The sequence below is a fragment of the Pontibacter silvestris genome, assembly GCF_020907275.1.
Taxonomy (GTDB): Bacteria; Bacteroidota; Bacteroidia; order Cytophagales; family Hymenobacteraceae; genus Pontibacter; species Pontibacter silvestris.
This window is the reverse complement of sequence record NZ_JAJJWI010000006.1, coordinates 1-57671: the sequence shown is the minus strand read 5'-3', so window position 1 is coordinate 57671 and position 57671 is coordinate 1. Positions and strand designations below refer to the sequence as shown.

At 42.4% G+C, this 57671-nt stretch carries 54 protein-coding genes (1 of these 54 running past the window's edge); 23 read left to right on the top strand and 31 right to left on the bottom strand.

The window, feature by feature from the left end:
* Positions 1-75 carry the 3' end of an SDR family oxidoreductase gene (locus LN995_RS07020; RefSeq protein ID WP_229959776.1) on the top strand. The gene continues 558 nt to the left of window position 1, outside the view, so 75 of the gene's 633 nt are visible here — the last part of the coding sequence; its start codon lies off the left edge, out of view; it ends in the stop codon at positions 73-75.
* A gap of 156 nt (positions 76-231) precedes the next feature.
* Here LN995_RS07020 and LN995_RS07015 read toward each other — a convergent pair whose 3' ends face one another.
* Entirely contained in the window at positions 232-864 is a 633-nt protein-coding gene (locus LN995_RS07015; RefSeq protein ID WP_229959774.1) for an HAD family hydrolase, read from the bottom strand.
* A 209-nt stretch (positions 865-1073) separates the two neighbouring features.
* Between LN995_RS07015 and LN995_RS07010 the strand changes: the two genes are divergently transcribed.
* Positions 1074-1964 carry an ABC transporter ATP-binding protein gene (locus LN995_RS07010; protein ID WP_229959772.1) on the top strand — a complete coding sequence of 297 codons (891 nt, stop codon included), beginning with the start codon at positions 1074-1076 and terminating at the stop codon, positions 1962-1964.
* Positions 1965-1969: 5 nt separating this feature from the next.
* A complete protein-coding gene (locus LN995_RS07005) occupies positions 1970-2740 on the top strand; it encodes an ABC transporter permease (RefSeq protein ID WP_229959770.1) in 771 nt (256 codons plus the stop codon).
* Here the strand turns inward: LN995_RS07005 and LN995_RS07000 are convergent.
* The 5 genes from LN995_RS07000 to LN995_RS06980 form a co-directional block, all read right to left on the bottom strand.
* Positions 2705-3319, bottom strand: a complete 615-nt coding sequence (locus LN995_RS07000) for a hypothetical protein (RefSeq protein ID WP_229959768.1) — start codon at positions 3317-3319, stop codon at positions 2705-2707. The two genes, LN995_RS07005 and LN995_RS07000, sit on opposite strands and share 36 nt — an antisense overlap.
* A 293-nt stretch (positions 3320-3612) precedes the next feature.
* Positions 3613-4860 (bottom strand): bifunctional 3,4-dihydroxy-2-butanone-4-phosphate synthase/GTP cyclohydrolase II, encoded by a 1248-nt coding sequence (locus LN995_RS06995; protein WP_229959766.1) that lies wholly within the window; start codon positions 4858-4860, stop codon positions 3613-3615.
* A gap of 302 nt (positions 4861-5162) precedes the next feature.
* Positions 5163-7079 (bottom strand): DNA primase, encoded by a 1917-nt coding sequence (gene dnaG, locus LN995_RS06990; RefSeq protein WP_229959764.1) that lies wholly within the window; start codon positions 7077-7079, stop codon positions 5163-5165.
* 97 nt (positions 7080-7176) lie between these two features.
* Positions 7177-7710, bottom strand: a complete 534-nt coding sequence (locus LN995_RS06985) for an O-acetyl-ADP-ribose deacetylase (protein WP_229959762.1) — start codon at positions 7708-7710, stop codon at positions 7177-7179.
* A 48-nt stretch (positions 7711-7758) separates the two neighbouring features.
* The gene (locus LN995_RS06980) at positions 7759-8238 is read right to left on the bottom strand and encodes an META domain-containing protein (protein WP_229959760.1); all 480 of its coding nucleotides are present in this window, start codon (positions 8236-8238) and stop codon (positions 7759-7761) included.
* A gap of 198 nt (positions 8239-8436) precedes the next feature.
* On the opposite strand from LN995_RS06980, the gene LN995_RS06975 reads away from it, so the two are divergent.
* Together LN995_RS06975 and LN995_RS06970 are read left to right on the top strand one after the other, a co-directional pair.
* On the top strand, positions 8437-9540 hold the full coding sequence (locus tag LN995_RS06975; protein WP_229959757.1) for an Mrp/NBP35 family ATP-binding protein: 1104 nt from the start codon (positions 8437-8439) through the stop codon (positions 9538-9540).
* A complete protein-coding gene (locus LN995_RS06970) occupies positions 9540-9815 on the top strand; it encodes a NifU family protein (RefSeq protein ID WP_229959755.1) in 276 nt (91 codons plus the stop codon). The genes LN995_RS06975 and LN995_RS06970 overlap by 1 nt, the downstream gene beginning before the upstream one ends.
* A 121-nt stretch (positions 9816-9936) precedes the next feature.
* Here the strand turns inward: LN995_RS06970 and nuoK are convergent, their stop codons facing one another.
* From nuoK to murI, 7 genes are all read right to left on the bottom strand, one after another.
* The gene (gene nuoK, locus LN995_RS06965) at positions 9937-10251 is read right to left on the bottom strand and encodes an NADH-quinone oxidoreductase subunit NuoK (protein WP_229959753.1); all 315 of its coding nucleotides are present in this window, start codon (positions 10249-10251) and stop codon (positions 9937-9939) included.
* Between the two features lie 2 nt (positions 10252-10253).
* Positions 10254-10769 (bottom strand): NADH-quinone oxidoreductase subunit J family protein, encoded by a 516-nt coding sequence (locus tag LN995_RS06960; RefSeq protein WP_229959751.1) that lies wholly within the window; start codon positions 10767-10769, stop codon positions 10254-10256.
* A gap of 75 nt (positions 10770-10844) precedes the next feature.
* Complete coding sequence (locus LN995_RS06955; RefSeq protein ID WP_229959749.1) at positions 10845-11450, bottom strand: 4Fe-4S binding protein; 606 nt, start codon at positions 11448-11450, stop codon at positions 10845-10847.
* Between the two features lie 90 nt (positions 11451-11540).
* Positions 11541-12644: a complex I subunit 1/NuoH family protein gene (locus LN995_RS06950; RefSeq protein WP_229959747.1), complete on the bottom strand. Its 1104-nt coding sequence runs from the start codon at positions 12642-12644 to the stop codon at positions 11541-11543.
* Between the two features lie 131 nt (positions 12645-12775).
* Entirely contained in the window at positions 12776-13966 is a 1191-nt protein-coding gene (locus LN995_RS06945) for a glutathionylspermidine synthase family protein (RefSeq protein ID WP_229959745.1), read from the bottom strand.
* Between the two features lie 70 nt (positions 13967-14036).
* Positions 14037-14585, bottom strand: a complete 549-nt coding sequence (locus tag LN995_RS06940; RefSeq protein ID WP_229959743.1) for a hypothetical protein — start codon at positions 14583-14585, stop codon at positions 14037-14039.
* Between the two features lie 253 nt (positions 14586-14838).
* Entirely contained in the window at positions 14839-15654 is an 816-nt protein-coding gene (gene murI / locus LN995_RS06935; protein ID WP_229959742.1) for a glutamate racemase, read from the bottom strand.
* A gap of 319 nt (positions 15655-15973) precedes the next feature.
* Here murI and LN995_RS06930 point away from each other — a divergent pair, with 319 nt between their 5' ends.
* The 5 genes from LN995_RS06930 to LN995_RS06910 all read left to right on the top strand — a co-directional run bounded on the left by LN995_RS06930 (position 15974) and on the right by LN995_RS06910 (position 21702).
* Positions 15974-16480, top strand: a complete 507-nt coding sequence (locus LN995_RS06930; protein ID WP_229959740.1) for an RDD family protein — start codon at positions 15974-15976, stop codon at positions 16478-16480.
* A 104-nt stretch (positions 16481-16584) separates the two neighbouring features.
* Positions 16585-16977, top strand: coding sequence for an SPW repeat protein (locus LN995_RS06925; RefSeq protein ID WP_229959739.1), 393 nt, complete (start codon positions 16585-16587; stop codon positions 16975-16977).
* Positions 16978-17073: 96 nt separating this feature from the next.
* A complete protein-coding gene (locus LN995_RS06920) occupies positions 17074-18966 on the top strand; it encodes an ABC-F family ATP-binding cassette domain-containing protein (protein WP_229959738.1) in 1893 nt (630 codons plus the stop codon).
* Between the two features lie 1709 nt (positions 18967-20675).
* The gene (locus tag LN995_RS06915) at positions 20676-20861 is read left to right on the top strand and encodes a hypothetical protein (RefSeq protein WP_229959737.1); all 186 of its coding nucleotides are present in this window, start codon (positions 20676-20678) and stop codon (positions 20859-20861) included.
* A gap of 100 nt (positions 20862-20961) precedes the next feature.
* Positions 20962-21702 carry a phenylalanine 4-monooxygenase gene (locus LN995_RS06910; protein ID WP_229959736.1) on the top strand — a complete coding sequence of 247 codons (741 nt, stop codon included), beginning with the start codon at positions 20962-20964 and terminating at the stop codon, positions 21700-21702.
* A 59-nt stretch (positions 21703-21761) separates the two neighbouring features.
* On the opposite strand, the gene LN995_RS06905 is transcribed toward LN995_RS06910, so the two are convergent.
* Both LN995_RS06905 and LN995_RS06900 read right to left on the bottom strand, forming a co-directional pair.
* Positions 21762-22442, bottom strand: coding sequence for a hypothetical protein (locus LN995_RS06905; RefSeq protein ID WP_229959735.1), 681 nt, complete (start codon positions 22440-22442; stop codon positions 21762-21764).
* 198 nt (positions 22443-22640) lie between these two features.
* Entirely contained in the window at positions 22641-23396 is a 756-nt protein-coding gene (locus tag LN995_RS06900; protein ID WP_229959733.1) for a YebC/PmpR family DNA-binding transcriptional regulator, read from the bottom strand.
* Positions 23397-24140: 744 nt separating this feature from the next.
* On the opposite strand from LN995_RS06900, the gene LN995_RS06895 reads away from it, so the two are divergent.
* A complete protein-coding gene (locus LN995_RS06895) occupies positions 24141-25550 on the top strand; it encodes a DEAD/DEAH box helicase (protein ID WP_229960047.1) in 1410 nt (469 codons plus the stop codon).
* 87 nt (positions 25551-25637) lie between these two features.
* On the opposite strand, the gene LN995_RS06890 is transcribed toward LN995_RS06895, so the two are convergent.
* Both LN995_RS06890 and LN995_RS06885 read right to left on the bottom strand, forming a co-directional pair.
* The gene (locus LN995_RS06890) at positions 25638-26189 is read right to left on the bottom strand and encodes a hypothetical protein (RefSeq protein ID WP_229959731.1); all 552 of its coding nucleotides are present in this window, start codon (positions 26187-26189) and stop codon (positions 25638-25640) included.
* Positions 26190-26486: 297 nt separating this feature from the next.
* A complete protein-coding gene (locus LN995_RS06885; RefSeq protein WP_229959729.1) occupies positions 26487-27377 on the bottom strand; it encodes an AraC family transcriptional regulator in 891 nt (296 codons plus the stop codon).
* 262 nt (positions 27378-27639) lie between these two features.
* On the opposite strand from LN995_RS06885, the gene pncA reads away from it, so the two are divergent.
* Positions 27640-28266 (top strand): bifunctional nicotinamidase/pyrazinamidase, encoded by a 627-nt coding sequence (gene pncA, locus LN995_RS06880; RefSeq protein ID WP_229959727.1) that lies wholly within the window; start codon positions 27640-27642, stop codon positions 28264-28266.
* Positions 28267-28390: 124 nt separating this feature from the next.
* Here pncA and LN995_RS06875 read toward each other — a convergent pair whose 3' ends face one another.
* From LN995_RS06875 to rocF, 5 genes are all read right to left on the bottom strand, one after another.
* A complete protein-coding gene (locus LN995_RS06875) occupies positions 28391-29341 on the bottom strand; it encodes an aldo/keto reductase (RefSeq protein ID WP_229959725.1) in 951 nt (316 codons plus the stop codon).
* Positions 29342-29654: 313 nt separating this feature from the next.
* On the bottom strand, positions 29655-30593 hold the full coding sequence (locus tag LN995_RS06870) for a 1,4-dihydroxy-2-naphthoate polyprenyltransferase (RefSeq protein WP_229959723.1): 939 nt from the start codon (positions 30591-30593) through the stop codon (positions 29655-29657).
* A gap of 58 nt (positions 30594-30651) precedes the next feature.
* The gene (locus LN995_RS06865; protein ID WP_229959721.1) at positions 30652-31155 is read right to left on the bottom strand and encodes a glutathione peroxidase; all 504 of its coding nucleotides are present in this window, start codon (positions 31153-31155) and stop codon (positions 30652-30654) included.
* 214 nt (positions 31156-31369) lie between these two features.
* On the bottom strand, positions 31370-33160 hold the full coding sequence (gene argS, locus LN995_RS06860; RefSeq protein WP_229959719.1) for an arginine--tRNA ligase: 1791 nt from the start codon (positions 33158-33160) through the stop codon (positions 31370-31372).
* Entirely contained in the window at positions 33160-34131 is a 972-nt protein-coding gene (rocF, locus tag LN995_RS06855) for an arginase (protein WP_229959717.1), read from the bottom strand. The genes argS and rocF overlap by 1 nt, the downstream gene beginning before the upstream one ends.
* 176 nt (positions 34132-34307) lie before the next feature.
* On the opposite strand from rocF, the gene LN995_RS06850 reads away from it, so the two are divergent.
* Complete coding sequence (locus LN995_RS06850) at positions 34308-35702, top strand: type III PLP-dependent enzyme domain-containing protein (protein ID WP_229959715.1); 1395 nt, start codon at positions 34308-34310, stop codon at positions 35700-35702.
* An 88-nt stretch (positions 35703-35790) separates the two neighbouring features.
* On the top strand, positions 35791-35946 hold the full coding sequence (locus LN995_RS06845; protein WP_229959712.1) for a hypothetical protein: 156 nt from the start codon (positions 35791-35793) through the stop codon (positions 35944-35946).
* 42 nt (positions 35947-35988) lie between these two features.
* On the opposite strand, the gene LN995_RS06840 is transcribed toward LN995_RS06845, so the two are convergent.
* Positions 35989-36519: a D-glycero-alpha-D-manno-heptose-1,7-bisphosphate 7-phosphatase gene (locus LN995_RS06840; protein WP_229959710.1), complete on the bottom strand. Its 531-nt coding sequence runs from the start codon at positions 36517-36519 to the stop codon at positions 35989-35991.
* Positions 36520-36807: 288 nt separating this feature from the next.
* Here LN995_RS06840 and LN995_RS06835 point away from each other — a divergent pair, with 288 nt between their 5' ends.
* From LN995_RS06835 to LN995_RS06805, 7 genes are all read left to right on the top strand, one after another.
* A complete protein-coding gene (locus tag LN995_RS06835; RefSeq protein ID WP_229959708.1) occupies positions 36808-37542 on the top strand; it encodes a polyprenol monophosphomannose synthase in 735 nt (244 codons plus the stop codon).
* Positions 37543-37685: 143 nt separating this feature from the next.
* Positions 37686-38630: a TerC family protein gene (locus tag LN995_RS06830; protein ID WP_229959706.1), complete on the top strand. Its 945-nt coding sequence runs from the start codon at positions 37686-37688 to the stop codon at positions 38628-38630.
* A gap of 340 nt (positions 38631-38970) precedes the next feature.
* A complete protein-coding gene (locus LN995_RS06825) occupies positions 38971-40065 on the top strand; it encodes a chorismate mutase (RefSeq protein WP_229959704.1) in 1095 nt (364 codons plus the stop codon).
* Positions 40066-40561: 496 nt separating this feature from the next.
* Entirely contained in the window at positions 40562-41458 is an 897-nt protein-coding gene (locus tag LN995_RS06820; RefSeq protein WP_229959702.1) for a prephenate dehydratase, read from the top strand.
* A 6-nt stretch (positions 41459-41464) separates the two neighbouring features.
* Positions 41465-42655, top strand: coding sequence for a pyridoxal phosphate-dependent aminotransferase (locus tag LN995_RS06815; protein ID WP_229959700.1), 1191 nt, complete (start codon positions 41465-41467; stop codon positions 42653-42655).
* Positions 42642-43757 carry a chorismate mutase gene (locus LN995_RS06810; protein ID WP_229959698.1) on the top strand — a complete coding sequence of 372 codons (1116 nt, stop codon included), beginning with the start codon at positions 42642-42644 and terminating at the stop codon, positions 43755-43757. The genes LN995_RS06815 and LN995_RS06810 overlap by 14 nt, the downstream gene beginning before the upstream one ends.
* Positions 43758-43940: 183 nt before the next feature.
* Positions 43941-44273: a DUF3817 domain-containing protein gene (locus LN995_RS06805; RefSeq protein ID WP_229959696.1), complete on the top strand. Its 333-nt coding sequence runs from the start codon at positions 43941-43943 to the stop codon at positions 44271-44273.
* Between the two features lie 172 nt (positions 44274-44445).
* On the opposite strand, the gene LN995_RS06800 is transcribed toward LN995_RS06805, so the two are convergent.
* Together LN995_RS06800 and LN995_RS06795 are read right to left on the bottom strand one after the other, a co-directional pair.
* Positions 44446-45501: a bile acid:sodium symporter family protein gene (locus LN995_RS06800; RefSeq protein ID WP_262910429.1), complete on the bottom strand. Its 1056-nt coding sequence runs from the start codon at positions 45499-45501 to the stop codon at positions 44446-44448.
* 104 nt (positions 45502-45605) lie between these two features.
* Positions 45606-47540, bottom strand: coding sequence for a transglycosylase domain-containing protein (locus LN995_RS06795; RefSeq protein ID WP_229959694.1), 1935 nt, complete (start codon positions 47538-47540; stop codon positions 45606-45608).
* A gap of 446 nt (positions 47541-47986) precedes the next feature.
* Here LN995_RS06795 and purB point away from each other — a divergent pair, with 446 nt between their 5' ends.
* Positions 47987-49339, top strand: coding sequence for an adenylosuccinate lyase (gene purB / locus LN995_RS06790; protein WP_229959692.1), 1353 nt, complete (start codon positions 47987-47989; stop codon positions 49337-49339).
* 222 nt (positions 49340-49561) lie between these two features.
* Positions 49562-50245 (top strand): CPBP family intramembrane glutamic endopeptidase, encoded by a 684-nt coding sequence (locus LN995_RS06785; protein WP_229959690.1) that lies wholly within the window; start codon positions 49562-49564, stop codon positions 50243-50245.
* Between the two features lie 580 nt (positions 50246-50825).
* Here LN995_RS06785 and LN995_RS06780 read toward each other — a convergent pair.
* The 6 genes from LN995_RS06780 to LN995_RS06755 are packed head-to-tail and all read right to left on the bottom strand — an operon-like array spanning position 50826 to position 57345.
* Entirely contained in the window at positions 50826-51968 is a 1143-nt protein-coding gene (locus tag LN995_RS06780) for a glycosyltransferase (protein WP_229959689.1), read from the bottom strand.
* Positions 51968-52942: a glycosyltransferase family 2 protein gene (locus LN995_RS06775; protein ID WP_229959687.1), complete on the bottom strand. Its 975-nt coding sequence runs from the start codon at positions 52940-52942 to the stop codon at positions 51968-51970. Before LN995_RS06775 ends, LN995_RS06780 begins: the two co-directional genes overlap by 1 nt.
* Before the next feature lie 3 nt (positions 52943-52945).
* Positions 52946-53464, bottom strand: a complete 519-nt coding sequence (locus tag LN995_RS06770; protein WP_229959685.1) for a DUF4199 domain-containing protein — start codon at positions 53462-53464, stop codon at positions 52946-52948.
* A 32-nt stretch (positions 53465-53496) separates the two neighbouring features.
* Entirely contained in the window at positions 53497-54006 is a 510-nt protein-coding gene (locus LN995_RS06765; protein WP_229959683.1) for a DUF4199 domain-containing protein, read from the bottom strand.
* A 53-nt stretch (positions 54007-54059) separates the two neighbouring features.
* On the bottom strand, positions 54060-55334 hold the full coding sequence (locus LN995_RS06760) for a dihydroorotase (RefSeq protein WP_229959681.1): 1275 nt from the start codon (positions 55332-55334) through the stop codon (positions 54060-54062).
* A 1-nt stretch (position 55335) separates the two neighbouring features.
* Positions 55336-57345, bottom strand: a complete 2010-nt coding sequence (locus LN995_RS06755; protein WP_229959680.1) for a BatA domain-containing protein — start codon at positions 57343-57345, stop codon at positions 55336-55338.
* Positions 57346-57671: the final 326 nt, after the last annotated feature.

Here is a 57671-nt window from a genome sequence, read left to right as displayed (position 1 = left end):
GTTAAAAATAAAACTTTTGAGCTTTTCACTGGTGATACACCTATAAAAGAGGCTCTGGAAAGCTATAAGGGTTAATTAAGAGAACCATCCTAAATAGGATAATCTGAAAACAGTAAAAGCCACTGAGTAGTGGCTTTTACTGTTTTCAGATTGTTTTTAAGAGCTTGCCGCTGAGATAATCTTTTAATTCTGAGACTGCCCTAACCTGCCATCAAAACTCACATATTACTTCTACAGGATGTTCTTCAGGTCAGAGAACTTTTCTATGGTGGCTACTTGCCCACTCTCTACCTTGCCGAAACCATAAGCTGCGAAGATAAAAGGAACCTTAGCTCCCACACTTGCCTTGTAATCTCCCAGAGTATCACCAATGTATACCGGAGATTTAAGGTCATTACGTTCTACCACATCACGTATATTCTCATCTTTTGGCCTGTTCTTCGTACCGAAGCACTGATGATCTTCAAAATACTTCTCCATATTATGAAACTTAAGGAAAGCTTCGATGTAGCCAGACTGGCAGTTACTTACTATAAAAAGCCTGTATTTGGTCTGCAGATACTGTAGTGTACTCTCCAGTTCATCATATAAAACACCTCCGTAGGCATACATATGCTCCAGTTCCTCTTTTCCGCTGACTTCCATAAATGCCTTGCGCTGTTCTTCATCCAGAGAAGGAAACAGTTTCTCATAAATAGCATCGTAAGCCATGCCAGCAATAGCCCGCACATCAGCTTGCGTTACGTTTTCTTTTACATAACCTACTTTTTCTTTGGCTGTTTGCCACGCTTTTGCCACGGAAGAAGTGGAATCCCATAAAGTACCATCCAGGTCGAAAATCAGACCATCATATTTATTTGTCATCAGAATCTTCTTTTAAAATTTGGCCTAAAGTTAGTAAAAAGAGTTTGAACGCTTTTTTAACAAAATAAATGTTACCTATCCTGATCCGGCTGCTTTGAACTAACTGGCTCCCTATCAAAAAGAAGCTCTTATTAAAGAATAAGAGTTTAAAAGTCTATATTTGCTTCTGCCACTAAACCTTCGGCTGATTTAACTTAAAGATTATACCCTTGGCTACAGTTTTAGACATTGACAACCTTTCTAAGAGTTACGGAAGTCTGCAGGCACTCGACAGACTTACTTTAAATGTAGAAAAAGGAAGCATCTATGGGTTGTTGGGCCCCAATGGTAGTGGTAAAACGACAACATTAGGTATTGTACTTAATGTGCTGAAGCCTGACAGAGGCAGCTTCCGGTGGTTTGGTTCTCCTGTTTCCCGGGCAACTAAGCATCGCATAGGCGCCTTACTCGAAACACCAAACTTTTATCCATACCTTACAGCTAAGCGTAACCTGCAGATTGCAGCTGATATTAAAGGCGTTGGCCACAGTAATATCAATAAAGTACTGGACTTAGTAGGACTTGGCACACGCAGCAACACCAGTTTTAAAGGATTTTCTCTGGGAATGAAGCAACGGCTGGCCCTGGCCTCTGCCATGCTCTCCGATCCGGAAGTGCTGGTACTGGATGAACCTACCAATGGCTTGGACCCACAAGGTATAGCAGAGGTCAGAGATTTAATATTACGTATTGCAGCACAGGATAAAACAATTATCCTGGCAAGCCACCTGCTGGATGAAGTAGAGAAGGTATGCACCCATGTAGCAGTACTACAGCAAGGAAAGCTTCGTGCTAACGGAGAAGTAAGTAATATTCTATCGGCCAACGAGGAAGTTATTATCAGTACACCAGACACCGTACCTGCACTAGAGTTACTGGCACGCCTACCTTACATTATCAGTTTCAGACAGGATAAACAAAATATAGTTCTGACACTACAGGATAACTACAGCAGCCTGGATGTTAACCGCGACATGTTTGCACAGGGTATTGTACTCTCGCAATTGTTTGTGCGCCGCAAAAGCCTGGAGGCTCAGTTTCTGGAAATCATCAAAGAATAATTCTTATGAACTTACTCCGCATAGAGCTTCGAAAGGTATTACCTTACCGTACTTTCTGGTTTATTCTAGGTATATATGCCCTACTGATGGTGCTTATACTTTACGCCAGCAGCCATATAACTGTTAATGGCACCGACCTTGGCACAACAGCTTTTACATTGCCGGAGCTGTGGCAACGGCTTACTTATGTAGCAAGTTATTTTAATTTGCTGCTGGGTGTTTTAATCATCATCTTAGTGTCAGATGAATATAGTTTCAGAACTATAAGGCAACAGGTTATTGATGGCCTTTCGAGGCAAGACGTTGTAATGGCTAAGTTCTTTGTTGTGCTTACTTTAGCTATTACCAGTACAGTGTTCTTACTGGTAATAGGCTTGTACTTTGGACTGGTTCATGGCACTAACCACTCGCTTAGTGCCATTTTCAGCCAGTCAGACTTTCTTCTTTACTACCTGGTGCAAGCTGTTGCTTACATGTCATTGGCTTTACTAGTTAGCTTCTTTCTCAGGAAAAGCGGACTTTCTATTATTGCATTTATAGCTTATGCTAAAATAATAGAGCCAATTATTCATTTCAATGTACCTGATACACTGGACAAATACATGCCCATGAAAGTGTTCAACAGTCTTACGCCTATGCCAGGGCAGGAGATACTCGACCAGCTGACTATGCCTACAGAACTGTTATCTCCTGCATGGGCCGTTTTGCCATCGCTCCTGTACATAGGGCTTCTTCTGCTGCTATCGTTCTACACCCTGAAGCTTAGAGATATATAAAGGATCAACCAGCGAGTTGAAGAAGCTCACAATAGCAATAAGCTGATGCGGTCGCTCGTACTCCAGATTTCGTTTTTTCACGAATTTCCTGACTTCCTTTGATTTATCTCCAAACAGAGCATTCAAGTCTCTTCTTATTCTGCGCAATGTTACCACCTCTCCGTCTGGCAATACGGCATAGTAAGATTCTTTTACGTCCTCTACCCATCCGTTAGCAGGCAGGTAATTCTGGTTATTGTAGTTATTCTGAAAACCAGCTTTGCCTAAATAGGATTCGCGCATTACAAGCGTAATGGGGCCTTCAATTAACTGCTCAAAAAAAGTAGGCTTCTTAAAATCAGTATAATCCCTTCCCTGATCCCACATAAGTGTGCGGAAGTAATAAGGTCTGCCACTCGGCCTGTCCTGGGCTATAAAATATTCTACACTTATTGGCGAAAAAGAGCTAATAGTGCCATCATCATGTATCACGTTTAGCACCTCTTCGGCTCTATGCAGAACAAGCTCGCCATACAAGGTATCGCCTGAGGTTAGTACGACTTTGCCGCTCGGCCACTCCTGCACACCAGCTTCAGACATGAACTGAGCCTTAGTAAATATTGGGCTAAGGCAGAGTAACAGACATAAAAAATATCCAATTAACTGTTTTGTCAACTTCATTTTCATAGTTAGTAAGTTAGATTTAGATTCAAACATCACAATTTTACAAGATAGCAATATAGAAAGTTAGTAATTAATTATCAGGTACTTATGTTTACCAAGACAGCTTTAAAAGGTTTATAACTTTATCTAGAATGATTTTTACAAAACAAAAAGCCTGTAGCGAAATGCAATTATTTCACTACAGGCTTCAATAAACAGTTAAAATATTTCTATTTATCCAATGTCAGATTTTTTAATATTTCATGTCCCAGCTTATCCCGCTTGGTAGTCAGATACTTCTGATTATGCTCGTTAGGTTTTATTTCAATCGGTACTCTGTCTACAATCTCTAAGCCATACCCCATCAAACCTGAGCGTTTCTTTGGATTATTAGAGATCAGTTTCATTTTAGTTATGCCGAGGTCGCGTAATATCTGCGCTCCTACACCATAATCACGCTCATCCATACCAAAACCCAGTTTAAGGTTTGCTTCCACTGTATCCATGCCCTGCTCCTGCAGTTTATACGCTTTAAGCTTGTTTAACAAGCCTATGCCTCTGCCTTCCTGGTTCATATAGACAATTACTCCCTTACCGGCTTCCTCTACCATGCGCATAGCCTCATGTAGCTGTGGTCCGCAGTCACAACGGCAAGAGCCAAATATATCACCTGTCACGCAGGAAGAGTGTACCCGCACTAACACAGGCTCATCTTTCTCCCAGGTGCCTTTCACTAAGGCTAAATGCTGCGCTCCATTGCTCCGTTGCGTAAAAGCATACAAGTCGAAATTACCAAAGTCAGTTGGCAACTGCACTACAATCTCACGATCAATCAGGCTCTCTTTCTGTAGCCTATAGGCAATCAGGTCTTTTATAGTAATCAGCTTCAGGTTAAACCGCTCTGCCACCTTCACTAAATCAGGTAAGCGGGCCATGGTGCCATCTTCGTTCATAATTTCGATCAGTACTCCCCCAGGATATAAACCTGCCAAGCGAGCTAGATCAACAGCAGCCTCAGTATGCCCGGAGCGACGTAAAACACCTTCTTTCTTGGCCTTTAAGGGGAAAATATGTCCTGGCTTGCCCAAATCTTCCGGATCAGTATTGGGGTTTACCAGTGCCTGAATGGTTTTTGCACGGTCAGATGCAGAAATGCCGGTCGTACAGCCGTGCCCTAGCAGGTCTACAGACACAGTAAAAGGAGTGGCATGCAAAGCCGTATTACGGCCAACCATCAGTTCAAGGCCTAGCTCATCACAACGCTCTTCTGTGATAGGGCAGCACAACAAGCCACGGCCATGTGTGGCCATAAAGTTTACAATCTCGGGAGTGATTTTTTCTGCTGCACAAATAAAATCACCCTCGTTTTCGCGATCATCGTCATCTACCACAATAACTACTTTACCTTGGCGGATATCTTCAATCGCATCGTCTATAGAGTCGAAAGGCCTTTTTTCTTTCGTTGTATATGTATCCATTTTCCTAGAATTAATGGTTCTCCTGCCTTTCTGATTCAGCATAAAGACAGAATATTAAACAGCGCAAATTTAACAACTTTATGCTGCAATATTGTTTTTGTTTAGATAACACTTTAGAAAGAGGAATAGTTGAGTCTGAAATTCAGAATTTAACAGCAAGGTACTGTTCAGACACAAGAAAAGATGCGCAAAAAGTTGGTGACTGACAGAACAAGGAGGTACCAGTAAGCGGTTTACACAAGCTTGTTAGGAGCCTTACATAAGCTTTGCTAGAGCTAAAAATTCAAGCTGTAACCCGGGAACTATTTATTTACTACAATACCCAACATATCTCCGATTTGCTTCTCGAAAGATTTCAGGGCAAGTAGTACCTGTAGCTGACGGTCCTGTTCGGATGGATCTGTAACGAGGCGTAGTTTTTCCATCTCTGTTTTTATAAGCAACTGCACATTTCGCCACTTCAGACGCAGCACAGCACGCTCGGCACCATAAGAAAGTAAGTCAACTTCAGTAGGCACATAAATCTGGTGTGTCTCCCAATTATGACTCAGTTCATAAGGGTCAGACAATAAGTTAGTGGCCTCTGTTCTGATTTCCTGGTCCGGGAAGTTGACAAAGTCCTCTGCAGAAGGCACAACCCCGGTACATAACTTGTCTTTAACCAGATTCAACAACCGGCTATACAGGGGAGTTCTAAACTCCACATCCTCCAATTGCTCCAGCATATACTGGCAGGTTGTCAGCCCATCTTCCAGCATACGGTTTGGGTAGTTGAGCAGCATACGAACAATCTCCCGCTCGTAACGCTTCAGTGTCTCCTCATCAGAAACAGGTTTTTCTTCCTCTGGCTCAGCAACAGGCCTGTAGGTTTCAGGCTCTCTAGGGCTACCTATCTTGGGCTGCTGACGCCCCTGTAGCTGCATTTTGTTGTACTCTGATATGAGTACCTGCTCATCAATGTCAAAAATAAGGCTACAGCTACGAAAGAAAACGGTGCGCTGAATAGAGTCAGGAATTTTGGCAATTGAAGCCACTATCTCCCGAATGGCCTCTGCTTTCTTTACCGGGTTACCTTTTGCTTCGGCTGCATATAAGCTGGTTTTAAAGGAGATAAAGTCCTGCGAATGTTCCTGCAGGTATGCTTTAAAAGCCGTATCACCTACTTTATGAATATAAGAGTCTGGGTCTTCACCTTCCGGAAAAGTAACGACATTAACATTTAAGCCATTCTCCAGAATCAGATCGATACCACGCAAAGAAGCTTTTATACCTGCCGCATCGCCATCGTAGAGCACCGTAATGTTTTGGGTATAGCGTGCGATTAACTTAATCTGACCCTCTGTAAGCGAAGTTCCAGATGAAGCAACCACATTCTCAATGCCCCCCTGGTGTAGCGAGAGCACATCTAAGTACCCTTCCACCATATAGCACAGGTCCTGCATCCGGATGGCCTGCTTTGCCTGAAATAAGCCATACAGCACATTGCTTTTATGGTAAATTTCAGATTCGGGAGAGTTAAGGTATTTCGGGCTTTTCTTGTCGTTTGTCTTAAGCGTTCTGGCACCAAACCCTACCACACGACCAGAAACATTATGAATAGGAAACATGACACGGCCACGGAAGCGGTCATATTTTTTACCCTCTTCCTTTACTATGGTCAGTCCTGTTGCCTCCAGGTACTCCTGCTGATACCCTGCTTTTAGTGCTGCATCTGTCAGGTTAGACCATTCGTCTAAACTGTAGCCCAACTCAAACTTCCGGATAGTATGAGCACCAAGGCCGCGTTGCTTCAGGTACGATTGCCCTATTCCACCCTGCTCATGCTGGTGCAGGTTATGTTGGAAGTGCTTATTGGCAAAATCTGAAACAATAAAAAGGCTGTCACGCTCATTCTGCTCTCTGGCATACTCCGGGTCTGGGTTATCTTCCGGAATCTCAATACTATATTTTTTAGCCAGATACTTCAGTGCCTCTGGAAAACTGGTGCCCTCCACATCCATAATGAACTGCACTGAGTTACCAGCCTTACCACAGCCAAAGCACTTGTAAATGCCTTTTGCTGGCGAAACAGAAAAAGAAGGGGACTTTTCGTGATGGAACGGACAACAGGCCCAAAGATTCTGCCCCTTTTTCTTCAGCGACACAAAATCTCCCACAACCTCCGTTATATCGGCTTGTGCTAAGATCTGGTCAACGGTTTCTTTTGGAATGAGGGACATGGTGCTGAAAAAACAGTAAAGGAATTACAAAGATAACATTCTACCATAACAATAGAAGGAGGTTTGCCCAAAAGTACAGCAGAATATCCAGCAGTTACTACCGTTCATCTGCTAACAGTTCTTTATAAAGATGGTAGTTTTCCTCATCAAAGCAAACAAAGAGTATTTGCATTATAGAATTTTCGTGCTCCTGTAACCATTTCTTTACTGTCTGCACTGCCACTTTAGCTGCTTTATCTTTCGGATAGCCGTAAACACCTGTGCTTATACTAGGAAAGGCTACATGTTGCAGTTGCTTTCCAGAAGCAATACGCAGGCTATTGCGATAGCAGTTTGCCAGCAGTTCAGGTTCACCGTTCTTTCCGCCCTGCCATACCGGCCCCACCGTATGAACAACATATCGGGCAGGCAATCTGCCTCCTGTCGTTATCACAGCTTCTCCGGTAGGGCAACCACCTTGCCTTGCCCTGATTTGTTTACATTCTTCCAGTATTTCCGGCCCTCCGGCACGATGAATCGCACCATCCACTCCTCCTCCTCCCAAAAGGCTACTGTTAGCAGCATTTACCACAGCATCTACCTCCAACTTTGTAATATCTCCTTTCACTAATTCTATTTTTGCTGATAGCATAAACTTATATTTAAGGAGATTTTACGAAAAATTCGTTAATGTCGCTATTTATGCCTGCTTGTAAATCATCATCTGCCCTTCTCTACACTCCAACACCAATATATCATCATTAACAGAAAAAGATATTACGTTTGGTAACAGACTAAAATAGTGCGCTTCAAGTTCAGGACTTACCACAAAGGTAGTTGCTACTTGGCTTAAAGTAAGCTTATTAGCAGGCTTTCTGCTACTATCGAAGTTAAACCCACCTGTATAAGAGTTGTTGATACCAAAGCCGTAAAAGCTATGCATATAATTTGTGCTGTGCGCCAGGTTTGATTTTTGCCGTGTAAACTCAATCCAGATGCTAACACTATCTGAAGGAGGTTCCAGTGTTCTGACAGTTTCCTCTATTCTTATAAGTTTCCACTTATTAAATAACTCGGCGGGATCTTCCTCTTTGTTCATTTCGAGGCAGGAAGTTATCATAGCAATGCCTAAGAGTAGGAGCATCAGGCTTCTTAAATTGCTTTTACTGGTTCTGTTCATAGTTTTGTAGAGTTAATATAGTGGCATACACTTACATGACCCTACAGCAAAACGGAGGGTTGCATCACATTTATTTGTCTTCCAGCATAATTTTAAAACTAATCTTATCTGCATGTTGTTGAACACGACAGACCTTTAGCATGTGAATAGAAGTTTTTGTTCTTATCTTTGTAGGGCAATACTTGCAATATTATTTTTATGGCTATCACAAAAGAAGATATACTTAAAGCCTTAAGCTATGTAGAGGAGCCGGACCTGGGGAAAGACCTGGTAACGCTGAACATGGTGGAGGACGTAGAGATTGAGGGCAATAAAGTAAGTTTTAAAGTTATACTTACCACTCCTGCCTGCCCCATGAAGGACCTGATTCAGAATGCCTGCATCCGTGCTATTCATACTATGGTAGATAAAGACGCTGAGGTAACAGTACATATGACCTCTCGTGTTACATCAGGCAGAGTAGATAATTCTGCCGTAATGAACGGTGTAAAAAATATCATTGCTGTAGCATCCGGTAAAGGTGGAGTAGGAAAATCTACTGTTACAACTAACCTGGCTATTGCCCTTGCGCAATCAGGTGCCAGAGTTGGTTTGATTGACGCTGATATTTCCGGCCCGTCTATACCTACCATGTTTGCTACTGAAGATGAGCGTCCGCGCATGATTCAGGGCGATCATGGCAAGAATTACATTGTTCCGGTAGAGAAGTATGGCATCAAGATGATGTCTATTGGCTTCCTTACTCCACCTGATGGTGCTGTTATATGGCGTGGCCCTATGGCTAGCTCTGCCTTGCGCCAGTTTATTTCGGATGTTGATTGGGGAGAACTGGATTACTTGTTGATTGATTTACCTCCAGGAACATCTGACATTCACTTAACCATGGTTCAGGCACTGCCTGTTACAGGTGCCGTTATTGTAACCACCCCACAAAAGGTAGCCCTGGCCGATGCTATGAAGGGCTTGCAAATGTTCCGTCAGCCACAAATAAACGTGCCAGTGTTGGGTGTTGTGGAAAACATGGCTTACTTTACACCCGCGGAACTACCAGAGAATAAGTATTACATATTTGGCGAAGGCGGCGGAGAACAACTGGCTCAAAAATATAATGTTCCCTTATTAGGCCAGGTACCTTTGGTGCAAAGCATACGCGAGAGCGGAGACGCAGGAGCACCTGTGGTTTTACAGAATGACTCTCCGGCAGCGGGCGTTTTCAGAGAATTGGCTCAGTCTGTTGCACAACAGGTTTCTCTCCGTAACGCAACAATGGCTAAAACACAGATTGTAGAAATTAAAAGCTAATGCAGATGGCAGTCACGAACATAGACAATGAATTCTTACTCCGCATCGAAGGTGCGCTAGACCAGATCAGACCTTATTTAGAGGCTGACGGAGGCAACGTAAAGGTGCTGGAAGTAACCGATGACATGGTATTGAGACTGGAACTTCTTGGTGCCTGCGGTGCCTGCCCAATGTCTACCATGACACTGAAGGCAGGTGTAGAGCAGTCGGTATTAAGGGCTATACCCGAAATAAAAGCAGTTGAAGCTGTTAACCTGACGCCAATGCATCAGTAATTTTATATAGACCTCATAAACGAAACCGGGGCTTGCTGCTTAAGCAGCAAGCCCCGGTTTCGTTTATGAGATCTTCTACTCCACTACAGCATTACTTTAGTTTTTTGGGAACTTTGTGATCTCAGGATTTACTGTTCTCTCCTATCTGGTTTAGATTAGCCGTTTTGAAGTGCTGGTACACGCGGAGCACAACCGCCAAAGCAACAGCGGCTTCAGCGGCAGCCACAACTATCACAAACAGCGAAAACATCTGCCCTTGTAACAGCACAGGATCATATCTGCTGAATGCCACAAGGTTTAAGTTAGCTGCATTAAAGATAAGCTCTATGCCCATCAGCACCACAACCGCATGTCTTTTTGTAATAACGGCTAAAACACCTAAGCTGAAAAGCACAGCAGCCAGCATCAAAATATGTTCCAGAGGTACCTGTTCCATTCTTACACGTTCTGTTTATCTGTCGCAATATAGGCTGCTCCCATTAAAGCAATCAGCAATAGCAAAGAAGCTACTTCAAAAGGCAATACAAAATCTGTCATCAGTTTTATGCCGATACTTTGAACCGTACTCTTCTGGTAACCTAATACATCGGCATAGGCGCCAGTTCTTATCCACGCTAAGGAACTGAAGCTGGCTCTTGTAATGGTGTACGCCAAACCAATAAATATCAGTAGTGATATAATAATACCCCAACCCTTATTTACACTTTCCGACAGCACTGACTTATCATGCACACGGCTGCTTAGCATAATACCAAAGAGGATAAGCACCAGCACACCTCCGACATACACCATCAGCTGTAGCACAGCCACAAAATCAGCAAACAGTAAAACATATATTCCTGCGAGGCTGAGCAAAGTTACCAGCAACGAAAACCCTGCGTACAGCAGGTTACGCGTCAACACCATATATGCTCCCGAAAGTACGGCCAGAGCGGCAAAAATGTAAAAAAGCATTTTTTAGTTATTAGTAACACCCATGTTAAAGCCTTTAAAAAAACTAAAACTACTACATAGCTCAAGCTATAGCAATTAAGACTTTTTTCTTGCTGCCAATGCAGCAGCCTTCGCAGCGGCCTGTTCCTCTTGCTGCTGCTCGAAAAGGCGTTGCTTTTCCTGCGCCTGCTCCGGTGAAAGATCAGTAAAATGGTAAACCATATTTTTTATGTCTACTTCACTAAAATCATATACCGGCGTCATGGTAAGGCAATCTGTGGGACATACAGAGGTACAGAGGCCACAATAGCAGCATTTAGCCATATCAATGTCAAATACTGGCGCATATAAACGCTTTTTAGTGCCATCAGAGGTAGTGCCAATATCCTCCGTCGCCTTTACTGACTCAATAGTAATACAGTTAACAGGGCAGATTTTGGCACAAAGATCACAGACTATACAATCCTCTATTTCATTGTGCAAACGGTACCTGCCGTTGTCAGGTACAGGTATAGCCTCATACGGATAAGTGAGTGTCGCTAAACCATCAGGCTGTTTAAAGTAATTCTCATCACTCACATACTCGGGTGTGCGGCGGTTTTTCGCGTTTCGGAAGTGCTGCATTGTCAGGCGGGCACCACTTACCAGCGACTTCACCACATCCCAAACCCCACTCTTATTTCTGATTGCTTCTTTTTCCATTTCTAAAGGACCTAAGATATTAGATACAAGATACCAGCTTTTTACATGCTCTTTTGATTATATACCTTAGCTGACACCTGTGCCTGATGTTTAAACCATTAATAATCGCCAGATACCTGCTAATAATACTAAGCCCAAAGCTACAGGAGTAAGTACTTTCCAGCAAAGGTGCATCAATTGGTCTACGCGCAAACGAGGATATGTCCAGCGAGCCCACAACTGCACAAACAGCAGTACCAGCGTTTTTGAGATCAACCAGAAAGCCCCCCACAAAATTCCCGACAGCTCTCCTACTGTTCCTGTTGTCAGGTACGCCAGTTTGAAAGGTCCTATGTTTGACAGTGGCGTATTCCAGCTACCCAGAAACAGTATCACTGCAACCAAACAAACTAGTACCATCATGGCATATTCTGCCAGAAAGAATACGGCAAACCTGAAACCAGAATATTCCACGTGAAAACCAGCCACCAATTCTGACTCTGCTTCTGGTATATCAAAAGGAGCACGGTTGCATTCTGCCAGCGATGCGATAAAATAAACCACAAAGGCCACTAATAGAAAAGGTGCTCTGAAGATATTCCAGGTAGTAATACCCCCAACAGCTGTTGTATTTATGCCTAATGCTTCAATGCCGAAAAGCCAGTTTGTATCATATTCCAACCCCGGAAACAGATTCATGATAGCGCCTTGCTGGTAACTGATCTCCTGGAAGTCCAGCGATTGGCATATCATAACGGCAGAGAGGATGGCTAAACCAGCAGGAATTTCATAGGACACAATCTGAGCTACAGAACGCATAGCTCCCAGCATAGCATATTTGTTGTTAGAGCCCCACCCTGCCATCAACAATCCGATTACATCCAGCGAAACAATGGCCAGAAAGTAAAACACCCCGATACCAATGCCAGCAGGCACCAGTCCAGGTGATAACGGAATAACAGCAAAACCAGCAAACACAGCAACAAATATCAGGACAGGAGCTATAGCAAAAAGCTTTTTATCGGCAGCAGAGGGGATAATATCTTCTTTCTGCAGGAGCTTTAGTACGTCCAGCAAAGGCTGTAAGGTACCATACGGCCCTGCCTCCGTTGGCCCCAGGCGGTCTTGCATAAAGGCCGCCACTTTACGCTCGGCATACACCACCACCACTACTATCAGCAGCATAAGCGACAAAGTGAGCACAAAAGCAAGCATAAGCGATTTGTTCTAATTATAATATCAGAGCAAAGTTAAACGATAATGTGACAATGTGCTAATGAGGTGAAATGCAATACTGCGTTACAGGTTTTCCAAACTATAAGAGAAAGCCCAAATAGCTAATGCAATTAACTGTTCTCAAGCAAATGCGGCACAAACTGTGACAAGTTCGTAATAATTCCTTTTTCGCGTCGGAAACCAATGGCACAACCTTCTCCAGCCCAGAACACACCTGCCTGGTACAGATAGCCATTAGTGTCTTGTGGAAGCTCGCACCATTGCTGGTATACCTGCTGCTGGTGGTCATATTCTCCTTCCATTTTAGCGACAGATACCTTGTCTACTACTTCTACACTTTGTCCTTCGCGGCCAAAATAAGGTTTGCGAATATACTTACCCCTTAAGGGTTCCAAATCTGTTTTCAGTAACAGCGGGTGATATGGAAAAGCATTCCAAAGCCAAGCCAGCATGCCTTTACTCTGGAACAATAAAGAATAAGCAGGGTTAGCAACAATCACGGTGCGTGTGCGGATTAAGAGTGTCAGGCTTTCGAGCAGTTCCGGCTCCTCCCAGGCAATTTGCTCCCAGGGCAGGAGCTTAAACAAAAACGGGAACTGCCGCCATTGCTCCGACTCTACCTGTGCCCAAACACCTTTCTCGGCACCCTCAGTAGATACACTTATATCTTCAACAGGGCATAAATGTGTATCGAAACCTGCTTCCCGGGCTGCCTGCGCCACTACGGCACAGTTGGTTTCATCTTCAGCACTCTCTCCTAAGTAAGTAAGCAGTAAGGCAGGCGGTAAATCATCGTTCAGCATACGCCAGGTCTTTAGCTGCTCTACCAAGGCCTCATACAAACCAGAATACTGATTAGCCTCCTTTTTACCTGCAGCAGCCAGACTTGCCCATTGCACTACAGCTGTTTCCGGAATAGATGTGGCGGTATCGGCATTAAACTCCAGTAGCTTTGGTCCCTCAGGGGTTTGTGCAAAATCGAAACGTCCGTAAAGGTGCCAGTGCCTTTCATCGTTCCAGGAATGGCGCACCAATTCCCAGAGGTTTTCAGGTACGCCCAAAATTTTCAAGAATGCTTCGGGTAAGTTATCCGGCACAGATTGCACCAGCATGTCATACAACGTATCAGCAGCATCTAACAGGGCATCAGCCTCCTTCTCCGGCAACACCACGGCCTCGCCAGGCACATAATTTGCACAGCCATCTTCCACACACCAATCCCAGCCGAGCCCGCGTACAGCTATTTCCACATCACCCTGATGTTCTTCCAGGTGTATGCTGGTTCTATTGTTACTCAACATGAAATAATATCAGACTAAAAGATAATAGACAAAGATTCAAAGGCACTAAGATTTTAATGACTTTAGCGATTTAAGCTCCTGCGCCACCACTACGCCCTCTGAAAAAGCCACTCCGCCCTGACCTTGGTGCCGTAGCCTGTTGGCGATAGGTCTGTACATTTTGCCTCCAGGTGTTTGTTCGCTCCATAACATTGGGGCTTGCATAGTAAGCAGGGCGGGGAGCTGTTGCACGGCCAGCCATAAATCCTAAACCGCTCCACCAAAGTACACTGCCTAAGCCAAAACCACCGGAGTGGTACGCCGTCTGGTTATTAGCAATTCCCTGCATCTGGTTCTGCAATTCCAGCCCCTGCAATGTATCAACACGACCATCATTGTACTTTAGTATAGCCATGCTTTGCCCCGGAGCAGTAGTCCGCTCATCTGTAATTTTCCACTCGTCAGGAGCTTCTTCTGTCAGCTCTGTAACAATTCCATCGGGCACCGCAACCTCTTCGCCAGAGTTCCACTCGTTGTTGCGGTTGTTTGTATCACAGCCTGTAAGGCCTAGGCATGTAGCTGCAGCTACTATAAATGCATTGCGTTTTAAATCGCCTACAGAAAGGTATCTTTTCTTCATCAGTATTGATTTTTGTATAGCTTGCTGATATACTTGTTACGGTAATATTTAGGCTGAAGATCATGTTGTACCTTCTCCTCATTAAAAACACGAGTGCTACTTAAAACAGCAAGAGGCGTAAGGGCAAGAATAAGGTTTGGTTATACACTATATCTCTTCTTGCCCAAGATAGGAAAACTATATCAAACAACAGGCTTGATTAACATAATGTCCCTGCACAATTTCTCATTCATTTTTAGTGCAGAAAACTAAGTTATTCCCACAATGGGTAATGTTCCAGGTTTACCTGCCGCTTAAAGAATATCCTGGTACTTTCTTCGAAAGAACGGGTGAAGTCGGAAACGTAGAACTTATGGTCACCTGTGAGCTTCTCCGCCGTTAAGTCGTTCTGTTCCAGAAAAGCTTTTACATGCTCTGCCACTATTACGCTGGCATCAAGCACATCTACCTTTCCATTATAATACTTTTCTATCTGCTTTTTAATAAGCGGGTAGTGGGTACAACCTAATATTACAGCCTCTATATCGTTCAATTCCGCATCAGAAAGGTACGCATTAATAACACTCTCCGAAATAGACTCGTTAAAGAAGCCTTCTTCTATCATGGGGGCCAGCAGCGGCGTAGCCAAGGATTTCAGCGTAATATCCAGGCCCAGTTCATCTACCTTCTTACGATATACGTTAGAGTTTACCGTTTGCTTTGTTCCGATAAGGCCAATTGTTCTCCCCCCGTACGTTGCCCCGATGTGCTGTACAATAGGGTCTATCACATTCAGCACTTTCGCCTTGCTTCCTACATACTCTCTTACCAGGTCATAAGCTGCAGCAGAGGCTGAGTTGCAAGCTATTAAGATAACCTTACACTGCTGTTTTATCAGCAGGTCGCATATTTTAACTGCATAAGCCTGTATCGCCGCCGTCGATTTATCGCCATAAGGCAAGTGGGCAGTATCGCCAAAATAAATCAGGCGTTCGTTTGGCAGCACTTGTAATATAGCCTGCGCTACTGTGAGCCCACCTATACCACTATCGAACACACCAATAGGTCTTTCTCTTTTATCCTGTACCATCGGAGCGAAATTAAGTAAAAAGGCACAAAAGAATCGTTGGCCATTTAAATTAATCTGACTGCTTTTTTTAACAATCTCCCGGAATCATTAAAGCTCCAGATAAGTTATAAAAACAATAAGCATAGTCATATTATAAGTTTACCAAGTATTTTCAGAGATATTGTTTGTTCGTAAGCTTAAAACTCTTACTTTTAAGTCAAGACATTAATAAACAGCTGCTTAACTAAACAAAAACGATCTGCGAATTAATAGGGAATGTGGAAGCCTGTTTGCCTTTATAAGGCAAGACTACTGAGAAAAGAATAACAGAAAAGCCCTTATGCAACCTACACTTACAAAACAAACTTTAAATATACAGCACCGCACAGAGTTGTATGGCAGCTTTGCAGCACGCTTTGTTTCTTTTCTGGTAGATTCGACACTTTTAGTATTCTTATACTCTTTCTTGCTGTACTTTACTACCAAAGATCATGGGCAGCTTACCACCTGGAAAGAGCTACTACAGGAGGACTCTGTTACACTAGATGAGGGCGTCCAAGCTTGCAAAACACTGTTCTACAATCTTTACTTCCCGGTATTGCACTGGTTGTACTACACTTTACTGGAATCTTCTAAAAGACAGGCTACTATCGGTAAGTTTACCTTAGGGCTTAGAGTAACAGACCTGCGGGGCAAACGCATTAACTTCCTTCAGGCTAACCTCCGCTACTTTTCAAAGGTAATTTCCTGCTTACCCGTGTTCCTGGGGTTCCTGGTAATGCTGAGTACCCGCAGGCGACAAATGCTGCACGACTACATTGCTCGTACGCTTGTCTTAACAGATTAGCCAATTAACTTAAAAATTGGACAAAAAAAACGCCACTCTTTTCTTATCTCCCGTATAAACACACAGAGAATATAAAGAGAACATAATAGAAAGGAGGAAAAGCTATGAGATTTATTCCAACCCGCTTTCACGGGATATTAGACTATATTTATGGTGCCTTACTAGTGGCTTCGCCATGGTTGTTTGGCTTTAGCGATGTTACATATGCCACATGGACAGCCGTAATTGTCGGTGTTGTTGTGCTGATGCAGGCAATTATAACTGATTATGAAGTTGGTGTTATTAAAAAAATGCCGATGCAAACGCACTTAATGCTTGACTTTGGTATTGGTGTACTGCTGGCACTGTCACCATGGATATTCGGTTTTGCGGAGGATGTGTATGCCCCGCACCTGATTTTTGGTATTGTTTCTATACTGACATCACTTACAACACACCGTGTACCGAGCCGTGCTTATAAAACTGAGCATGCAAGTCACCGTAATGACATCAGATAAAAGGAACTAACATCTAAAATAAAAGAGGTCGGCTAAATTAGCCGGCCTCTTTTATTTTTGCCCTATTTATAGCTCAGAAATAGCTAAATTTGTTTTATGAATTATCTATCAGCAGAAAATATATCTAAAAGCTTCGGAGACCGCTGGCTGTTTAAGAACCTGAACTTTGGCATTGGCCAAGGGCAACGGGTGGTCTTAGTTGGTATCAACGGATCCGGGAAAACAACCTTACTTAATGTACTTGCCGGAAAACTACCTCCTGACGAAGGCAGCGTAAGCTTACGGAAAGAAATAAACATTGGCTTTTTAGGCCAGAATCCTGAGTTTGATGAAGAGCTGACCGTGCAGCAGACTATCTTTCTGATGCAGAATGAGGTACTGGATACAATAAGAGACTATGAAGCAGCCATTGCAAACCCAGACACCAGCGCTGATAAAATGCAGCACCTGATGATACGTATGGATGAGTTGCAGGCTTGGGATTTTGAAGTAAAGGTAAAGCAGATTCTTTCTAAACTTGGTATTGAAAACCTGGATAAGCAGATTAAGCACCTATCAGGTGGGCAAAGAAAGCGTGTAGCCATGGCCAGGGTGCTAATAGAGGAACCGGAGCTGCTTATTATGGATGAGCCTACTAACCACCTGGACCTTGATACGATTGAGTGGCTGGAAAATACACTGTCTACCCAGAACACTACTCTACTGATGGTTACCCACGACCGCTATTTTCTGGACAAGGTCGCTAATGAAATTGCAGAGCTGGACCAGGGCGAGATATATACATACAAAGGCAATTACAGCTACTTTTTAGAGAAAAAGGCAGAGCGTGAAGAAGCTGCCGTAGCAGAAACGGAAAAAGCCCGAAACCTGATGCGGAAGGAACTGGAGTGGATACGTCGCATGCCTAAAGCTCGTGGAACTAAGGCAAAATATAGAGTGGATGCCTTTGAGGACCTTAAAGAAAAAGCTGCTAAAAAGACCAGCGGTCCCCAGTTAGAACTGTCTGTAAAAACAACGAGGCAGGGCGGCAAAATTATAGAAGTAGATCATATCTCTAAATCGTTTGGTGCTAAAAAGATAGTAGACGACTTTACTTATGTCTTTAAAAAGCAAGACAGAATAGGTATTGTGGGACCAAACGGAGCAGGTAAGTCTACTTTCCTGAACATGCTGACAGGTAAACTACAGCCTGACTCCGGCACAATAGAAGCCGGACAGACAACTGTTTTTGGTTATTACACGCAGGATGAGCTTACTTATAAAGAAGACCAACGTGTAATTGATATTGTAAAAGAGATTGCCGAAGTAGTAGAAATGGCTAATGGCGAAGTAATAACGGCCAGCCAGTTTCTGCAGCATTTCCAGTTTGCACCACCACAGCAGTATACTTATGTGAGCAAGCTAAGCGGTGGTGAAAAGCGACGCCTGCAGTTATTGCGTGTGCTCATTAAAAACCCTAACTTCCTTATTCTGGATGAGCCTACCAACGACCTTGATATTATTACGCTAAACATTCTGGAGGATTTCCTGCTGAACTTTGGCGGCTGTCTGCTCATTGTATCGCACGACCGTTACTTTATGGACAGGCTGGTAGAGCATCTGTTTGTGTTTGAGGGTGAAGGCCAGATACGCAACTTCCCGGGAAACTACACCGATTACCGTGAGTGGCAGAAAGAACAGGAGAAGTTAGAGAAAGAAGAGCAGGATAGTAAACCAGCTGCAACACCAGCCCCTGTTGTTGCCGAAGCAAAGCTAGATCAGCCAAATAGCAATCGTAAAGCAACTTATACTGAAAAACGTGAATATGAGCAACTTGAGAAAGAAATTGCAAAACTGGAGACAAGAAAGGCGGAAATAATAGAAACAATGAACAGTGGCACTACCACCGATCATGAACAACTGACAACATGGGCTACCGAATTAGAAAGTATCAACGGTCAGCTGGAAGAAAAAGAGTTCCGTTGGCTGGAGTTGGCAGAACTGATGTAACATTGTTAAATGTGTTTTTTTAACCCTGAGGCTTGATCGTAGAACTCTAAGAACTCAGGGTTAAGAAAATTTTGTTTTTTTCTTCCTTCTGAAGATAGTTGGTTCAAAGCGACAGTCAGCTTAGAAACTAACTTAGCTTAACATAAAACTTATTATGCCAAAAGCAGTTTCTATGCTCATGAATTATACAGCCCGCCCCACTTTTGGCACTTTAGCTAAGTCACGGTCTACAGATTGCATAGTATCTTATTTAAACTGGGCTGTGTCTGATAAATACCTTTCAAAGGAAGAACTCAGAACTTTAAGCACTGCCTGTTTGCTCTAACGACATTATCTGAGACTACTGAATAATCAGATTTTAATTCATCAGACATAGCCTAATTTAGGAAGATGGCCCCTTGTTTTTATAGTCAATATTATGCTGAGCTCATGCAACTTAGTTTATGTCAGTATAATTAAAATGTCAGTATTAAATATCATGTTTAAATCATAATTTTGCAAAATCATACATCTGCCGCATATGGACAACGGGTATATTAAGAGCAATAACTTTTGTGAGACCAAATGCTTTCAGATGTACAAATGGCTTTAGTTACCTTGCTTAGTTAGATAAGTTTAATGTATTATCTGATATCAAAACACAAATAGTTAACTTACCTGCCTCTGCCAAGCAACATGTAAACTAACCGCATAAATGATTGAGCCTACCACATTAAAAACAGTAGAACAGGAATACGTGTATACTTTTTCCATTTGTACTTTAGTAAATGATTTACAAGAGTATCAGCTGATGAAGTCTACTTTTGAAGGCTGCGGTTTTACAGATGATTGTGAATATTTTTATATGATAATTCTAAAAGCAACGTAGTGGATGCCTATCAAGCTATGTCAGGTTTTCTGAGATAGGCTAAAGGCAAATATATTATTGCAGTACATCAGGATGTGAGATGTATAGATTCAAAGCAACATCTTATATCTTGTATTGAAAACCTTACGAATATTGATCGCAACTGGGCAGTCTGTGGCAATGCCGGCTGCAATGATTATCATGAGCAGGTGCGGTATTTGGATAATGCTGGCAAAGTAATACAGGATAAAGGCTTACCTAAAAGAGTTAAATCTTTAGATGAAAACCTCTACTTATCATCAACCGAACTGCTAATTTAAGTGTATCCGGAGACTTGGCTGGCTATCACTTATATGGCACCGATTTATGTATTATTGCTGATTTCTTAGGTTATACCACCTATGTAATACCATTTATGGTTCAACACCTTAGTCTGGGAGGCTCCAAAAACTTCAGAGAATCTATACAAATGTTTAAGGAAGGATACGCCAAAAAGATGAGAAACCGCTGTGTGGAAACAACCTGTACCCGCTTTTATATTAGTAATGGAGTCTTTAAAACAAAACTTTATAATTTTCCTCCTATCTTTAGTATGATTAAAGCTACTCTTATATGTAAAAATATCTTAAAAGTGCTTCACCATAAGCAGTAGAGTCTAATGCAGCCATTGTAATGTAAAAAAATTTATGACTAATTATATCGATAATAAGGCTGTGTTAAATTTAATTATCTATAAGCTAAAGATATACCTGACATAATGTAACTGTAACAGAAAAGCTACCAAGTTGTTAACACAAAAAACTTCTACAAGCTTTTTGCGTTAACAACAGAAGTTCGTACTATTGCAGGACTAACAGCCATTATGCAACAAACAACAGCAGCCATAGTAACTACACTTTCTCTGCCAGCTTCACCTGGTCAGGTGCTGTTGAATGCTGTTTCTTCCTATTGCCTTCGTGCTTATCGTTATTATAGCTATGGTTATTATTATCACAGCTATCAACGCTTCTGCCAAGGCATCAATCTTAAGAATTCATTAGAGAGCTAAGTCCGTATAAAGGGCATAAGTTCCAGAGATCACGATACCAAAGCAGAGCGAAAGCCCTGCTTTTTTTATTTCTATACATTCATCAAAAGAAAACACAAACATGAACCTGACACAAAACTACAGCAGTTATACCGAAGAAAACCATAATGTTTGGGCTATTCTATACGACCGCCAGATAAAGAACCTGCCTGATAAAGCTGTTCCAGAGTTTTTAGAAGGATTGAAGAAGGTAGGTTTTCAGTCAGAGCGCATACCGGACTTTGAAAAGGTTAACCAGCGCCTAAAGCCGTTAACAGGCTTTGAGGTAGTGCCCGCTCCAGGTATTGTAGATGACGCTTTATTTTTTGAGTTGATAGCTAACAAAAAGTTTCCGGCAACTGTCTGGATCCGGAGCTTAAAGCAACTGGATTACCTGGAAGAACCGGACATGTTTCATGATGTATTCGGGCATGTGCCCTTGCTTACTATTCCGGTATACTGCGAGTTTTTAGCTAAACTCTCTGCTCTAGCGCTCGAACATATAGATAAACCAGAAATTATTGACAGGCTTACGCGCATCTACTGGTACACTATAGAATTTGGCCTATTCCGAAACAGCGATGGAGAGGCTAAGATTTACGGAGCAGGTATACTCTCATCAGTCGGCGAAAGTAAGTTGTCTGTGTCAGAAGAAAGTGTAAAACATGACTTTGATGTGCAACACATTCTGGACACACCTTATATAAAAGAGACATTCCAAAGCCAGTATTTCTGTATCGACAGCTATGAACAACTACTTAACAGCCTGCCACAGTTGCGAGAGGCATTAGTTAAATTGCGTTCAAAACTTGAAACTGTGTAACACAAAACTAAGAAGCTGTTCAGGAGCAAAGAACCTGAACAGCTTCTTAGTTTTGTGCTTTAATTGGTTAGCTCAGGGCTAATCTGAAAGCCTAACTTACGTGGCTTAATCAGGTGCGTATTCTCAAGTTTTTGCTTCAGGGTTATTCGTTCTATTTCACTTATATCCTGCCCCATCAGGTCATTATTAACTGCTGCAATCATGGCACTTTCCACTATTATCCGTAATGTCTTATGGCAGATTACGTTCTTAGCTATATTAGAAATTTCATCATAAGGCAGGTTTAACTGCTTTACCCCCTCAATGCAAAAGTGCTTTTCTATATTTATAAGCATACGGCCTACCAGATAACCCGGGTCCTCCAGCCGGTTATACTTAATAGTATCGGCCATAAAGTTGTAGGCCATGATATGCCCAAAGAACCTGCGTCTGAAATCCTCCTCTATATAGCTGTTTCGCATAATCTCATAATCATCCGGAAAAGTAATAATATTAGAATGCATCACAAAAACCAGCAAATCGCCGCTGAATTTAATATGAAATTCATAGTCACTCACATTGCGGTATTCAATCATCACATTAGCATCCTGGCTTGTAATACGCTCTGTCAGTTCATCAACTAACTCAATCGATATCGATTTCAGCTGCGCAAATGTTTCCTTTGTATTCCGGAAAATGGCCTGCTTTGTCTTCGACTTCTGTTCCAGTCCAAAAATAATGTCATTCAACTTGTCTTCCATGTTTTAATTGTACGGTGCCTATACATGTTTTAGATTCTAGTTTTACCGTAGTTTAATGCACTTTGTTTGGTGATAGTTAAGAATGAAAGTTGTTTTCATGTATACCTTGCTGAAAAATAAAAAGCCGCAAACTACTCCATTTGCGGCTTCCGATAAACTTTAAGAAAATAGTTTGCCTCAGTAGAGCACAAACAGGGGCTAAGCTTCTAGTTCCTCTAGCTGTTCTTCGTTAAGTTCCAGATTATGATAAACTTTTTGCACATCGTCGTCGTCCTCAAGTGCATCAATAAACTTAAGAATTTTACGCACTGCTTCATTATCATCAACCGGTACAGTGGTTTTAGGTATACGCTGTAGTTCTGCACTCTCCAGTTCCAGGTTTAGTTCTTCCACCTTCTTTTGCATTGAGCCGAAGTCTTCCATGGCACAGTATACAGTAACATACTCCTCCTCAAACTCAACTTCCTCAGCACCAGCGTCAATCATTTCTAACAGAAAGGCTTCTTCATCCTGTGTAAACTCTTCGTTCTTTTTCACTACAAACACACCTTTTCTATCGAAGATAAATTCCAGAGAACCATTTGTTCCCAGGCTGCCATTGTGTTTGTTAAAGATGGTCCTCAAATTCTGTACTGTACGGTTAATATTATCGGTTAGCGTTTCTATAAAAACAGCCACGCCATTGGTTGCGTACCCTTCGTAGCTTACTTCATTATAGTTGCTGTCATTTCCTTCCCCTTTCTTTATGGCTCGCTCTATATTGTCTTTCGGCATGTTAGCCGCTTTGCTGGTTTGAATGGCCAAACGCAGACGTGGGTTGCCGTCGGGGTCAGGACCACCCTCTTTTGCAGCTACAGTGATTTCTTTAATTAACTTTGTAAAGATTTTGGAGCGCTTAGCGTCCAAAGCCCCTTTTTTGCGCTTAATCTGCGACCATTTACTATGTCCTGCCATAGTTGTTTTACTTAGATTTTTTTAATGAATCAATTACAGATTTACAGGCAAGACTTATACCCTTACCCAATATCTACTTCTTCTTTTACTAACTCAACAGAACAAAATAAGGTAAAAATTCCTAATCTGCATAAAAAGGGCAGCCCCGTTTGTTAATGAGGCTGCCCTTAATTACTTAATCAGTATGTTCTTCGTTTCTGCTACAGGAAGAAAAAAATAGCGTTAATAATGTTTAGCACCAATAGCAGAAAAAGGTTTGGTGAGTCTTGTATTATCTTCTTCATATATGTAAGCCGTTAGCATAAATTCAACATTATTTTTTTAGCATTTGCTACTTCTGATGAATACGCCTTAAAACACAAAATGTTACATATCTAATAAACTCTAATTCACCCCTTCAAGTATCTTAGAAAGGAAATATTGCCGTAAAACATCATACCCAAACAACAGTTTACATAAATATAAAATCAAACATCATAAAAACAGGTACTAAATATTGTATTTTTTATAGTTAAACCTGAAAATATTTTAAATTAGAAGGTTGAGTTACGACTGCAGTCTCCTGAGAAAGCAAGCTAGACTACCACAGAACAAGAAATAAAGCAGGAATTATTGTATCTTTACTTTAGTTAGGGTTGTTATGTGTATTTGCATAGCTTGCCTTACATAATTTATAAACAACAGATACCTTTGGATTTCAGATCTTTTAATTTACACGACGACGTACTGACTGGTATTGAATCGATGGGCTATAACTCCCCTACTCCTATACAGGAACAGGCAATACCACTTATACTAGAGCAAAACGACATGATTGCGTGTGCTCAAACCGGTACGGGCAAAACAGCCGCTTACCTGTTGCCACTGATTGACCATATCTCTCACGCAAATTATAACCACACCAGTACACTTATTCTGGTGCCTACCCGTGAGCTGGCCAAGCAGATTGATGAGCAGGTAGAAGGCTTTGGTTACTTTGCCTCTGTTAGCTCTATTGCCATTTACGGGGGTAACAAAGGCGATGAGTGGGAGCAGCAAAAAAGAGCCCTGACTACTGGTGCCGATATTATTATTGCGACACCTGGCCGCCTGCTGTCGCACATGGCCTTAGGCTATGTAAAGCTTAACCAGCTAAACCATTTGGTACTAGATGAGGCTGATAAAATGCTTGACATGGGCTTTATGGATGATTTGTTAAAGATAGTAAAGCAACTGCCTGCCCAGCGCCAGACGCTGATGTTTTCGGCTACCATGCCCCGTAAAATCAGAGAGCTTACGAAACAGATCTTACGTAATCCCGCGGAAATTAATCTGGCTATTTCAAAACCGGCCGAAGGTATAGATCAGCGCCTTTACCTGACCTACGACAACCAGAAACTGCCTCTGCTGGAGCATCTGTTGCAAGAACTGGAAGTACAAAGCATGATTATATTTACCTCCCGCAAGTCTAACGTAACTCCAATTGTACGCTCATTGCGCAAAATGGGCTACGAAGCTGATGGAATTCAGTCGGATATGACACAGGATGATCGAGAAAAGGCGCTACAGGGTTTTAAAAACAAGCAATACCAGATATTAGTGGCTACAGACATATTGTCAAGAGGTATTGATATAGACAGCTTAAGCCATGTGGTAAACTTTGATATGCCTCAGGATGCAGAAGACTATGTGCATCGTGTTGGCCGTACAGCCCGTGCTGCTTCCACAGGTATGGCGCTTACTTTTGTAAACGAGAAAGACATGTACCGGGTACGCAGAGTAGAGCAACTGATAGAGCGGGAACTGCCTAAGCTACCTTTACCAGAAGATATTGGTCCTGGTCCGGCCTATGACCCAGGTAAACGGGACAATGACAGAGGCAAAGGAGGCAGAAAAAGCAACGGTAACCGCTCTGGAGGAAACAGACGCAGAAGTGACAAACCTACAGAAGCAGGAGCACCACGCAGCGATGACAGAAACAAACCTCCAAGAAAGAAAAATAATGCTCCCCGCCCTGAAGGTGCACAGGCTCCTCGTGCACCTCGTGCAGAAGGCCAGCAAGCACAGGGAGAAAAAAGTAAAAGCAACAACCGCAACAGGAACCGGAACAGAAACAAGAATAATAGTACTACCCCAAAACCTCAGGCTGACAATCAGCAAGGTACCCAGGGCTAATTTAACAACGAAAGACACTATACCAACAAAAAGCCCTCCGATATCAGAGGGCTCTTTAGAATATATATTAAGTTAATGTAGCTTCTGTTACAGGCCAAATGCATAAGCCAGTCTTAAGCCAAAAAAGTTACTGGCTTTTCCTCCATCATAGAACTTGCTGTTGCTTTCGAAGCGAACACCCGCATCTATAAAGCTTTTATCTCCAAGGTGAAACAGGTAACCAACCTGAGGAGCATATACAAAGGCTGCAGCGTTATCAGCATCCAAGTCTGAATTATTCGTAAGGAAAGTTGCCCCTGCTTCGCCTTGCACATAGAAATTACCAACCGGGAAAAACTTTAAGCCAGCTTTTGCCGGAATCAGATTTAAGTCGGAGCCATCTCCGCTGGCAAAAACATTATTATATCCAGTGTTTATAGTTACATACAGGTCGTTGTTGATAACAGGAATGTCAGCCTGTACTGAACCACCTAAGTTGAAGTCATAAGCATCTGCAAGTTTCCCTACAGCAACTCCAACTTCTGGCCCTACGCTCAGGCGAACACCAGTCCCACGAGAATCAACAGTTTGTGCTTTTACAGCAAAAGAAGAACCTATTAAAGCTAGAGCCAACGCCCCAATTCTGAATAACTTTTTCATTTTTGTAGTTTAAATATGTTATAATAAGTTTTATTTATATGGCCAGGAATAAACAAACATTACCTGTAGATGCTGCTTTAAGAGCATTAAACTTGGTTTATGCGGCTACCTCCTTAGCTCATTTGTTGATACAAATGTCTAAAAAAGCAGGCGTATGACAGGTGTGACTTTAAGACATTGTATAGTAAATCCGGGACATTGCTCTAAAACAGTGTACAGCTATAAGGCCCCAAGCATAAAAAAACCGGTGAAGTGTTCACCGGCTTTTCAATTCTAGAATAGGAGCTGCATACATTTCTAGCTGACAACACTGCTGTAGTGCGCGTGGTAATCTACAGCTGACAGGTTTCGATACTGCAGTGGTGTATGCTCACTAAACCGATGAAAGAACTTTATAAAGCTAGAAGGTTCTTCAAAGCCTAATTCATAAGCAATTTCTTTTACAGATAAACTTGTATGGTGCAGCAAGCGGCGGGCCTCCAGCATAATCCGGTAGTCGATAAGCTGCCGGGCTGTTTTACCGGAGGCTTCTTTACAAATGCGGTTTAGTTGTTTTGTGCTAAGGTTTACTCTTTCTGCATAAGACTCCACATCTTTCACTTCTTTAAAGTCCTGGTGCATCAGTTGCAGAAACTCTTCATAGCGAGAGTCCAGGTGCTTCAGTTCAGGAGTAGTAGCTGCCGATAGTCGTTTAAACTCTGTCAGCAGTATAGCCAGATAGGCATTCACAGCTGTGTCTTTCCATGCTTCCTGACTTTGCAACTCTGTGTGCAGCAAGTTAAATATCTGATCTAGCTTGCGCTGGCTCTCTAGCGGAATATCGAGGCTTTGCACCTGTAACTGGCTATAAAGCAAATCAACTAAGTTACTGCCATAATCAGCCAGGTAATCCAGATGAATAAGAAGAGTCCAGCCTTCTAAGGTTGTTTCCTGCTGTGTGTCCAGGTGGTGAATGGCATTGGGAGCAACAAAGAACATACGCCCCGGCTGAATGTCCTGCGTTGTAAAATCCACTGTAAAGGTGCCACTGCCTTGCTTTAACCATTTCACCACAAATATATCGTGTTGCCCGAATGGCAGTACCAGTCGCTCCGACAGATCAGCATTAAAATAAAGTACCTGCACAGGCTCCTGCTTGTTTAGGGCAGCACATGTTTCTGTAGCTTGTGCAGTGCTAGTAACAATCATATCATTCAGTTCTTATAAATTCTAGTTGCAGGCAGCTAAAAATATACCATACTATATATAAACCATCATTATACAGTAAATGGCAGTATACCCTCACAATATAGTTCAGGATATCAGTAGCTTATATGTTTCAAAAAAGATTACTCTTGCCATAATGGCACTGACACAAAAGTTTCGTGTTGCATATTTTTTCATTAATAAGATAAGCCTCCTATCTTTAAGCTAAAGCTTACACTACACCAATAACAGCTAACCAATAGAAATGAGAGCATTACTTTTGATTGATATCCAAAACGATTTCTTACCAGATGGCGCTTTGGCAGTACCTGAAGGAGACCAGATTATACCAGTTGTAAACAAGCTGCAGGAAGAGTTTAACCTTGTTGTAGCAACGCAGGACTGGCACCCGCCGCAGCATAAAAGTTTTGCCTCTAACCATGCGGGCAAAAATGTTTTTGAGACAATTGACCTGCATGGGCTAGAACAAGTGCTTTGGCCAGACCATTGCATACAGGAAACTGAGGGAGCCAACTTTACTAAAGACCTGAAAGCAAACAAAATTGAGGCTATTTTCAGAAAAGGCACTAACCCGGAGATAGACAGCTACAGTGGTTTTTATGACAACGGACATTTAAAATCTACCGGACTGGCAGATTACCTGCGGGGGAAACAGGTAACGCAACTGTATCTGGTAGGGCTGGCAGGAGATTACTGCGTGTATTTTTCGGCCAAGGATGCCATACAGGAGGGTTTTGAGGTTTTCCTGATTGAAGATGCCATTCGATCGTTAAGTGCTGATGACTTCAAAAAAGTAAAGGAGGACATCACAAGTATGGGAGGCAAAGTTATTCAAAGTGGTTCTATCCTTAAAACAAAAAACACTAACTAAATACTTTACCGGAGGCAGACAAGCAGATATTGCAGCTGAGGCTAGCAATAGTTAATTGCAAAAGGAGCAGCTTTGATGCTGCTCCTTTTGCAATTGATACCTCTTAAATTTAAACACGAAGCAATTAGTAAGCACTGGCTTTCGTTAGCTTTTCGATAGCTGTACTGTCTAACTTCAGTTCTGCGGCTTTAACAAGCGCATCCAGTTGCTCTAGTTTAGTTGCACTGGCTATAGGGGCAGTTATGCTTGGGCGGGCCATCAGCCAGGCCAATGAAACACTGGCCGGAGTGCTATTGTGCTGTTTCGCCACTTCATCAAGCGCCTGCAATATATGGTTGCCTCGGTCATCCAAATATTTCTTCACTGCCTGGCCACGCTGGCTTTTAGACAGGTCATCTTCTGATCTGTATTTACCAGTAAGGAAACCGCTGGCCAAAGAGAAATAGCTTATAACGCCAAGGCCATATTCATTGCAAACAGGTTCTATATCTTTCTCATACCCTTCTCTGTCGTACAGGTTGTATTCTGGCTGGAAAGTTTCGTAGCGAGGTAAACTACTTTTTGCACTGGCTTCCAAAGATTCCCGTAACCTTTCTGGGCTAAAGTTGGATGCTCCAATCGCTCTTACTTTACCCTCCTTAATTAATTCTCCGTACGCTTCGAGTGTTTCCTCAACAGGTGTTTCAGGGTCATCGTAGTGCGACTGGTACAGGTCTATGTAATCTGTTTGCAATCGCTTTAAAGATGCCTCTACAGCTTGCTTAATATAGCTTTTAGAGAGACCTTTCATTCCCTCTCCCATTTCGCTGCCTACTTTTGTCGCAATAATTACTTTATCTCGGTTGCTGCGTTGCTTCAGCCATTTGCCAATAATAGCTTCAGAATCACCACCGTTATTTCCAGATGCCCATCGGGAGTACACATCTGCGGTGTCGATGCAGTTAAAGTCAGCATCTAAAAAGGCATCCAAGAGTTTGAACGATGTTTCTTCATTAATAGTCCACCCAAACACATTGCCACCAAATACCAAAGGAGCTATCTCTAATTCTGAATTGCCAAGTTGTCTTTTTTTCATAGAAATCATTCTTTAATGTTTATACATTAATTTACGAAAATAAACTGTGCTGGATTAACTAAACTAGACACTGGCTAGATTCTCTTACTGTTAAAGCTTTCAAGACAATAAGAACAATGTTAAACTCTAAAATTATTGACGCATTTTCCATAAGTTCTTGTACCTACAGTTTATCCAGCGATACCACACCTATTGTTTAGAACTCAATAGCTTTGCCCTCTTCTCCCGCCGCATTACTGTAAACCTAAAAAAACCAGCTCCAAAAGCTATTCAGCATGCTTTTGGAGCTGGTTTTCCTCAATCTTTCTTTCTCCTACAATACCTGCCCGAGACCAAAGAAGAGCACAAATAGTAGTGTAGTAATAGCCATCTGCTTCAGGTATGGATCCAGTTCTTTGGATGTTTGTTTGCGCCAGACGTTTATGCCATTGATAAAAAGCAGTGGAATGACCAGCACGAACAGGAACTGCAACCAGTTATGGAAGTTTAGCAGTACATAGAAAAAAGCGCTAAATACACCACTGCACAATAAAAGCACATGATAAACTCGAGCCCATTTCGGACCGATACGCACTGGTATAGAATGCTTTCCTGCCAGCAAATCAGAATTAATATCCCGAATGTTGTTTACATTAAGCACAGCTGTTGCAAAAAAGCCACAAATAAGGGCAGGCAGTATAACCACACCGCTTAGTGCTTGTGCCTGCAGAAAATAAGTGCCTAACACACCTACCAATCCGAAGAAAACAAATACCGAAGCATCACCCAAACCAGCATAACCGTATGGATTGGAACCTGCCGTGTAATTGACAGCTGCCCAGATACAGGCAAGCCCAATCAGCAGGAACAGTAAAGCCAGCAGGAGCCCCTCTGTACCGAAAGACACCCACAACAGCAGTAAACCAGACAATAAAGAGAGCAGACCAAACAAAGTCATCCCTTTTTTCATGTGCTCTGCTTTTATATGCCCTGCCTGCACAGCTCGCATTGGACCTTCGCGGTGGACGCTGTCAGCACCATGTACCGAGTCGCCATAGTCATTGGCTAGGTTCGAGAGGATTTGCAGAAATAAGGTAGTAAGCACACAAAGGCCTACAATAGCTGCATCGAAAACACCGTTAGCTGCCGCCATAAAACCGCCCATACCTATACAGGAAAGAGCCAACGGCAATGTACGTGGCCTAAAAGCCGAAATCCAAGCTTTTACTAAGCCTGGACTTTGGGTAGATGATTGTTGAGATATATTATTCAATTATTACTTGACAAAACGTGTCTTAAAATAAGGCGCAAGCATTTGCTTAAGCCTGAATTTACTTTTGAATAGCTGCTAACAGCTCTTTATCCATTGGTTTTACTTTAGATGGGTAAAACGCTACTACCTTACCATTTTCATCTATCAGAAACTTGCTGAAGTTCCAGCTTGGCTTGTCGTGGTTTGGTGAGTTTTGCTCCAACCAGGTGTACAATGGGTGACGGTCATCTCCCAGCACAGATATTTTCTCAAACATCTGGAATTCTACGCCATAGTTCTTTTGGCAGAAAGAAGCGATTTCTTTGTTAGAGCCAGGCTCCTGCCCTCCAAAGTTATTAGCCGGAAAACCAAGCACAACTACTTTGTCCCCATACTTTTCGTGTAGCTCCTCCAGGTCGGCATACTGTGGCGTAAAACCACATTCAGAGGCTGTATTTACCAACAGTACTTTTTTGCCTTTGTACTTTGAGAAATCGATCTCCTTGCCATCCAGAGAAACCATTTTGAAATCATAAAAGCTGCTTTGTTCCTGTGCATCAGGTTGCGTTACTTCGGTTGTCATAGTTTTTTCGTTTATAGTGGTACTATTTGATTGCTTACAGGCGGCGCCAGCTATTGCTGCACCCAGTACGACTGACAAAACCAACTTTTTCATTTTATTAACACATTATGTGATATACACAGAAATACAGACTACAACAGCTAACAAATCACTTTAGGTTATGTTCAAAAAAATAACCCTTTTGATCACTTAAAGATAAATGACCAATAAAAGCTTACATGCGCTCAGGCACATTAATGCCTAATAACCCCATACTTTCACGTATCAATCGGGCTACCATAGCTGAAAGGGCAATCCTGAAGTTACGTGCCTGCTCATCTGTCTCATTAAAGATAGATATTTCTTGGTAGAAACGGTTATAAGCTTTAGCCAATTCGTAAGCATAGTTACCGATTACCGATGGGGCATATAAGTTACCGGCTTCTTTTACTACTTCCGGATAATTTACCAGTTGCACAATAACCTCCTGTTCCGCCTCATGTAAATTAGCCACCCCTTCAAATGATGTAGCTTCTGCTACTATGCCCATTTCTGATGCTTTACGGAGAATGGCCGCTATACGGGCATGTGTATATTGGATAAAAGGTCCTGTATTGCCACGGAAGTCAATAGACTCCTGCGGGTTAAACAACATGCGTTTCTTTGGGTCTACTTTCAGCAGGAAGTACTTCAGGGCGCCTAAAGCCAAGGTATGGTATAGCTCCTGTGCCTGCTCAGGCGTAAAACCTTCAATCTTGCCCAGCTCTTCTGTCTGCTGACGCGCCGTATCAATCATTTCCTGCACCAGTTCGTCGGCATCTACTACAGTACCTTCCCTGGATTTCATTTTTCCTGAAGGAAGATCTACCATACCGTAAGACAGGTGATAAATGCCTTCGGCATAAGACTTCCCTAATTTCTTTAGTGTCGCCTTTAATACCTGAAAATGATAGTTCTGCTCATCTGCCACCACATACACCGATTCATCATACGGAAAGTCGTTGTACTTTAGCTCTGCCGTACCCAAGTCCTGCGTAATATACACAGAAGTACCATCGGCACGAAGCAGCAGTTTCTCATCCAGTCCCTCGTCTGCCAGGTCTACCCAAACAGAACCATTCTCTTTTCTGAAGAAGACCTCTTTCTGCAGCCCCTCCTCTACACGCTCTTTACCAAGCATGTAAGTACCAGATTCATAGTAAAACTTATCAAAGTCAACACCAATATTGCGGTAAGTTTGATCAAAGCCAGCGTACACCCAGCTGTTCATCAGCTTCCACAGTTCTACAGTTTGCTCGTCTCCTGCCTCCCACTTCTTCAGCATTTCCTGGGCTTCCAACATAAGAGGTGCTTTTTTCTTCGCTTCCTCTTTATCCATGCCTTGTGCCACCAGTTCATCTATCTGCTCTTTATAAGCCTTATCGAACAACACATAGTATTTTCCTACCAAATGGTCGCCCTTAATGCCACTGCTTTCTGGTGTTTCGCCATTTCCCTGCTTCTGGTAAGCAAGCATCGACTTACAAATATGAATGCCCCGGTCGTTCACCAGGTTCACTTTCATCACATTATGGCCATTCGCTTTCAGAATCTCAGCTACAGAATACCCCAAAAAGTTGTTACGCAAGTGCCCTAGGTGTAGGGGTTTGTTTGTATTTGGCGAAGAATACTCCACCATTATATTGCGCCCACTTGGTTCAGCCTGCCCGTAAGCCCGGTTCTGCATTAGCTCTTTAAAAAGCCTCAGCCACTCTGCCTCTTTCACTTCCAGGTTCAGAAAGCCTTTCACCACGTTAAAGTCTTTTACTTCCGGTGCATGCTCTTTCAGATACTCGCCCAGTGCCTGCCCGATTTGCTCCGGTCCTTTGCCAAGCTGTTTGGTGTAAGGAAAAGTTACAAAAGTAAAAGAGCCGGCAAACTCCTTGCGCGTTGGCTGTAGGCTTATCTGCGAAGCATCAACAGAAAGGTTAAACAACGTTTGCAGCGCTTGGCTGATGCTCTGACTAATAGCGTTTTGAAGTTGCATTAAATTGTAGCTATACTTTTAGATTCTCGGTATAAAATTGCATCCGTGGCCGCCTCCAGTATATCGAAAGCATTTTCTGCCATGGTGTTTTCAGTATCTAAGGTAGGGTTAATCTCGGTCATCTCATAACACACCACACGAGGGTCCTGCAACAGGTAAAAGCACAGGCGCTTTGCCTGGTCTACCGTAAGGCCCGTTTCTACGGGTGTACCTGTTCCTTTAGAAAACTTAGGATCCAGGCTGTCTACGTCAAAGGAAACGTATATGATATCGCACTCCTTCAGAATGTCCAAAGCCTCCACTGCCACCTGCTGAGCTCCCTTTTGGTTTAGCTCACTGTGCGTAAAGTTTTTGAGGCCATGCTTTTTCATGATGAACTCCTCCGGCTCTTCCGTATCGCGCACTACCACATATACCAGGTGCTCTGGTTTCAGTTTTGGTCCGTCAAAGCCGAGCTTCTTAAGGGAGTTCCAGTAAAAGAGCGTTTCCGGAGCCGGGTCGTTTATCTGGCGCTCAAGGTTGTCCAGGTTCAGTGCCATGCCCAGCGGCATACCATGCACGTTACCCGATGGCGATGTATAAGGAGAATGTATATCAGCATGCGCATCTATCCATATTACCCCCAGTGTTTTATCAGGATATGCTTTTTTTATGCCAGCAATAGTGCCATGTGCATTAGAATGATCACCTGACAGTACCAACGGGAACATTCCTAGCCCAATTGTTTGTTCAACATTATTGCTGATATTCTTATGTACAGTGTAGATGTTGTCAATGCGATGGGCATTCGGGAATAAATCTTTATCAAATAAAGTGTAGTTGAGATCAGGTACAATGGCAGCGTTGAAACGCTTGAAATAATCTGAGCCTTTATCAAGGCAGGCTACTCTGAGCGCATCTATTCCCATACCGGCTCCTCGTGTTCCGGCTCCTAACTCTGATCTAACTTCTATCAGTCTAACTTTTTTCATCTTTTAATATTTTGCCCTTTTCAATATGGAACGTATCAGCAATGTACTTTAACCCCGAAAAAGTGGGTTCTTAGAACAGTTACAGAATGGTTTCACATTTAATCTGAACAAAGTTTTTGCAAAGATGGTAAATAACACTCAATATTGCATGTTTTCTTAATTCCACAACATTTAGAATGGATAAATATACGGATCTAATCCACCAGACATTTGATTTCCCAACAGATGAGTTTCAGGTAGAAAACAATGAGTTACTGTTCAACGGCATTCCGTTGATGGACATCATTAAAAAATACGGTACTCCTCTTAAATTAACATACCTCCCCAAGATCAGTTCTCAGATTCAGAAAGCCAAGCTCATCTTTAAGGAGAGCATAGAGAAGCTGAATTATAACGGGACCTATACTTATTGCTATTGCACAAAGGCATCGCATTTTTCTTTTGTGATGGAAGAGGCCCTAAAGAACGATATTCATATTGAAACGTCTTCAGGTTACGACATACAGATTGTGCGTGCATTGCATGCAAAAGGCAAAATAGATAAGAATATCTATATTATCTGCAATGGCTTTAAGCGTGAACGTTATCGTGAATGGATCTCAGACCTGATAAATGATGGCTTCGTAAACTGTATGCCTATACTCGACCACCTAGGTGAGATAGAGTATTATAAGGAGAATGTGCATGTAAAAACGAAATTAGGAATTCGCCTGGCTGCAGACGAAGAGCCAAAGTTTGAGTTTTACACCTCTCGCCTCGGTGTGCGTTACAACGATGTGATTGACCTTTATGAGCAACAGATAAAGAACGACCCGAAGTTTGAGCTGAAGATGCTCCACTATTTTATCAATACAGGTATAAAAGACACCTCCTACTATTGGTCAGAACTTAGCCGCTTTATACGTAAGTATTGCGAACTGAAGAGGCATTGTCCGGAACTTGACACAGTAGATATAGGAGGTGGTTTCCCTATCAAAACATCTATCCAGGCTGACTATGACTACCGGTATATGACAGAAGAGATTCTGCGTACTTTCAAGCGTATCTGCGCAGAAGAAGGAGTGCCGGAGCCAAACATCTTTTCTGAGTTTGGAATTTTTACAGTAGGTGAAAGTGCTGCGAATATTTACTCTATTCTGGACGAAAAACTGCAGAACGACAAGGAGCTGTGGTACATGATAGATGGTTCTTTTATAACCAACTTACCAGATGCTTGGGCACTAAACCAGCGCTGGCCACTATTGGCAGTAAACCATTGGGACAAAGAGTACCGCAAAATACAATTAGGCGGCATGACCTGCGACAGCCAGGACTATTATAATTCTGAGATGCACTCGTTCCAGGTATTCTTGCCAAAGATACCAAAGAAAGAGCCTTTATATATTGGTTTCTTCCATACCGGGGCTTACCAGGAGCAGTTAAGTGGATATGGCGGAATTAAACACTGCTTAATTCCATCTCCACAACATATATTGGTAGACCGTGATGAAAATGGTGAAATAAAAACATGGCAGTTCGCGCCGGAGCAAACTCCTGAGTCTATGTTAAAAATACTTGGTTACCAAATATAACATAGCGGTAACGAACTTTTTATGGATATTTTGCTTTTAGAGTTATTATACTATTTTTGAAGCTTAATACCCCCAAAACAATACCATCATGAAGAAAATACTAATTTTAAGTGCAATCATCCTAGGGTTAGGCACAACCTCCTGCAAGACATATTGCCCTGCTTACAACTATGCTAAGCAAGATAATGGGGTAAAGGCCAAAGTACCAGCTCCAGCCACTTCTTTAGAACAAGTGAAAAGCTAACATAACTGCATGTTGTACAAAATAAACAAATAAGCCGGCCTGTTAAGCCGGTTTTTTTGTTTCTGAAAGTACAACATGCGCAGCCTCCCACAGGTCTTTTACCTGCCGGTCGTGTTTGCAAGGCGCATGGTATTCCCCTACCAATATGGTCTTCACACCGGCTTTCTTGCCAGCTTCCATGTCTCGCAACGCATCCCCTACCATCCAGGAAACAGCAGGGTCAATGTTATATTTTGCAATAGCACGTTCCAGCATTAAACTATCCGGCTTACGGGAGAGTGATGCAGAAACTGTATGATGGCCGGGTGCATAGTATATAGCATCTATTATAGACCCGCAGCTATCCTGCAGTTTCTGGTGGCAAGCCATGGTATCCCGTTTGGTATATAATCCTTTAGCGATACCTCCCTGGTTTGTAACTACAATAAGCAAAAAGCCATTCTCTTTCAGCAACCCCAACGCTTCACGAACTCCTGGTAATACTTCAAAGTCCTCTAATCTGTAAGTATAATCACCACGTTCACGGTTCAGTACGCCATCACGATCTAAGAAAACACACTTTTGCTTTTGCATGGGCTAGGTTAAGTTGAAGCACAAATTTAAAGATTTATTTATTCTGAAAAGGTTACGCAAAAGAAGAGAAGAAGAGTTAGTACACAGTAGCAATCGCTAGCACTCTTATGGCTTTAGGCTTTTTTATACCTGACCTTACATTTACAAACCTCATGGGACTTGTACTGGAAAACAGTAGCTCTTCTTACCTCGTCTGCACTGAACAAATTCACCCGCCAAAATGGCTTGCTCACAAAATTAATTTAGCCTGAACTTAGCCCTCAATAGCTGATTTGCTATATTTGAGGCATGAAAGATGCGCTTGTGATTATCCCTACCTATAACGAACGGGAAAATATAGAAGCTATGGTAAGGAAGGTGATGTCGCTGAGCCATCCGTTTGAGCTATTAATTATAGACGATGGGTCTCCTGACGGCACCGCAGATATTGTGCGCATGCTGCAACAGGAGTTTCCAAACCGGCTGCACCTGGAAACACGCCAGGGCAAACTAGGCTTGGGAACTGCTTATATTCACGGTTTTAAGTACGCCCTGCGTAATGGCTACGAGTACATCTTTGAAATGGACTGTGACTTTTCTCACAACCCTGATGACCTTATCCGATTGTATGACGCCTGTGCTGTTGATGGTTATGACTTGGCCATTGGTAGCCGTTATGTGCAAGGGGTAAACGTGGTAAACTGGCCTATGAGTCGTGTACTTATGTCGTGGTTTGCCAGTTTATACGTGCAGATGATAACCGATATGCCTATAGCAGACACAACAGCTGGCTTCAAATGTTATCGTCGCAGGGTGTTAGAGACTATCCAGTTAAATAATATCCGTTTTGTAGGCTATGCCTTCCAGATTGAGATGAAGTTTCTGACCTATAAATACGGCTTTAAGATTAAAGAAGTACCCATTATTTTCACAGACCGAACAAGAGGACAATCCAAAATGTCTTCCAGTATTTTTAAGGAAGCTGTCTTTGGCGTGCTTCAAATGAAGATCAGCAGCTTCTTTCGTCATTTTGATCGCTATTAAACTGCCTGCTGTATTAGTTTTAGTCCTTGCTGTACCAGCTTTCCAGTAAAGCACTAATTAATTACAGTTAGCGCTAGTACATCTGTCACACTTTCGCTATAACTTTACATTCCACTTTATTCAGCATTTTAAGCTGGTTTTTTATGAATGATATCATCTTCTGGATAATATTTAATGGCTTTGTGCTGTTGCTGCTGGGGCTCGATTTATTCGTTTTTCATCGTAAGGAGCATGAGGTAAAAATAAAGGAAGCACTCCTGACCAGTTTATTCTGGATTGTGCTCTCTCTCCTGTTCAATGTTGTTATTTACTATTGGCGAGGCCAGCAGCCTGCAGTAGAATTTCTTACGGCCTATCTCATAGAGAAGTCTTTGAGCGTAGATAACCTCTTTGTTTTTATCCTTATCTTCAACTACTTTAAGGTACCACTCAAGTTTCAGCATAATATCCTGTTCTGGGGCGTGATAGGGGCGCTGGTGTTACGTGCACTGTTTATATTAGTAGGAGTTACCCTGATTGCTAAATTCCACTTTATCATTTACATATTAGGAGCCTTTTTAGTATACACAGGTATAAAAATGGCTTTTACTTCTGATGAGGACGTAGACCCAGGCAACAACCCTCTGGTAAACTGGGCCAGCAAGCACCTGCGTATTAGCCGGTCAAATGCCGACGGTAAATTCTTTATCAAAGAGAATGGAAAACTGTTTGCAACACCTCTCTTCCTGGTGTTACTGATGGTGGAAAGTACTGACGTGGTGTTTGCCGCAGACTCCATTCCTGCTATACTGGCTATTTCCAAAGATCCTTTTATAGTGTATACTTCCAATGTGTTTGCCTTACTGGGGCTCAGAGCATTATATTTTGCCCTGGCAGGTATTATGCAGCTTTTCCATTACCTGCACTATGGCCTTTCGCTTATCCTGATGTTTATCGGTGCCAAGCTCTTACTGAGCGACATCTATCATATTGATATGCATTATGCCCTTATCGTGGTTGGGTCTATTCTCGCGCTATCTGTTATTGTTTCCCTCCTCTTTCCAAAGAAAGAGAACGATTTACCTCCGCCACCCTCTGATCTTATCTAAAGAAGTAGCAACAAATAGCAACTATTCAACAATACAACCTTTGCAACCTCATTTTCACAACATTTTAATGCTTATTATAAAAAAATATAAAATTATGTTGCTGTAATTAGTATCAAGAAAAAGGTTTTACTATATTTACACATCTTAATAAGAAGAACACCATGTTATTCGTCAATACACAGGCATTTAATCTCAAATCTATTTGCGCACCTGCGGGGCCGCTATAGGGTTATGCTTGGCATTTGATAAAATAATGAAAAGATAACACCTGGAAAGCCCCGCCACAAGCGGGGCTTTTTTACTTTTAACCGTATAAAACAATGAGTAACTCCTAGAAATCATGAATGCAAACACACCTAACATGAAGCCGGGTCACCGCAAAAGCGTGCTTGCTAAAACTACTAAATATCCTGTAGTGATAGCAGGCCCATGTAGTGCTGAAAGTGAAGAGCAGATGTTAAAAACTGCCTTTGGTCTTAAGAAGCTACAGGGTGTATCCATTTTCAGGGCCGGTATCTGGAAGCCCCGCACACGCCTGGGTAGTTTTCAGGGGGTAGGTACCATTGGTTTAGAGTGGCTTAAAACCGTGAAGCAGGAAACAGGCCTGCTCACGACATGCGAAGTGGCCAATGCGAGTCATGTAGCCGAAGCTCTAAAGCATGGTGTGGATGTGTTAATGATTGGAGCTCACACGACTGTTAATGCTTTTCTGGTACAGGAAATAGCTGACTCACTACGAGGAGTTGATGTGCCTGTGTTGGTTAAGAACCCTGTTCACCTGGACCTGCCACTTTGGGCTGGAGCCATTGAGCGGTTTTACCACAGTGGCATCCGTGACTTGGGTGCCATACACAGAGGTTTCTCTACACTGGACAATGCCCCTTACCGTAACCACCCTAAGTGGGACCAGGCAATAGAACTGAAAGATATGCTGCCCGATGTGCCTATGTTTTGTGACCCTAGCCATATTGCCGGTAAGCGTAGTTTACTGCGCCCGGTTAGCCAGCGTGCTGTAGATTTAGGATATGATGGCTTAATGATAGAAGCCCACTATAACCCGGCGAAGGCACTAAGCGACCCTCAGCACCAGTTAATGCCGCAGGAACTCGGAATATTATTGCAAGTACTAAATATTGATGGCATTGATGCTGATGGCACCCGAAAAAGAGTACAGTTGGAAGAGTTGCGTAAAGAGATCGAGCACTTGGATGACGAGTTGCTGGATTTATTAGCCCGACGTTCTAAAATGTCTTCGAAAATAGGCAAGCTAAAGAAAGCAAATGTTGGAGATGCGCCACAAATTGTTCAGTGGGATCAGGTTCTGGAAGGCTTGCTTTCACAAGCAAGCGACGCTGGCATAGACAAAGAGTTCGTGCAGACTGTTTTTCAGGAAGTAAGGAAACACTATGCGCAAACCTACCTTTATAAGGCTTGAAATTAAGCTGCACTAAAATGCCCGGTTGGTTCTATTATCAGACAGGCATTTTAGTATAGCTAATTGTTATATTAAGAAGCCCATTTTTGAAAACATACCGCCACCTCCCTTCTTTAAATTTTAAATCTACTGCGGCCTCTTCACACCTCTCAGTACACGTATGCATTCAAGGTAAACTAACTATTTCTCATTACTATCGTTAGTAATTATCTGATTAATTGATGGATCGTGTTACAACAATTAAATGTGGCAAAACAGGCAGTTAGGAGATATCTGTAAAAAAAGAGCACTTTTTATTTGGTAGTAAAATTATCAATTACTAAGTTTAGAACATCATAATAAGAACGACATGATTTCACGCAACGCATTTTACTTTAGCTTTTACTTTTTTGGTACCCACAGGGGCTCCAAAGGAACGGCTATTGCGTTGTAAAAACATAAAGCTTAACCTTAGAAGCCCCGCCCAAAGCGGGGCTTTTTGTTTTATATGGCTAAAATGGCAAAAGAACTTAAAATTGCGATTCAGGGAGGACCTGCTTCTTTCCACGACACGGCAGCCCGTCAGTACTTTGCACAAGACGAGGTAGAGATACTGCCATGTACTTCTTTCGCGCAACTGTGCGACACCCTGCAACAAGGTACCGCCGATTTTGCCGTAATGGCCATAGAAAACGCGCTGGCTGGAAGTATACTTACCAACTATAACTTATTGCAGCAGCACGACTTCAGCATTATTGGGGAGATCTGGCTGGCAATAGACCAAAACCTGATAGCACTTCCAGGCCAGCAGCTACATGAAATTGAAACTGTTTCCTCTCATCCGGTTGCCTTATTGCAGTGCGGCGACTTTTTAAAGAAGCATAACCACATACTGCCCAAGGAGGCGAGCGACACTGCAGAAAGCGTACGTGTTATAAGAGAGGGAAACCAGACAGGAGCAGCCGCCATTGCCAGTAAGCAGGCTGCACTACTCTACAGAATGGATATTCTGCAGGAAAACATAGCAGATCGAAAGGATAACTATACACGTTTCCTGGTGCTTTCAAAAGAGCCTAAGCAAAAAATTAACAACGCACCCGATAAGGCCTCCCTTATACTACAGTTACCCATGCTAGGGAATGCTTTAGGTGCTGTAGTAAACAGTTTACATACACATCAGTTACATGTTTCGCAGATACAGTCAATTCCGGCGCTCCCTGGCAATACGAATCAAAATGTAGCGATAGACATAGAGAGTGCCGACACACATAAGCTACAGGTAGCTGTAAACGAGCTTCGCCCTCTGGTGCTGGACCTGAAGTTACTTGGCCTGTATCAAACAGCTCTGAATCCGGTTCAGTTAGAGCAACAAGCAAGCATGGCAGCCACTATCAACAGCCTTAACCTTAACTAAACAGTCATGATTATACCTAAAGCCGAGCGACTGAGCCATGTGCAGGAGTATTACTTCGCTAAAAAGCTGGCAGAAGTAAGTGCTCTGAACGCTAAAGGCAAAAATGTTATCAACCTCGGAATAGGAAGCCCGGATATGCCTCCTTCGCCTGCTACGATTGATGCGATGACATCGTCTGCAGCACAAAACGCAGGACATGGCTATCAGCCATATCGTTCATTACCAGCGCTCCGGCAAGCTATAGCCGATTGGTATACCTCCACTTTTCATGTAAATCTTAACCCGGACACAGAAGTACTTCCATTAATGGGTTCTAAAGAAGGTATTTTTCATATCTCTATGGCTTTTCTTAATCCTGGTGATAAAGTATTGGTACCTAATCCTGGTTATCCTGCCTATGCCACCACTGCACGCCTTGCAGGTGCTGAGCCAGTTTACTACACCCTTAGCGAAGAAAACAACTGGTTACCAGATATGGAGCAGTTAGAAGATCTGGCAAGCCAGGGAGTAAAGCTGATGTGGATAAACTACCCACACATGCCAACAGGCGTACAAGCTACGAAGGAGGCTTTAGAGCAACTTTCAAAACTAGCCCGTAAATACAAGTTCCTGTTAATAAATGATAATCCTTACAGCCTCGTACTGCCAACAGCGGCTCCACGAAGCCTACTCACTGTTCCTGATGCGATGGATTGCTGCCTGGAGTTAAACTCTCTTAGTAAGTCGCATAACATGGCTGGCTGGCGGGTAGGCATGTTATTAGGCCGTCAGGATTACATCAGTACTGTACTTGCCGTGAAAAGCAACATAGACTCTGGCATGTTCCAGGCTTTACAGCATGCCGCTATTGAGGCACTACATAACCCGGACGAATGGCACCAGCAGCGCAACCAGGAATATGCGAAGCGGAGGCAACTGGTGCACAAGCTACTGGATATTTTAGAGTGCAACTACCAGAAAGACAGCGTTGGCATGTTTGTATGGGCTAAAGTACCAGAGCATGTTTCTGATGTAGAAGTTTACTTGGATGAACTGCTTTACGAAGCAGGCGTTTTTTTAACTCCAGGAAAAGTTTTTGGTACCCAGGGGGAACGCTTTTTAAGAGTATCGCTTTGTGTATCTGTGCCTCAGATAGAAGAATCAATAAAAAGAATAAAACAACACACCTTAAATACAGTAAGCCATGAGCTCAAATAACTCTAACCTAAAATTAGTCGCAAAAACAAAAATTCTAAACGGAGGCCCACTCCCAACTGTTATTGCAGGCCCCTGTAGCGCTGAAAGTGAAGAACAAATGCTACAGACAGCTCGCGAACTGAAAAAAGACCCAAGAGTAAGTATATTCAGAGCCGGGGTTTGGAAACCACGTACGCGCCCAGGCATGTTCGAAGGTTATGGAACAGCTGCGTTGGAATGGCTTAAAACTGTGAAGCAGGAAACAGGCTTGCAAACTGCCGTTGAGGTAGCAAACACAAGCCATGTGGAAGAAGCGTTAAAATATGGTGTTGATATTCTTTGGGTTGGTGCCCGCACTACTGTAAACCCATTCTCTGTACAGGAAATTGCAGACGCTCTGAAAGGAGTTGACATACCAGTAATGGTGAAGAACCCTGTAAACCCTGACCTGCAACTGTGGTTAGGGGCCTTAGAGCGTTTAAATCAGGCAGGTATAACTGATTTGGCTTTGATACATAGGGGATTCTCTACTCCGAACAATAAACCTTACCGTAACCACCCTAAATGGGAAACCATTCAGCAAATCCGCAGCCTTGCACCGGGTGTACCTTTATTGTGCGACCCAAGCCACATTGCCGGCCGCAGAGATTTATTACAAACTGTTTGCCAGCAGGCACTCCATTTAGGTACAGATGGTCTGATGATAGAGACCCACATTAACCCTGATGTTGCGTTAAGTGATGCCTCACAACAGGTTACACCAGAAAACTTAAATAAGCTCCTTACGGTTCTGGACCTGGATTCAGTGCATGAGGCAAACCCAGAGCAGCTACAGGATCTGCGCAGCCTGATTGATAAACTTGACAATGAGCTAATCAATATTCTGTTTCTTCGTTCTGATGTTTCCAAACGAATTGGTGAGTACAAACGTGCTAACGCCCTGGATATTTACCAGGCTGGCCGCTGGAACCAAGTGGTAGAGAACAGGTTAAAGGTTGCTATTGAAACTGGTCTTGATGAAGGTTTTGTAAAGGCAATCTTCGATGCTATACACCAGCATTCTATGGGCATTCAGAATGAAGTAATGAGTTCGGCTCCGTCTATGCAGAAAGTAGAAGAATAAGATATGCTCACTTTTATATAAAGTTAAAAGGTGCAGATGATCCATTTATCTGCACCTTTTTAGCTTAAAAATTGTGAGGGAGCTGTACAAGGATCAAAAACCTGGAAAATGTTTTTATAAAAAGGCACAGTTTTGTTCATTAGGTTGTTACTTAGCAGTATTAATCATTCAACTTAGATTTACATGAGGACTCCCATCAGTCGTTTGCGCATCGTTGGCATTTATGAAGGTATTTCTTATCTCCTTCTTCTTGGTATAGGCATGCCCCTAAAGTATATGGCAGGCATGCCAGAAGTAGTAAAGTATATGGGTTGGGCACACGGTATACTCTTTATCCTATACATTGTAGCATTGCTACAGGCAACTTTAGCACTTCGCTGGTCAATTAGTAAAGCGGCGGCTGGTGTAATTGCATCTCTACTCCCGTTTGGCCCGTTTATATTAGATGCTCGCCTGCTAAAAGCGGAAGAGGTTAAACTACAGCAAAATAACGTAGCCCTGAAGCAGTCTGCTTAGTAATAACAGAAAGATACAAGTACTTTAATCCCTTTTCTGAAGAAGAAATGCTTTGATAAGCAAAACAGGAGCAAGAAGAATTGGAATTACCGACCCTTCTTGCTCCTGTTTCCTTTTATGCGCTTTTTTATTCTGATTATAAAGCCAATCCTTAATCAACTAAGCACTGGGCCTACTCCCCTTTTACCTCAACACCCGCTTTACGGGCCATTGACTGGGCTATCATACTGGCTGCCAAAAGCTGCAAAGCATGGTACACCATTATAGGCAGTAAGATGATACCGACAATATTGGCATCAGGAAACAAGACTTTAGACATAACAGTACCATGCACCAGAGACTTCTTTGAGCCACAGAACACAGCGGTTTTCTTATCCTCCCGGTTAAACCCCATCAGGCGACTGATTAATGTTATAAGGCTGTACATTAAGAAGAACAGACCAACCATGCATGCGCCTAAAAGTGTTAAATCAACCCAACTGTAGCTGCTGAACATATCACGCGCAAAAGACTCACAGAAAGAGGTATAGACAATAATGAGAATGATGCTCTGGTCAAAGTAGCGTAGCCGTTTACGATTTTGCTCAGCAAAGTCTCCCCAACGGCTGTTAAGCAGTATTCCCAGCACGACAGGTAAAAGCACCTGCAGTATCAGTTTACCTAATACCTGCCAGATATTAAACTCTTCCACACTTGCTGTCAGGAACAGCCCCATCCACAACGGAGTTATAAAAATGCCTAATATACTGGAAACACTTGCATTAAAAATAGCAGCAGGTATGTTTCCTCCTGCTATAGACACCATTACCACAGATGACGAAACTGTAGACGGTAAGGCTGCCACATAAAAAGCGCCTAACCACAGCATCTCGGCACTGCTACCCTTAAAATAAGCATGAAGCGGCAGCACAAGCAATGGAAAAAGGACAAAAGTGCTTAATTGAACTACTGTATGTAATTTCCAGCTACTCAAGCCAACGCGCAGTTTTTCGGGGCTTAGACGCAATCCGTAAAAGAAAAAAATAAGCGATAAGCCATAGTTGGCAATATCGCCTAACGATAAAGGCGCTCTGTCAATACCTATGCTCGGCCACAGGTAAGCCAGCCCTATCATACCTATCAATGCCAGCAGAAACCAATCTAAACTTGCCCGGGCTGCCAGCGCGCCAATACGCGGAACAAGTCCTACAGCTTTTCTTACTTCCTGTTCTTGTAGTTCATTCTTCATTTATGATGCAGGGTTAGGATCAAACTTTTGGCAAAGGCTGCTATAGCTAAAAAGCAACGCTCCGCAAGTATACTGCGGAGCCGTTGCTTTTCTTAATTTATAGCTTAAAAATCCAGTAAATCTATGGTGTTCAGTTCAAATTGCGTAGTATCCATTTCTTCCACCACAGAGGTATCCTGTGCTGTTACAATTAAATCTCTGGCACGGCCATACAGTTGCACATTAGGGGATAAGCTATCATACACTTCTCTTGAAATTAATCCACGACGCAACATATTGCCCCCTATCAGCCTATAATACCCACTTTTGTAAGGGCGTAGATTACCATAACTGTCAAATGACGACCTGAACCTTTTCGGGCTCGGAATAATACTTGTCAGGAAAATTGCCTCAGCCAGATTAAGCTCCGACGGTTGCTTGCCAAAGTAAAACCTGGAGGCATCTTTGGCACCATACACATCAGGCCCCCACTCTATAATGTTCAGATACACTTCAAACATCCGGTTCTTCGACACCAGGTCCAGATTCTCTATCATCCATACAATAATAGCCTCTTCCACTTTACGGGTAACCGTTTTCTGGCGCGTAAGAAATACGTTCTTAACTAACTGCATCGAGATGGTACTACCTCCCCTGGCAAATTCTCCCTCCTTCAGGTTTTTGGCAATCGCCTGCCTGAAAGCTTCTTCATGAAAGCCATTGTGCTGATAAAAATAGGCATCTTCGGCTGTAAGAATAGCATTGCGCAGGTAAGGAGAAATTTCACTGATAGGGCTAAAGAAGGGGTTAGAGGGGCCTACTGTAAAGGTACGCACAGGTTTCCCGTACTCATACACCGTATGCACAAAGGAGCCATTTATCTTTTTCAGGTTCGTATTGCCGTATTGTACAATTTTAAAGTCATCAGAGGCATCCAGGTCAGAATTAAACCTGACCTGGTTTACGCTATCCATATTTAAATGAAAGCTCATTTTATATTTCAGCTTACCTTGCGCTCTTATGCCCTCCAGGTTCTCAAATAAGCCGGATGGCAAAGATTCAAAGAAATTGTTGGCAGGTACCTCTTCTGTCTTAACTTTCAGGTCTATTATTTTTGAAGTCGCATTATTATAGGCAGCATAAATATTTGCTTTTGCTTTATTTACGCGCACTTCCGTCAGGCTATCGATTACGTAAAGGTTTGGCCCCAGCGTAACCACATAGTCTACAGCACCTTCTTTCACGTGTATGTCCTCATCAGCAAGCTTTTCGTGGTTTACGATCAGGTCGTTCACCATAGCAGATCCCCTTACTGTTAACATGTCACGACGGAAAGTTTTATTTGTTAGGCTTAAGTGCAGTGTATCAAAAGCTACCTTACCAGCAAGTTTCTCTTTCACATAAGGCAGAGTAATGCCACGGTCATCAAAAGCAAAAAGGTCTACAGATATCACATAATCCCCCGGATCAATAGCTCCTTGCACGTGCATGTTATTCTCCAACGAATCAACTTTAACAGACATTCTCGCATCTATTTTGCCATCGTCCATAGTAAAGTATGGCATTTTAACGTCTATGGTACGGTTGGTGGAGACATAAGAGGCATTCAGATTTTTGAAGTATACCTGGTCAGGCACATTGTCGAAAGCAGTTTCAATAACACGGTTCAGCAACGCACCGTAATTCCTGCCTTTTGCTTCTGTCGTATCAACTGGTGCGTTATCATCTTTTTTAAAGAGAAAGCTGAAATTGTTCCGATCGCCATTTTTTACAGCTGTTAGATAGCCGTTGGCTACCTCCAGGCGTCTGAAAACAACCCGGCCTCTAAAAATGGAACTGACACTTACAGTAGCATTTACACTATCGGTCGTAAACAGAGTGGCTTGGTTATGTGGCGTCAAAGAAATGTTGCTGAGTACAACCGTGTTCCAACTTGCAAATTCCGCATTACCAATATTAAAGTCAACAGGATATTTGTTTTCAACTTTAGTGATAACACGCCCAATGGTGTACTGCAATACTCTGCTTCTAAATACAAACAGCAGGATTACCAGTATCATAATGAAGGCTAGCAAAATGCCAGCCCAAATAGCAATTTTCTTTTTCAAACGATTGTCCAAAATATTCAGGTGCGAATTAACTAATAAGATTCAGTAAAAAGGGTATGACTTATATTATATTTTAAAACGTAACACCTTTACGTAATAACGTATAGTTCATGTTATATCCCCCTCTCATACGCTTGGCGGTCTGATTAGGTACAATTGCCACACGTAGCTTACTCCAGACTTACAATCATAGTGCCAAACATGAAGCAATAAAAAGTTTAACAACTACTTAACCATCATAATTCCAACGCCTTACATTTAGCTTCTTATAAAGGCAATGTGTTCTTTGGATATCTCTTGTCTTTTGCGTTCGGGATAAGAACTATGCATAATTCGCCTTTCTGTCTTTATCATTAACCAATACTGTGTATATTTGAACAAAGAACCTCTTTTTAAAAATGAACCTTACAACGCTTACTGCCATATCGCCGGTTGATGGACGCTATCGCCGCCACACTTCTGAATTAGCTGGCTATTTTTCTGAATTCGGCCTGATCCGCTATCGTGTACTGGTGGAAATAGAGTACTTTATCGCCCTGTGCGAACTGCCTCTCCCGCAGTTGAAAGAGGTACAGCAAAGTCAGTTTCCTGAGTTACGGGCCATTTACGAAAACTTTTCTGAGGCTGATGCCCAGGCTATAAAAGAGACAGAGAAAGTTACCAACCATGATGTAAAGGCTGTAGAGTATTTCATCAAGGCTAAGTTTGATACACTTAGCCTTAGCCAGCACAAAGAGTTTATACACTTTGGCCTTACCTCACAGGACGTAAATAATACGGCTATTCCGCTTTCGTTACGTGATGCAGATAGAGCCATATTGGCACCTGCTTACCAAAGCCTGCACCAGAAACTGGTAACTCTGGCACAGGACTGGAAAGCAATACCGATGCTGGCCCACACACACGGGCAACCCGCCTCTCCTACCCGATTAGGCAAAGAGATAATGGTTTTTGCAGAACGTCTGGAAGCCCAACTTTCACAAGTGCGCCAGGTGCCTTTTTCTGCTAAGTTTGGTGGTGCTACCGGTAATTTTAATGCGCACCATGTAGCTTACCCAGATACTAACTGGCCAGACTTCGGGAATAATTTTGTGCAGCAAGTATTGGGCTTGAAGCGTAGCCAATACACGACACAGATCGAACATTACGATAACCTGGCTGCTTACTTCGATGGTTTAAAGCGCCTCAACACTATATTGATAGACTTCTCCCGTGATGCCTGGCAATATGTATCGATGGGCTACTTTAAACAGAAAATTAAAGCTGGAGAGGTAGGTTCTTCTGCCATGCCACATAAGGTAAACCCAATAGACTTCGAAAATGCCGAAGGTAACTTAGGGATAGCCAACGCTGTGCTGGAGCACTTATCTGCAAAATTGCCAATCTCCCGCCTGCAACGCGACCTGACTGACTCCACGGTACTTCGTAATGTCGGTGTGCCTTTGTCACATATATTGATTGCGTTAAAATCTCTGGAGAAAGGTATTGGTAAGCTGGAACTGAACCAGGCGGCACTGCAGCATCATTTGGAAGAAAACTGGGCTGTAGTGGCAGAAGGCATACAGACAGTGCTTCGCCGGGAAAGTTACCCACAACCTTACGAAGCGCTTAAAGCCCTTACACGCAAAAACGAAAAGATTACGGAGCAAGCTATCAGCAGCTTTATAGATTCACTAGAAGTTAGTGACGACATAAAAGCCGAATTAAAGAAAATAACACCTTACAACTATACTGGTGTTGATTTGGTGTAAAGAAGACTTTAATTAAAAGAAAGCCCCTTGTAGGTATTCCTGCAAGGGGCTTTCTTGCTTTTGTTCTTGTTCACACCTTTCTCTATAAACGGACACAAGCATCCATCCAAACTTTAATTTGTTCATTAGTTCGATTACTGTTATTTGTTATATTTGGCAGTATAAAAGTAGTTTATTTCGTTTATACTCAAGTTGTGTACAAAACAAACATAAAATAAAAGCATGTATAAAAGTTGGCAAGGCGTAAAGGCTTTAACCATACTAAGAAAAAGGCCAATACTTTGGGCAATAATTTCCTTCATAGTTTACTTTTCTTCAGTTGTAGCAGGGTCAATTATTCAAAAAGCTTTAGGACTGAAGCTTCAAATGGGTTGGGGGCAGCAAATAGCAAGTATTCTGATTGTTTTAATCTTTGCGAGCTTTTTCAAAAGACCTAAAGAATTACTGGGTTTATCGATACCGAAACATAACCAATGGCTCTTGATATCTGTACTCACAGCATTATTCATAATTACTTTTTCTGTAATTGCGAAAACGATTGGAGATGCGCCAGCCGAACTTGAAAGCGTTGAATATTACATTTATGAAGCTACAATGCCTGGATTAGGCGAAGAGCTTGGTTTAAGAGGATTGGTTTTCGGTTTCTTACTTTATTATGCAAAACAGCATAATCTCTCAAGTAAAGGGGTTTGGATATTAATGGTTTTACAAGCCTTGCCTTTTGGCATCTTGCATATTCTTCAAACATCGGGAGTTGAGGCTTTTTTAGTTTTTACTTATACTTCCACTGCTGCAATAGCATTAGCGTGGCTTAGGGCAAAAACAGACTCTATAGTACCTTGTATCATTGCTCACAATATCACTAATGCTTTTGGTGGCTTTTTTTACTACATTCTAATGAACTAAAATTTACTGCACACAACCACACCTAAAATGCACTAAAGCGCATTTTAGCCCATTACGTTATATGTGCAGTAAACGTTAGTAGCATCAAAAAAGTATGTTATACCTAAAAAGTCGCTGTCATGGATAAAATCCCGAAAAAGACCAAGGTTATGGGTTTGATTTCTATCTGTTTATGGGTTATCGGAAGTGTTTTCTTATTCCAAGAGAACAATGGCAAAATCATTATCATAATTACTGCAGTAGCTATGATAGCTAGAATTCGTTCTCAAATAAATAAAGACAGAAAAGCAAGTTCCGAATTGTGAGACTGGTAATACTAAATATCTAGTCTCAAGAGGTCAGCCAATCTAGGAGCAAGTAATGGAGTGTGGAAAATGATATTAATAAACGAGCCCTAACAACAGAATAAAGCAAGCCCCAGCCAGCATAGTTGCCATTGACAATGCAGGTAACAAACCTCGCGTACTTTCAGATGGCATCTGCAAATGGTCGCCTGCTTTATTCAATGGCCGATAGGAACATGCACTTTAATTCAGCCTCTGCGATTTTTAACAACGTTAAGATCAGTAAAACCCTAAATTCATACTTCGGCTGCTAAGGCATACACGCCTTTAACAAAGTTATTCCAGCTAAACTGCTTTTTATGATGCTTAATGTTTTGGGCAAAGAAAGAGGCTTTATCAGACGCATAAAACTCAGAGATGGCATTGGCAATAGCATCAGGTTCTGGTGCTACTACATAACCCACTTCCCCAGCGGGTATCAGTTCAGCAAGGCCGCCAACATTGGTAACCACCATCGGTTTATCAAAATGATATGCAACCTGTGTTACGCCACTTTGGGTGGCATGTTTGTACGGCTGCACCACCAGATCAGCAGCACAGAAATAATGGCGCACTTCCGCATTTGGTATAAAATCAGTTCGCAGCACCAGTTGTTCCTGTAGCTTATGTTCGTCTATTAGCTTCTTATAAGGCGCAGCATCTTCATAAAACTCTCCGGCTATAATCAGCTTCATGTTTGGGTTCTGCTTCAACCTTGGGTCTGCAAAAGCCTTCAATAAGAGGTCTAGTCCTTTATAAGCTCGAATAAAGCCAAAGAAAAGAACATATTTAGAGGCTGGGGTCAGGTCTAATGCAGCACAGGCTTCTTCCTTGGTTTCAGTTGCACCAAAATTATCGTAAAGCGGATGCGCCAGGTACAGGTTTGGTTTCGTAGGCTCAAAGCGTTGCAGGTCCTGCTGCACAGCACGCGACATAGTCAGGAAGCCATGGCAGGCACGAAGAAAGTATTTTGTAAAAGATACATCTCCGGGTCGCTTTTCATGCGGCACTACATTATCTGTAATAGCTAGTAAGCGGCTGTGCTTATTTCTCCGGATAATACGGGCGATAGTACCTAAAGCTGGTCCCATAAAAGGTAGCCAGTACCGGAAAATAACAATGTCAGGCTTTAAATTTCTAATGTAATTTCCTGTACGCACCCAACTGATAGGGTTAACTGAGTTGATAAGCACCTTTATACGTAATCCTTTAGGGGCCGCTTCTTCGGAATACTGGCTTTTGCCCGGAAACAAAAAAGAAGGGTACTGCAGGCTAAAGGTTACAATATCCACCTCATCGCCTGCCTCCTGAAAAGCAAAGGCCAGTCGTTCGTTAAAAGTGGCCATACCACCACCTCGCAATGGATATGCTGGCCCGACAATTACAATACGTCTTGCCATTATTTCTTTATCATACCGACACGGTCCCGAATTAAGTACTCATTTCTTCGGGATGAAGCCATGGAAACCATCTCCGCTAAAAAGCCAGCTAAAAACAGTTGTACCCCAACTATCACAGCTACCAGTGCCAAAAAGAATAAAGGCTGATCTACTACATCACGCACACGCCCATCGCCATACAACTGGAATACCTTCTGCACAATAAGCCAAAAAGTAATGCCTAATCCCACTACAAAAGACAAAGTGCCTAAGGTACCAAAAAAGTGCATCGGGCGCTTCTTAAAGCGGCTCACAAAGGTAATAGAAAGTAAATCAAGGAAGCCATACACAAAGCGTTCCAGTCCGAACTTGGTGGTGCCATATCTCCGCTCCTGGTGCTGTACTACCTTCTCTCCTATCTTTGTAAAGCCATTCCACTTGGCAATTACAGGTATATAGCGGTGCATTTCGCCATGCACTTCAATGCTTTTCACCAGTAACTGCCGGTAAGCTTTTAAACCACAGTTAAAGTCGTGCAGCTGAATACCTGAAAGCTTACGGGTGGCAGCGTTAAAGAGCTTCGTAGGAACAGTTTTACTAGGCGGGTCATAACGCTTCTTTTTCCAACCAGACACCATATCAAACTTTTGGTGCTTAATCATATCATACAAAGCCGGTATCTCTTCCGGGCTATCCTGCAGGTCGGCATCCATAGTAATCACGACCTCCCCTGAACAGCGTTTAAAGCCCTCGTTTAAGGCAGCAGACTTACCATAGTTCCGGTTAAAGCTGATACCTTTCACCGTATTGTCTTCAGCCCCTAAATCATGAATAACGTCCCACGACCGATCTGTGCTTCCATCATCCACCAGTATAATTTCATAAGAAAACTCATGCGCATGCATCACTCTTTTAATCCAGCGCACCAGTTCAGGCAGGGACTCTTCTTCGTTAAAAAGCGGAACTACTACCGAAATATCGTAAGGGTATTGCATCTTTTATTCAAACTCCGGACGCGAATTTTTCATGATCGCAGAAACTATGAGCGACAGAATAAAACCCACTATTATATAAAGAAGGATGCCCCATACTACTAAAAGTGCCGGACTGGCAAACTGCTGGCTCATCGCAATAGCCTGATCAATCTGCTCATCACTCATACCTCTGTTTTCTAATTCAATACGCTGTTGTTCCATCATGTTATCCATAAAATTAGGATCAACAAAAGTAGTATAGATATAAGTAAAGACACTACCGAACACGCCAAACATAGCTGATACAAGCGTGCCTATTCCCAGCCCCTGTCCATAAGACATATAGCCATAGTTACTCTTTTTATATTGCTGCATAGCTACCACAATAGTACCTATCAGGATAACATAACTTAAAGTACTAAGCCAGGGATTGGTGTTCAGGTTGGTCACCATTAAGATAAGCGAGTAAACAACCCCTATCAGGGCACCTACAAAACCGTATTTAAGTGCAACAGAGAAAACAGAAGGCTCTTTTTCAATCATTGGTTTATCTTTTTATAGTTTTACATGTACTACTATTTCCGAAAAAAAACGGCACCAACAAGGGCAAAAGCGGCTCCTGCCAACAACCGCCTGATAAAATCATCAGCAGCCAGCATGCCCGGAGTAAGTGAAGACATCGCTTCATAAGCTTTATCAAAATTCTCCTGCCCAATAACTGCTATTTGTTCCTCCTTTGTATCAGTAAGCAATGTCTGCATCTCTGTTATATGCCTTTGCAGCAGTTCAGGCCCTACTAGGTAAATTAATGCTAAAACAAGTAAAGAGGCAGTTAAGGCGGTATAAAAAGATGTAGAAAGCCCAACACGTAAACCACTTAAAAAGCCCAGTTCGGTATCGTTGTACTTCTTATAATATTTGATTGCCAAAAGTATAAACACTGGTATAGGCACAAAACTTATTCTGCCCATATTTCCAAAAGGGTTTACGCCAACAAAATAGAGTACCAACACCACCACAAAGCAGGCTATACCGCTTAGCACACCATAGCGTACGCCTACTCTAATTATTGCTTGATTAAACATGCCTGTTCTTGTTCTTTAGACTTATAGCCTGTTTCGAACTATATAATTTTAATTTATTTACTAGAATGATTAAGCACCACCTGCCCTTTATGAATGATACCTGCTACTTTCCCTTTCAGCGCCTGCCCTACAAATGGGCTGTTATCTGACTTTGACTTGAATTCACCAATGACTGGAGTCCATACCTGGTCAGGGTGGAAAAGAGTAAGATTAGCAGTTTCGCCAACGGCAATTTGTGGTATCGGCAAGCCTAAAATTCTGCGGGGATTCATGGTAAACTTCTCTACCAATGCTTCTGTGGATAAAGTATCCCTTAAAGAAGAATTCGCAACGGCAAAAGCCGTTTCCAGGTTAATGATACCAAACTCCGCCAGATCAAACTCCAGCTTCTTTGCCTCCGTATCCTGAGGAATATGCGCCGAAACAAGCACATCTATCGTGCCATCTGCCAGCCCACGTTTTATGGCTTCTACATCAGTTACTGATCTGAAAGGAGGATTTACCTTAAAATTAGTATCAAAAGAGGCGATCGTTTCATCTGTAAAGGAGGCCTGGTAACTAGCCACATCGCAGGTAACCTGTAAACCCTCAGCCTTTGCTTTACGAACAGCCTCTATAGACGCTGCACTTGAGAGTAATGAAAAGTGAAGCTTACCTCCTGTATACGCTAATAGCTGGATATCTCTGGTCACGGCCACTTCTTCGGCCAGCGATGGCATGCCTTTCATACCAAGTCTTGTACTTGCCTGCCCTTCATGCATCTGCCCATGATCCATTAATCGCGTATTCTCCGGATGGTTCATGAGCAATCCGTTAAAGATCTGCATATACTGCAGTGCCTTCAGTACCATGTCAGCCCCTTGTATTGCCCTAAGTCCATCTGTAAAGGCAATAGCACCTGCTTGGTGCAGATCTATCATTTCTGTCAGGTCTTTGCCTTCTGCATCTATAGTTACAGCGCCAGCGGGGTGTAATGTAACAGGTAGCTGTGCTGATTTATTCTTTACAAAGGTTACAGCCCCTTTGCTCTGCACGACAGGGTTTGTATTAGGTAAACAAAGTACTTCTGTAAATCCTCCGGCCGCTGCCGCCGCCGCCAGTGTTTCCAGGTCTTCTTTGTATTCCAGCCCAGGCTCACCAACATAAGCAAACATATCTATCCAACCTGTTGATACGCACAGGCCGTCTATGCTAATTAGCTGGTCTGATTCTTTTACATCGGGTCCTATATAAACTATAGCCCCATCTTCTATCAGAATGTTTTGGTTTTGCTGGTGAAATTCAGATTCAGGGTGATAAATGGTAACTGCTTGCAGGAGTACTTTCATATCAGAGGAGTCTAACAAGTGCTATTTCGGCCATTAAGAAAAACAGACACAATATTAGGCAATATTTCCAAAGCTTAACGCCAAAAAATTGTTTTTCGAACTCACCTTTTACAGAAAATGCGTCTCCGTAATCATAGACATGAATATTTTCTCGGTTTTTACCTGCCAGGCCGCGTAATTCATCCGGAGAATATTGCTCCAGATAAGACTCTTCCTGGCTATAATTAAAAGCAAGTGTGGTATAAGTAGAATCCTGAAGCTGTAAATTATAAAATCCAGCCTCTCCCATTTCAGAAGGAACAGTAAAATATAAGCGCCTGCCCCGTATTTGCTGTTCCGGAATAAATGCCAGGCTATCGTGCTGTAGTTTGTAAACGCCTTCACGGGTAGAGTTGATACCACCGGCAGGCAAACTAATGGTACCCTCTGCCAGCGTATAAGATAGTTGCTGCTCTTGTTTATAACTAGAAATAGCTATTTTGTACATGATAGGCACAAATAAAGCATGGCTGGCCAAGCTGCTAAAATCATCTCCCAGCGGCGCTGCCATTAGAAACAGATGCCCTTTGCCCCTATCAAACCGCGATAAAAAAGGAGCTCCACCTCTGTATTTCAAAACATCTTCTGAAGCTCTCGCCCAAATAACGCTCCGAACAGCTTCCGGCATTTCCATTTTAGGGTCATAATCCGAAAAGATGCTCTTGAAAAAAGGATTTTCCGGATCAGGTGCATTGAGCATTGTTTTTGTTGCTTCAGCTGAAGCTTCAGACATAGTAGCCGGCACGCTCAGGTTCTGAAACAAGGACTCATATCCATTAACATCACCTTTAGCAGCTGGTATTACGGCTACAGTACCTCCGGAATTAACATAATTTGCTACTGAAGCTGCTAAAGCAGGAGACAAGCTGCTTACCTGATTTAAGACAATAAGCTGGGATGCATTAACCTGTGCATAATCAAGATTACCAGCATTAAACTGGCTAAGCCTAAAGAATGATTCATTCCCATACAGGCGTTGTACCGAGTTTACAGCGTTATCTGTTATTTCCGCTATTTCTATGGTAGCAGAAGGAGCTAAAGTAAAATAGTAGGCATTATCAAACTCAACCGGAAAATCCTCTACCTGCACATAAGCTTTTTTTAGACTTCCTCCGTTTAATCTAAAACTAAGCACTGCTTCTGCTGCCTGTTTGGCAGCTATGTCTATACTTAAAGCAGCTACTTGCTGATTGTCAATAAACAATTTAACAGGAACATCCTTTACAGGTTCATTACCTGCATTAAAGATTCTTACATGGAGTAAATTATCAGATGCAGGTCGTATAAACTCATCTTCCAGATAAGCTGAATCTATAGCAATATTCGTAGTTGTAGCTCCTTTAAGTGGCAGAATATGGATTTGACATGTTGAGTCCAGTTCAGACAGCAGACGTGAGTTGTAAGTGCTCTTCTGAAAATCAGAAATCAGAAATATATGTGAAGCATTACGACTATTTCTTCCGACAGTGCCAGTCGTATTTGCCGTAAAAGCTAAATTATCAAGTAACGAACCGGCTTCACCTGCCTGTACTGACGAACCTAAATTTGACTTATTGCTTGAAACAATGGAAAAGGCTGTACTGACAGGGAAAAGATCTAACACACTATGGGCTTTGTCCACAGCTGCTGTTAATAAATCTAAATCCTCTCCTTCCTGCATGTTCTGCATACTATAAGAATTGTCCACTACCACAGTTACATCTGATGCATCAGCAGCAGCAACAGACTCAGCAGCCGGTAAAAACGGCTGTGCAAAAGCGAGTACTAAAAAGATAATAAAAAATATCCTACAAAGCAGAATCAACCATTCTTTAAGTGTTCGTTGGCTTGCAGTAAGATCTTTCGATGCCTGAATAAACCTAACATTACTAAACTCTATTCGTTTAGCACGCCGAAGTTGCACCAGGTGTAAAATAACCGGAACAGATATAGCTGACAAGGCAAACAGGAAGGAAGGATATAGAAATGCCATAGCAACAAGTTATAGAGGAATAGCTAGAAAAGCAATGTTTACTATTGCCTGTGATATACTCTTACCTTTATAAAAAGATTAAAAATACTAGAAATATGAGATAGTTACTAAGGCTAATATGACCTAGCCTTTGTATTAAGCTAACTTATCTTATGTTTAATACAAGAGGTGAAGGGATATTAACTCTAACTAACTATTTTATAACGGAAATAAACCAACAGGAATAAGATTTCCTTGTCTCAAGATAAGATATTACAATAGTTTAATACAGCACTATAAAAAAAGCTTTAGAATATTTTATGCTTTTAAAAAAAGCACGGTCTCTC

What these genes read in the sequence shown, in the direction of transcription:
- LN995_RS06970 (WP_229959755.1), top strand. Translation starts at nt 9,540, where the DNA reads ATGCAGATGGCAGTCACGAACATAGACAATGAATTCTTACTCCGCATC.
- LN995_RS06960 (WP_229959751.1), bottom strand. Translation starts at nt 10,769, where the DNA reads ATGCTTTTTTACATTTTTGCCGCTCTGGCCGTACTTTCGGGAGCATAT.
- LN995_RS06915 (WP_229959737.1), top strand. Translation starts at nt 20,676, where the DNA reads ATGCAACAAACAACAGCAGCCATAGTAACTACACTTTCTCTGCCAGCT.
- LN995_RS07005 (WP_229959770.1), top strand. Translation starts at nt 1,970, where the DNA reads ATGAACTTACTCCGCATAGAGCTTCGAAAGGTATTACCTTACCGTACT.
- LN995_RS06900 (WP_229959733.1), bottom strand. Translation starts at nt 23,396, where the DNA reads ATGGCAGGACATAGTAAATGGTCGCAGATTAAGCGCAAAAAAGGGGCT.
- LN995_RS06810 (WP_229959698.1), top strand. Translation starts at nt 42,642, where the DNA reads ATGAGCTCAAATAACTCTAACCTAAAATTAGTCGCAAAAACAAAAATT.
- LN995_RS06925 (WP_229959739.1), top strand. Translation starts at nt 16,585, where the DNA reads ATGAGATTTATTCCAACCCGCTTTCACGGGATATTAGACTATATTTAT.
- LN995_RS06770 (WP_229959685.1), bottom strand. Translation starts at nt 53,464, where the DNA reads ATGATTGAAAAAGAGCCTTCTGTTTTCTCTGTTGCACTTAAATACGGT.
- murI (WP_229959742.1), bottom strand. Translation starts at nt 15,654, where the DNA reads ATGGTACAGGATAAAAGAGAAAGACCTATTGGTGTGTTCGATAGTGGT.
- LN995_RS06940 (WP_229959743.1), bottom strand. Translation starts at nt 14,585, where the DNA reads ATGAAGAAAAGATACCTTTCTGTAGGCGATTTAAAACGCAATGCATTT.
- LN995_RS06815 (WP_229959700.1), top strand. Translation starts at nt 41,465, where the DNA reads ATGATTATACCTAAAGCCGAGCGACTGAGCCATGTGCAGGAGTATTAC.
- LN995_RS06840 (WP_229959710.1), bottom strand. Translation starts at nt 36,519, where the DNA reads ATGCAAAAGCAAAAGTGTGTTTTCTTAGATCGTGATGGCGTACTGAAC.
- LN995_RS06890 (WP_229959731.1), bottom strand. Translation starts at nt 26,189, where the DNA reads ATGAAAAAGTTATTCAGAATTGGGGCGTTGGCTCTAGCTTTAATAGGT.
- LN995_RS06765 (WP_229959683.1), bottom strand. Translation starts at nt 54,006, where the DNA reads ATGTTTAATCAAGCAATAATTAGAGTAGGCGTACGCTATGGTGTGCTA.
- rocF (WP_229959717.1), bottom strand. Translation starts at nt 34,131, where the DNA reads ATGAAAAAAGTTAGACTGATAGAAGTTAGATCAGAGTTAGGAGCCGGA.
- LN995_RS06945 (WP_229959745.1), bottom strand. Translation starts at nt 13,966, where the DNA reads ATGTTGAGTAACAATAGAACCAGCATACACCTGGAAGAACATCAGGGT.
- LN995_RS06755 (WP_229959680.1), bottom strand. Translation starts at nt 57,345, where the DNA reads ATGGCATTTCTATATCCTTCCTTCCTGTTTGCCTTGTCAGCTATATCT.
- LN995_RS06760 (WP_229959681.1), bottom strand. Translation starts at nt 55,334, where the DNA reads ATGAAAGTACTCCTGCAAGCAGTTACCATTTATCACCCTGAATCTGAA.
- LN995_RS06805 (WP_229959696.1), top strand. Translation starts at nt 43,941, where the DNA reads ATGAGGACTCCCATCAGTCGTTTGCGCATCGTTGGCATTTATGAAGGT.
- LN995_RS06825 (WP_229959704.1), top strand. Translation starts at nt 38,971, where the DNA reads ATGAATGCAAACACACCTAACATGAAGCCGGGTCACCGCAAAAGCGTG.
- LN995_RS06785 (WP_229959690.1), top strand. Translation starts at nt 49,562, where the DNA reads ATGTATAAAAGTTGGCAAGGCGTAAAGGCTTTAACCATACTAAGAAAA.
- LN995_RS06780 (WP_229959689.1), bottom strand. Translation starts at nt 51,968, where the DNA reads ATGGCAAGACGTATTGTAATTGTCGGGCCAGCATATCCATTGCGAGGT.
- LN995_RS06930 (WP_229959740.1), top strand. Translation starts at nt 15,974, where the DNA reads ATGCAACCTACACTTACAAAACAAACTTTAAATATACAGCACCGCACA.
- LN995_RS06980 (WP_229959760.1), bottom strand. Translation starts at nt 8,238, where the DNA reads ATGAACAGAACCAGTAAAAGCAATTTAAGAAGCCTGATGCTCCTACTC.
- LN995_RS06975 (WP_229959757.1), top strand. Translation starts at nt 8,437, where the DNA reads ATGGCTATCACAAAAGAAGATATACTTAAAGCCTTAAGCTATGTAGAG.
- dnaG (WP_229959764.1), bottom strand. Translation starts at nt 7,079, where the DNA reads ATGTCCCTCATTCCAAAAGAAACCGTTGACCAGATCTTAGCACAAGCC.
- LN995_RS06820 (WP_229959702.1), top strand. Translation starts at nt 40,562, where the DNA reads ATGGCAAAAGAACTTAAAATTGCGATTCAGGGAGGACCTGCTTCTTTC.
- LN995_RS06895 (WP_229960047.1), top strand. Translation starts at nt 24,141, where the DNA reads ATGGGCTATAACTCCCCTACTCCTATACAGGAACAGGCAATACCACTT.
- LN995_RS06950 (WP_229959747.1), bottom strand. Translation starts at nt 12,644, where the DNA reads ATGCTTGCTTTTGTGCTCACTTTGTCGCTTATGCTGCTGATAGTAGTG.
- pncA (WP_229959727.1), top strand. Translation starts at nt 27,640, where the DNA reads ATGAGAGCATTACTTTTGATTGATATCCAAAACGATTTCTTACCAGAT.
- purB (WP_229959692.1), top strand. Translation starts at nt 47,987, where the DNA reads ATGAACCTTACAACGCTTACTGCCATATCGCCGGTTGATGGACGCTAT.
- LN995_RS06775 (WP_229959687.1), bottom strand. Translation starts at nt 52,942, where the DNA reads ATGCAATACCCTTACGATATTTCGGTAGTAGTTCCGCTTTTTAACGAA.
- LN995_RS06875 (WP_229959725.1), bottom strand. Translation starts at nt 29,341, where the DNA reads ATGAAAAAAAGACAACTTGGCAATTCAGAATTAGAGATAGCTCCTTTG.
- LN995_RS06830 (WP_229959706.1), top strand. Translation starts at nt 37,686, where the DNA reads ATGAATGATATCATCTTCTGGATAATATTTAATGGCTTTGTGCTGTTG.
- LN995_RS06865 (WP_229959721.1), bottom strand. Translation starts at nt 31,155, where the DNA reads ATGACAACCGAAGTAACGCAACCTGATGCACAGGAACAAAGCAGCTTT.
- LN995_RS06800 (WP_262910429.1), bottom strand. Translation starts at nt 45,501, where the DNA reads ATGAAGAATGAACTACAAGAACAGGAAGTAAGAAAAGCTGTAGGACTT.
- LN995_RS06955 (WP_229959749.1), bottom strand. Translation starts at nt 11,450, where the DNA reads ATGGAAAAAGAAGCAATCAGAAATAAGAGTGGGGTTTGGGATGTGGTG.
- LN995_RS06835 (WP_229959708.1), top strand. Translation starts at nt 36,808, where the DNA reads ATGAAAGATGCGCTTGTGATTATCCCTACCTATAACGAACGGGAAAAT.
- LN995_RS06910 (WP_229959736.1), top strand. Translation starts at nt 20,962, where the DNA reads ATGAACCTGACACAAAACTACAGCAGTTATACCGAAGAAAACCATAAT.
- LN995_RS06920 (WP_229959738.1), top strand. Translation starts at nt 17,074, where the DNA reads ATGAATTATCTATCAGCAGAAAATATATCTAAAAGCTTCGGAGACCGC.
- LN995_RS06995 (WP_229959766.1), bottom strand. Translation starts at nt 4,860, where the DNA reads ATGGATACATATACAACGAAAGAAAAAAGGCCTTTCGACTCTATAGAC.
- argS (WP_229959719.1), bottom strand. Translation starts at nt 33,160, where the DNA reads ATGCAACTTCAAAACGCTATTAGTCAGAGCATCAGCCAAGCGCTGCAA.
- LN995_RS06845 (WP_229959712.1), top strand. Translation starts at nt 35,791, where the DNA reads ATGAAGAAAATACTAATTTTAAGTGCAATCATCCTAGGGTTAGGCACA.
- LN995_RS07015 (WP_229959774.1), bottom strand. Translation starts at nt 864, where the DNA reads ATGACAAATAAATATGATGGTCTGATTTTCGACCTGGATGGTACTTTA.
- LN995_RS06795 (WP_229959694.1), bottom strand. Translation starts at nt 47,540, where the DNA reads ATGATACTGGTAATCCTGCTGTTTGTATTTAGAAGCAGAGTATTGCAG.
- LN995_RS06905 (WP_229959735.1), bottom strand. Translation starts at nt 22,442, where the DNA reads ATGGAAGACAAGTTGAATGACATTATTTTTGGACTGGAACAGAAGTCG.
- nuoK (WP_229959753.1), bottom strand. Translation starts at nt 10,251, where the DNA reads ATGGAACAGGTACCTCTGGAACATATTTTGATGCTGGCTGCTGTGCTT.
- LN995_RS06850 (WP_229959715.1), top strand. Translation starts at nt 34,308, where the DNA reads ATGGATAAATATACGGATCTAATCCACCAGACATTTGATTTCCCAACA.
- LN995_RS06885 (WP_229959729.1), bottom strand. Translation starts at nt 27,377, where the DNA reads ATGATTGTTACTAGCACTGCACAAGCTACAGAAACATGTGCTGCCCTA.
- LN995_RS06985 (WP_229959762.1), bottom strand. Translation starts at nt 7,710, where the DNA reads ATGCTATCAGCAAAAATAGAATTAGTGAAAGGAGATATTACAAAGTTG.
- LN995_RS07000 (WP_229959768.1), bottom strand. Translation starts at nt 3,319, where the DNA reads ATGTCTGAAGCTGGTGTGCAGGAGTGGCCGAGCGGCAAAGTCGTACTA.